56 protein-coding genes (1 of these 56 running past the window's edge) are annotated in these 57,671 nt (G+C 57.5%); 7 read left to right on the top strand and 49 right to left on the bottom strand.

From position 1 onward, the window contains the following. Positions 1–886, top strand: an 886-nt coding sequence (gene groEL, locus JNL86_10805) for a chaperonin GroEL (protein ID MBL8043394.1), incomplete at its 5' end; no start/stop codon positions are given. On the opposite strand, the gene JNL86_10810 is transcribed toward groEL, so the two are convergent. Further along, a complete protein-coding gene (locus JNL86_10810) occupies positions 883–2,697 on the bottom strand; it encodes a hypothetical protein (protein ID MBL8043395.1) in 1,815 nt (604 codons plus the stop codon). The genes groEL and JNL86_10810 overlap by 4 nt on opposite strands. A gap of 70 nt (positions 2,698–2,767) precedes the next feature. Between JNL86_10810 and JNL86_10815 the strand changes: the two genes are divergently transcribed. The 4 genes from JNL86_10815 to JNL86_10830 all read left to right on the top strand — a co-directional run bounded on the left by JNL86_10815 (position 2,768) and on the right by JNL86_10830 (position 9,181). Continuing rightward, the gene (locus tag JNL86_10815) at positions 2,768–5,044 is read left to right on the top strand and encodes a hypothetical protein (protein MBL8043396.1); all 2,277 of its coding nucleotides are present in this window, start codon (positions 2,768–2,770) and stop codon (positions 5,042–5,044) included. 155 nt (positions 5,045–5,199) lie between these two features. Further along, the gene (locus JNL86_10820) at positions 5,200–6,321 is read left to right on the top strand and encodes a Fic family protein (protein ID MBL8043397.1); all 1,122 of its coding nucleotides are present in this window, start codon (positions 5,200–5,202) and stop codon (positions 6,319–6,321) included. A gap of 243 nt (positions 6,322–6,564) precedes the next feature. Continuing rightward, positions 6,565–7,920, top strand: a complete 1,356-nt coding sequence (locus tag JNL86_10825; GenBank protein ID MBL8043398.1) for a hypothetical protein — start codon at positions 6,565–6,567, stop codon at positions 7,918–7,920. A 574-nt stretch (positions 7,921–8,494) separates the two neighbouring features. Continuing rightward, complete coding sequence (locus JNL86_10830) at positions 8,495–9,181, top strand: type 1 glutamine amidotransferase domain-containing protein (protein MBL8043399.1); 687 nt, start codon at positions 8,495–8,497, stop codon at positions 9,179–9,181. 100 nt (positions 9,182–9,281) lie between these two features. Here JNL86_10830 and JNL86_10835 read toward each other — a convergent pair whose 3' ends face one another. From JNL86_10835 to JNL86_10890, 12 genes are all read right to left on the bottom strand, one after another. After that, a complete protein-coding gene (locus tag JNL86_10835) occupies positions 9,282–10,460 on the bottom strand; it encodes a glycoside hydrolase (protein MBL8043400.1) in 1,179 nt (392 codons plus the stop codon). Between the two features lie 320 nt (positions 10,461–10,780). Then, positions 10,781–11,557, bottom strand: coding sequence for a CBS domain-containing protein (locus JNL86_10840; GenBank protein MBL8043401.1), 777 nt, complete (start codon positions 11,555–11,557; stop codon positions 10,781–10,783). A 60-nt stretch (positions 11,558–11,617) separates the two neighbouring features. Continuing rightward, positions 11,618–13,225, bottom strand: a complete 1,608-nt coding sequence (locus JNL86_10845) for a ferredoxin--nitrite reductase (GenBank protein ID MBL8043402.1) — start codon at positions 13,223–13,225, stop codon at positions 11,618–11,620. Then, the gene (locus JNL86_10850; GenBank protein ID MBL8043403.1) at positions 13,222–13,419 is read right to left on the bottom strand and encodes a hypothetical protein; all 198 of its coding nucleotides are present in this window, start codon (positions 13,417–13,419) and stop codon (positions 13,222–13,224) included. Before JNL86_10850 ends, JNL86_10845 begins: the two co-directional genes overlap by 4 nt. Before the next feature lie 50 nt (positions 13,420–13,469). Then, a complete protein-coding gene (cynS, locus tag JNL86_10855) occupies positions 13,470–13,910 on the bottom strand; it encodes a cyanase (GenBank protein MBL8043404.1) in 441 nt (146 codons plus the stop codon). 51 nt (positions 13,911–13,961) lie between these two features. Next, positions 13,962–14,792: a formate/nitrite transporter family protein gene (locus tag JNL86_10860; GenBank protein ID MBL8043405.1), complete on the bottom strand. Its 831-nt coding sequence runs from the start codon at positions 14,790–14,792 to the stop codon at positions 13,962–13,964. Positions 14,793–15,095: 303 nt separating this feature from the next. Next, entirely contained in the window at positions 15,096–16,505 is a 1,410-nt protein-coding gene (gene glnA / locus JNL86_10865) for a type I glutamate--ammonia ligase (GenBank protein MBL8043406.1), read from the bottom strand. A 51-nt stretch (positions 16,506–16,556) separates the two neighbouring features. Next, positions 16,557–19,241 (bottom strand): [protein-PII] uridylyltransferase, encoded by a 2,685-nt coding sequence (gene glnD / locus JNL86_10870; protein ID MBL8043407.1) that lies wholly within the window; start codon positions 19,239–19,241, stop codon positions 16,557–16,559. A 2-nt stretch (positions 19,242–19,243) separates the two neighbouring features. After that, positions 19,244–19,582: a P-II family nitrogen regulator gene (locus JNL86_10875; protein MBL8043408.1), complete on the bottom strand. Its 339-nt coding sequence runs from the start codon at positions 19,580–19,582 to the stop codon at positions 19,244–19,246. Positions 19,583–19,627: 45 nt separating this feature from the next. Continuing rightward, entirely contained in the window at positions 19,628–20,845 is a 1,218-nt protein-coding gene (locus tag JNL86_10880) for an ammonium transporter (GenBank protein ID MBL8043409.1), read from the bottom strand. Positions 20,846–21,033: 188 nt separating this feature from the next. Further along, positions 21,034–21,912, bottom strand: a complete 879-nt coding sequence (locus tag JNL86_10885; GenBank protein MBL8043410.1) for a hypothetical protein — start codon at positions 21,910–21,912, stop codon at positions 21,034–21,036. A gap of 134 nt (positions 21,913–22,046) precedes the next feature. Continuing rightward, positions 22,047–23,816 (bottom strand): NAD+ synthase, encoded by a 1,770-nt coding sequence (locus JNL86_10890; protein MBL8043411.1) that lies wholly within the window; start codon positions 23,814–23,816, stop codon positions 22,047–22,049. Between the two features lie 386 nt (positions 23,817–24,202). On the opposite strand from JNL86_10890, the gene JNL86_10895 reads away from it, so the two are divergent. Continuing rightward, positions 24,203–25,096, top strand: coding sequence for a hypothetical protein (locus tag JNL86_10895; GenBank protein ID MBL8043412.1), 894 nt, complete (start codon positions 24,203–24,205; stop codon positions 25,094–25,096). A 52-nt stretch (positions 25,097–25,148) separates the two neighbouring features. Here the strand turns inward: JNL86_10895 and JNL86_10900 are convergent, their stop codons facing one another. The 13 genes from JNL86_10900 to JNL86_10960 form a co-directional block, all read right to left on the bottom strand. Continuing rightward, positions 25,149–26,018 (bottom strand): urease accessory protein UreD, encoded by an 870-nt coding sequence (locus JNL86_10900; protein MBL8043413.1) that lies wholly within the window; start codon positions 26,016–26,018, stop codon positions 25,149–25,151. A 14-nt stretch (positions 26,019–26,032) separates the two neighbouring features. Further along, positions 26,033–26,704: an urease accessory protein UreG gene (gene ureG, locus JNL86_10905; GenBank protein ID MBL8043414.1), complete on the bottom strand. Its 672-nt coding sequence runs from the start codon at positions 26,702–26,704 to the stop codon at positions 26,033–26,035. Between the two features lie 96 nt (positions 26,705–26,800). After that, complete coding sequence (locus JNL86_10910; GenBank protein ID MBL8043415.1) at positions 26,801–27,490, bottom strand: hypothetical protein; 690 nt, start codon at positions 27,488–27,490, stop codon at positions 26,801–26,803. A gap of 342 nt (positions 27,491–27,832) precedes the next feature. Further along, entirely contained in the window at positions 27,833–29,560 is a 1,728-nt protein-coding gene (locus tag JNL86_10915; GenBank protein ID MBL8043416.1) for an urease subunit alpha, read from the bottom strand. 158 nt (positions 29,561–29,718) lie between these two features. Continuing rightward, positions 29,719–30,126: an urease subunit beta gene (locus tag JNL86_10920; GenBank protein ID MBL8043417.1), complete on the bottom strand. Its 408-nt coding sequence runs from the start codon at positions 30,124–30,126 to the stop codon at positions 29,719–29,721. A gap of 65 nt (positions 30,127–30,191) precedes the next feature. Beyond that, the gene (locus JNL86_10925; protein ID MBL8043418.1) at positions 30,192–30,494 is read right to left on the bottom strand and encodes an urease subunit gamma; all 303 of its coding nucleotides are present in this window, start codon (positions 30,492–30,494) and stop codon (positions 30,192–30,194) included. Positions 30,495–30,569: 75 nt separating this feature from the next. Beyond that, a complete protein-coding gene (locus JNL86_10930) occupies positions 30,570–30,917 on the bottom strand; it encodes a hypothetical protein (protein ID MBL8043419.1) in 348 nt (115 codons plus the stop codon). A 323-nt stretch (positions 30,918–31,240) separates the two neighbouring features. Beyond that, on the bottom strand, positions 31,241–31,951 hold the full coding sequence (gene urtE / locus JNL86_10935) for an urea ABC transporter ATP-binding subunit UrtE (GenBank protein ID MBL8043420.1): 711 nt from the start codon (positions 31,949–31,951) through the stop codon (positions 31,241–31,243). Positions 31,952–32,095: 144 nt separating this feature from the next. Continuing rightward, positions 32,096–32,863, bottom strand: coding sequence for an urea ABC transporter ATP-binding protein UrtD (gene urtD, locus JNL86_10940; GenBank protein ID MBL8043421.1), 768 nt, complete (start codon positions 32,861–32,863; stop codon positions 32,096–32,098). Continuing rightward, complete coding sequence (urtC, locus tag JNL86_10945; GenBank protein ID MBL8043422.1) at positions 32,860–34,008, bottom strand: urea ABC transporter permease subunit UrtC; 1,149 nt, start codon at positions 34,006–34,008, stop codon at positions 32,860–32,862. Before urtC ends, urtD begins: the two co-directional genes overlap by 4 nt. 28 nt (positions 34,009–34,036) lie before the next feature. Beyond that, entirely contained in the window at positions 34,037–35,578 is a 1,542-nt protein-coding gene (gene urtB / locus JNL86_10950) for an urea ABC transporter permease subunit UrtB (protein MBL8043423.1), read from the bottom strand. Between the two features lie 38 nt (positions 35,579–35,616). Next, positions 35,617–36,855: an urea ABC transporter substrate-binding protein gene (gene urtA / locus JNL86_10955; protein ID MBL8043424.1), complete on the bottom strand. Its 1,239-nt coding sequence runs from the start codon at positions 36,853–36,855 to the stop codon at positions 35,617–35,619. 153 nt (positions 36,856–37,008) lie between these two features. Then, on the bottom strand, positions 37,009–38,379 hold the full coding sequence (locus JNL86_10960) for a hypothetical protein (GenBank protein MBL8043425.1): 1,371 nt from the start codon (positions 38,377–38,379) through the stop codon (positions 37,009–37,011). Between the two features lie 282 nt (positions 38,380–38,661). Here JNL86_10960 and JNL86_10965 point away from each other — a divergent pair, with 282 nt between their 5' ends. Then, complete coding sequence (locus JNL86_10965) at positions 38,662–39,612, top strand: hypothetical protein (GenBank protein MBL8043426.1); 951 nt, start codon at positions 38,662–38,664, stop codon at positions 39,610–39,612. Positions 39,613–39,631: 19 nt separating this feature from the next. On the opposite strand, the gene JNL86_10970 is transcribed toward JNL86_10965, so the two are convergent. The 23 genes from JNL86_10970 to JNL86_11080 all read right to left on the bottom strand — a co-directional run. Further along, the gene (locus tag JNL86_10970) at positions 39,632–40,891 is read right to left on the bottom strand and encodes a GAF and ANTAR domain-containing protein (GenBank protein ID MBL8043427.1); all 1,260 of its coding nucleotides are present in this window, start codon (positions 40,889–40,891) and stop codon (positions 39,632–39,634) included. 7 nt (positions 40,892–40,898) lie between these two features. Beyond that, positions 40,899–42,056 carry a 3-dehydroquinate synthase gene (locus JNL86_10975; protein MBL8043428.1) on the bottom strand — a complete coding sequence of 386 codons (1,158 nt, stop codon included), beginning with the start codon at positions 42,054–42,056 and terminating at the stop codon, positions 40,899–40,901. 268 nt (positions 42,057–42,324) lie between these two features. Continuing rightward, positions 42,325–44,277 (bottom strand): type IV pilus secretin PilQ, encoded by a 1,953-nt coding sequence (gene pilQ / locus JNL86_10980; GenBank protein MBL8043429.1) that lies wholly within the window; start codon positions 44,275–44,277, stop codon positions 42,325–42,327. Next, a complete protein-coding gene (locus JNL86_10985; GenBank protein MBL8043430.1) occupies positions 44,274–44,888 on the bottom strand; it encodes a pilus assembly protein PilP in 615 nt (204 codons plus the stop codon). The genes pilQ and JNL86_10985 overlap by 4 nt, the downstream gene beginning before the upstream one ends. A 41-nt stretch (positions 44,889–44,929) precedes the next feature. Beyond that, positions 44,930–45,553, bottom strand: coding sequence for a type 4a pilus biogenesis protein PilO (gene pilO / locus JNL86_10990; GenBank protein MBL8043431.1), 624 nt, complete (start codon positions 45,551–45,553; stop codon positions 44,930–44,932). Between the two features lies 1 nt (position 45,554). Then, positions 45,555–46,109: a PilN domain-containing protein gene (locus tag JNL86_10995; protein ID MBL8043432.1), complete on the bottom strand. Its 555-nt coding sequence runs from the start codon at positions 46,107–46,109 to the stop codon at positions 45,555–45,557. Further along, entirely contained in the window at positions 46,106–47,203 is a 1,098-nt protein-coding gene (gene pilM, locus JNL86_11000; protein MBL8043433.1) for a type IV pilus assembly protein PilM, read from the bottom strand. Before pilM ends, JNL86_10995 begins: the two co-directional genes overlap by 4 nt. A 13-nt stretch (positions 47,204–47,216) precedes the next feature. Beyond that, a complete protein-coding gene (locus JNL86_11005; GenBank protein MBL8043434.1) occupies positions 47,217–47,432 on the bottom strand; it encodes a MerR family transcriptional regulator in 216 nt (71 codons plus the stop codon). A 134-nt stretch (positions 47,433–47,566) separates the two neighbouring features. Next, positions 47,567–48,448, bottom strand: a complete 882-nt coding sequence (gene rapZ, locus JNL86_11010; protein ID MBL8043435.1) for an RNase adapter RapZ — start codon at positions 48,446–48,448, stop codon at positions 47,567–47,569. Next, a complete protein-coding gene (gene raiA / locus JNL86_11015; protein MBL8043436.1) occupies positions 48,420–48,971 on the bottom strand; it encodes a ribosome-associated translation inhibitor RaiA in 552 nt (183 codons plus the stop codon). Before raiA ends, rapZ begins: the two co-directional genes overlap by 29 nt. Before the next feature lie 102 nt (positions 48,972–49,073). After that, on the bottom strand, positions 49,074–50,594 hold the full coding sequence (gene rpoN / locus JNL86_11020; protein MBL8043437.1) for an RNA polymerase factor sigma-54: 1,521 nt from the start codon (positions 50,592–50,594) through the stop codon (positions 49,074–49,076). A gap of 18 nt (positions 50,595–50,612) precedes the next feature. Beyond that, complete coding sequence (gene lptB, locus JNL86_11025; GenBank protein ID MBL8043438.1) at positions 50,613–51,380, bottom strand: LPS export ABC transporter ATP-binding protein; 768 nt, start codon at positions 51,378–51,380, stop codon at positions 50,613–50,615. A gap of 14 nt (positions 51,381–51,394) precedes the next feature. Further along, positions 51,395–51,871 carry a hypothetical protein gene (locus JNL86_11030; GenBank protein ID MBL8043439.1) on the bottom strand — a complete coding sequence of 159 codons (477 nt, stop codon included), beginning with the start codon at positions 51,869–51,871 and terminating at the stop codon, positions 51,395–51,397. A gap of 103 nt (positions 51,872–51,974) precedes the next feature. After that, entirely contained in the window at positions 51,975–52,547 is a 573-nt protein-coding gene (gene lptC / locus JNL86_11035) for an LPS export ABC transporter periplasmic protein LptC (protein ID MBL8043440.1), read from the bottom strand. A gap of 182 nt (positions 52,548–52,729) precedes the next feature. Next, positions 52,730–53,176: a 50S ribosomal protein L17 gene (gene rplQ / locus JNL86_11040; protein MBL8043441.1), complete on the bottom strand. Its 447-nt coding sequence runs from the start codon at positions 53,174–53,176 to the stop codon at positions 52,730–52,732. A gap of 18 nt (positions 53,177–53,194) precedes the next feature. Then, the gene (locus JNL86_11045) at positions 53,195–54,184 is read right to left on the bottom strand and encodes a DNA-directed RNA polymerase subunit alpha (protein ID MBL8043442.1); all 990 of its coding nucleotides are present in this window, start codon (positions 54,182–54,184) and stop codon (positions 53,195–53,197) included. A gap of 94 nt (positions 54,185–54,278) precedes the next feature. Further along, positions 54,279–54,905, bottom strand: coding sequence for a 30S ribosomal protein S4 (gene rpsD / locus JNL86_11050; GenBank protein ID MBL8043443.1), 627 nt, complete (start codon positions 54,903–54,905; stop codon positions 54,279–54,281). A gap of 79 nt (positions 54,906–54,984) precedes the next feature. Further along, complete coding sequence (gene rpsK, locus JNL86_11055; protein ID MBL8043444.1) at positions 54,985–55,368, bottom strand: 30S ribosomal protein S11; 384 nt, start codon at positions 55,366–55,368, stop codon at positions 54,985–54,987. Positions 55,369–55,408: 40 nt separating this feature from the next. After that, the gene (gene rpsM / locus JNL86_11060) at positions 55,409–55,798 is read right to left on the bottom strand and encodes a 30S ribosomal protein S13 (GenBank protein ID MBL8043445.1); all 390 of its coding nucleotides are present in this window, start codon (positions 55,796–55,798) and stop codon (positions 55,409–55,411) included. A 135-nt stretch (positions 55,799–55,933) separates the two neighbouring features. Further along, complete coding sequence (gene rpmJ, locus JNL86_11065) at positions 55,934–56,047, bottom strand: 50S ribosomal protein L36 (GenBank protein MBL8043446.1); 114 nt, start codon at positions 56,045–56,047, stop codon at positions 55,934–55,936. A gap of 18 nt (positions 56,048–56,065) precedes the next feature. Continuing rightward, positions 56,066–56,284 (bottom strand): translation initiation factor IF-1, encoded by a 219-nt coding sequence (gene infA / locus JNL86_11070; GenBank protein ID MBL8043447.1) that lies wholly within the window; start codon positions 56,282–56,284, stop codon positions 56,066–56,068. A 21-nt stretch (positions 56,285–56,305) separates the two neighbouring features. Next, positions 56,306–57,061: a type I methionyl aminopeptidase gene (map, locus tag JNL86_11075; protein MBL8043448.1), complete on the bottom strand. Its 756-nt coding sequence runs from the start codon at positions 57,059–57,061 to the stop codon at positions 56,306–56,308. Beyond that, positions 57,058–57,671: the 3' portion of an adenylate kinase gene (locus tag JNL86_11080; protein MBL8043449.1), read on the bottom strand. It continues 43 nt past the right edge of the window; 614 of the gene's 657 nt are visible here — the last part of the coding sequence; its start codon lies off the right edge, out of view; the stop codon is at positions 57,058–57,060. Before JNL86_11080 ends, map begins: the two co-directional genes overlap by 4 nt.

Below are 57,671 nucleotides of genomic sequence, written 5' to 3' on the forward strand. Positions count from 1 at the left end.
AGTCGAAGGCGAAGCGCTCGCCACCTTGGTGGTCAACAAGCTCCGCGGCACCCTCAATGTGTCGGCGGTGAAGGCCCCGGGCTTCGGCGATCGCCGCAAGGCCATGCTGGAGGACATCGCGATCCTGACCGGCGGCCAGGTTATCTCTGAAGACCTCGGCCTGAAGCTCGAGAACGTCAAGTTGACGGATCTCGGCCGCGCCAAGCGCGTCACGATCGACAAGGACAACACCACGATCGTCGAAGGCCATGGCGACCCGAAGAAGATCGAAGGCCGCGTGAAGCAAATCAAGGCCCAGATCGAAGAGACCACGTCGGACTACGATCGCGAGAAGCTCCAGGAGCGGCTGGCAAAGATCGTCGGCGGTGTGGCCGTCATCAATGTCGGCGCCGCGACCGAGACCGAAATGAAGGAAAAGAAGGCGCGCGTGGAAGACGCGTTGCACGCCACCAAGGCGGCCGTTGAAGAAGGCATCGTTCCCGGCGGAGGCACGGCCTATCTGCGCTGTCTCAAGGGCTTGGATTCCCTCAAGGACCTGCCCTTGGAGCAGAAAGTCGGCGTGGACATCGTGCGCCGCTCGCTCGAAGAGCCGGTTCGTCAAATCGCCGCCAACGCGGGAGCCGAAGGTTCCGTGGTGGTCGGCCGCGTCCGTGAGGACAAGAATCCGAACGGCGGCTACAATGCCGCCGCCGACGAGTACGTGGATATGATCAAGGTGGGTATCATCGATCCGACCAAGGTGTCGCGTTGTGCCTTGCAGAACGCCGCCAGCGTCGCGGGCTTGATGCTGACGACCGAAGTCATGATCACGGAGTTGCCGGAAGAGAAGAAAGAGCCTGCCGGTGGCCATGCTGGTCACAACCACGGCATGGAAGGCATGTACTAAGGTTTCCGTTTCTTCTTCGCTGTCGAAGACCGGTCCGGCGGTGGCCCCGCCGGACCGGTCTCTTTTTCGAGCCGAGACGGGTGGCGGCGGGAGTGGCCTTCCGCCGCCACCAACACCGCTGACAAAAGATCAGACGTTTCCGGGTGGTAAAACAGCGACCGGAACGTATGATGCACTACCGCCGTATGCCGCTGCCGATCAGCCAGAAATTCCTCCAGCGCCGCTTCACGCGACTCCGCCTGATACCCCATTCGAATCGCACAACGCTGTAATTCTTCGTTGCTGTCGGGGAGCGCGTGCGTCTGCAAATCATGCATCATCTGCAATTTGTGTTCGACGTCCCGTAGGAACCAATAGGCTTCAGTCAGCCGTTGTTGATCCTCGTCGTTCACAAACTGCTGTCGGCAAAAACGGTGGAGCGCCCCCACGGTCTTGCGATCGAGGATTTCCGGAACGGACCGGCCGATCAATACCTGAATCGTCTGGACGAGGAACTCGATCTCCCGGATACCGCCGGTCCCCAGCTTTACATTTCGATGCTGATGGCCACGCATGGCGATTTTTTCATCGATCATTTCTTTGACGGAACGCACATCGCGAATCACCGCGAGCGCCCGCTCCCGCGTCAATGGATGGGGGTCCGGTTGAAAGACGAAGCCTTCCGCCATCTGCACAAACGCCTGCCCGACGGCAGGTGAACCGGCCACCGGCCAGGCTTTCAGCAGGGCCAACCGCTCCCACACCTGCCCGCGCTGTGCATAGTACTTCGCATACGCGTCCACCGACCGCGCCAGCTGTCCGACGGTTCCCTCGGCGCGGAGCCGAAGATCCACGCGAAACACCGCGCCTTCGCGAGTCTGTTCGGCCAGGGCTTTCGTCAACGACCGCGCGAGCATTTCAAAATATTCTTCATTGGACAGAGGCTCGATGCTGGCCTGGCGATGGCCTTTTCCCTTGCGCGTTTCGCCGTCTGCCGATGCATACACATAGATCAGATCGACGTCCGAGCTGTAATTCAACTCATGCGCGCCCAGCTTGCCCATGCCGATCACGACAAATTCCGTTTCCTCCCATGTGCCATCCGCGCGTTGATGCATCGGCGTCCCGTGCTGAGCCTTGAGATCCTTGTCAACAATCTCGTAAGCCGCATGGATCAGCACCGACGCGAGATCGGACAATGATCCGACGGTCTCCTCAACGGTGGCCAGACGGAGAAGATCGCGCACACCGATGCGCAACATTTCGCGCCGGCGCACGCGCCGCAAGACGTCCAGCTTCAATTCCACGGCTTTGAGCGAGCCAAGATTCTGGCGAAGCGCCGCAACCATGCCCGCCCTGGTCGGAGCCGTCGTTAAGACATCTTCTTCCGCCAGCCAATAGATCAACATCGGATCGCGAATGAGGGCAAAGGCAAGCGAATCGCTGTTCCCGAAGATCGTGCAGAGCAGGCCCAGCATCCTGGGCGAGGACTGGAGGTATTGGAGCAACGACGCGCGATTGACGCCCCCCGTGAACAACCGTTCCCAATGATTGAGGGCTTGGTCGGGATCGGCCGTTCGGGCAATTTCCGCCAATAGCATGGGCAGGATCGCGGCCAACAGTCGCCGGGTGTGCGGCTCCCCCGCCATGCTTTGAATATTGGCATCCGCCTCGGCCGGATGCGTGACACCGTAAGGGGTGAGAATATGCGCCACCTGCTCCGGTTCAAGACCGGACGCGACCAGGAGGGGTGTCGGATCCGGATACGCGCGAGGAGCAGAAGCCTCGGGACGCGGAACAGGCCGGTCCTGCTGTGGCGGACGTCGTGTCATGGCGCCGCATTATACTGACGCAATTCTTCCGGTACAACGAGCCCACCTTCAGGTATACTCCACGGGAATCATGCCGCACGCGAACGTCGATCGCGACCAACTCCTCGCCACCTTGGCTCCACTCTGCCCGGGCATCGAGGCCGACATCCTGCAAGACTTCACAACCAGGATGGATCAGGATTATTTCGCGGCATTTCCTCCCAAACTGCTCGCCAGCCATGTGGCACTGGCCGCACTCCTAACGCCCGATCATCCCTGCGAAATTCGATTCACGAAACTTGACCGTACACGGTGGACCATCACCATCGTCGCCTACGACTACTTCTCGGAATTCGCCACGATCTGCGGCCTCCTCTCAGCGTTCGGATTAAACATCGAAGAAGGCCGCATTTTTACCTCCGCGGAAAGCGAACCGGCACGGTCAGGTCGCTCGAGCACACCGTATGGCACACGTCCCAGGCCGCAGGGCCGCCCGGGACTCACGAGAAAAAAGATCGTGGACGTCTTCACCGTCACTCTCACAGAGGGAGATCCGTTCACCGCCGAAGACCAGAAGCGGCTGGCCGAACAACTCTCACGCATGATTGTGCTGCTGGACAGGAACGAATTCGACGAGGCGCGTCAGCAGGTCAATCGGCAGCTCATCGAACACCTGGGCAAGCAGCGCAGTTCCTTCAGCGGTCTGCTCCACACCGTCCACATCACCTTCGATAACAGCCAGTCGCCCGCCGATACCATCATGGACATCCGGTCGGACGACACGCCCGCTTTTCTCTACGCCTTCGCCAATGCACTGGCCATGCGCAACGTCTACATCAGCAAGGCCCAGTTCGCCATCGAAGAGGGGAAGCTGCACGATCGCTTCTACGTCAGGAACCGCTTCGGGCAGAAGCTGCTCGATCCGGCCGACCAGGAACAGCTGCGCCTGACTGCCGTGCTTATTAAACAATTTACGCACGCGCTGACCTGGGCGCCCGATCCGGCCAAAGCGCTGGAATCGTTTGATCAGTTTCTTGATCTTGTCTTGGAAGGCTCGCGGCAGGCCGGAAAAAAACAGGCGTGGGATTTCATCAACGACAAGAAGACGTTTCCACTATTAGCGCGACTGCTCGGCGCCAGCGACTTCTTATGGGAAGACTTCCTCCGGCGGCAGCACGTCAATCTGCTGCCGCTGCTCAAGGACTATCACGATGCGCCACTCATCAAACCACAAGCCCTCTTGCGCAAGGAGCTGAACCGCGTCATCGCCAAAGCCAAGACCGCTGAAGCCCGCAAGGAGGCGCTCAACCGCTTCAAGGATCAGGAACTCTTCCGCATCGACATGAAGCACATCGTCGAACCTGGGACGAACCTCCCAGACTTCTCCCTGGCGATTTCCGAACTGGCTGAAGTCATCGTCGAGCGCAGCCTGATCGACTGCCAAGCTAAGTTGACCAAACTTTACGGATCGCCTCGTCTCGCCAATAAAAAGCCCTGCCCCTTCGCCATTCTCGGCGCAGGAAAATTCGGCGGCCGGGAACTGGGGTATGCGTCCGACATCGAAGTGTTGTTTGTCTATGGCGGACCGGGGCGTACGAGCGGGAAAGAAGGCGTCGAGAACAGCGAATACTTCGAACGCCTCGCACAGGAATTTCTGCAATGGATCGAGGCCAAGCAGGAGGGCATCTTTCATATCGACGTGCGGCTCCGTCCCCACGGCGGCAAAGGCTCGCTCGCCAATGCCTTCGACGAAGTCTGCAAGTACTACAGCGCCGACGGCCTGGCGGCGCCCTTCGAGCGGCAGGCGCTCATCAAATTGCGCCATATCGCGGGAGACGCCGCCCTTGGCAAGAAGGTCGAGGCCCATCGCGACAGCTTTGTGTACAGCGGCGCTCCCTGGGATCTTGCGACCGCGATCGATCTGCGTCGACAACAGGTCAAGCAACTCGTCGAGCCAGGACAGATCAACCTCAAACACAGTCACGGCGGCATTGTCACATTGGAATATGCGATCCAATACCTCCAGGTCATGCATGGCCATCGCGTTCCAAGCCTACGCACGCCGAACACACTCCGCGCCCTTGCCGCCCTCATTGAGGCAAGCCTCATCCCCCGCGCGACCGGTGAAAATCTCCGCAAGTCCTACCTCTTCATCCGCATGCTCATCGACGGCCTCCGGATGGTGCGAGGTAACACGAAGGACCTCGTGCTCCCGCCACCGGAGTCTGACGAATTCATCTTCCTCGCCCGCCGGGTCGGCTATCAAACCGAAGATTGGCAAGCCGGGGCAAAACACCTGCTCTCGGACATCGAACAGCACATGACACAGAATCGAGACTTCTTCGAGAAAATGTTCGGGAAGGTGTGAGCCGGCCACGCCACCACTATTTTATTTCATAGACACTTACTCAGTCAGATCTGCAAAGAACCCATCCCGCTCCCCTCCCGTGTGAGTTATAGGAAGGCCTTCTATAACTCACAAAATTGGGTTACTATGAGCCATACGAAAGACCGGTATTGCTCATGACCTGGAATTGGCAGCAAAAGCAGTGGCCAGCTTTTACATACAAAATAGAGGCATTGGCTACGCATGAAACTCGCTTCCTGCACGAAGCAGGAATAGTGCATGGTGCCGTCAAGCATTTGACCGGAGAGAACAAAACCCGCTTGATAATTGAACTCATCAGCACTGAAGCGGTGACGACATCAGAAATCGAAGGGGCGATACTCAATCGGGATTCCGTGCAATCATCGCTTCTTCGGAACTTCGGACTCGAAACGGACAATCGCAAAATTCCCGCTGCCGAGAAAGGCATCGCGGCAATGATGACTGATCTGTACCGTCACTACCACACCCCCCTGTCCGAGACACAATTATTCACCTGGCATGAGATGCTGACACAAGGTCGAAGAGATCTGAACTGCATTGGGGGCTATAGAAGACATGCAGACCCCATGCAGGTCGTTTCAGGTCCCATCGGCAAACCAAAAGTTCATTTCGAAGCGCCGCCGGCGAGAACCATGACGGCGGAGATGAATCGGTTCCTTACCTGGTTTAACAACACCTCGCGCCAAGCACCACAGCCACTCCCAGCTTTGACACGCGCAGGAATTGCGCATCTCCACTTTGTGTCGGTACATCCATTCGAAGACGGCAACGGGCGGATTGGACGGGCACTGTCCGAAAAGGCACTCGCCCAATGTCTCGGCCAGCCGACATTGATTGCCCTCTCGCACACGATCTGCAAGCACCGCGCGGCATACTATGCGGCCCTCGAAGCCAACAACAAGCATCTGGAAATCACCGAGTGGCTGATCTATTTCGCCCGGACCGTATTAGATTCACAGCGCTACACTCAGCGGCTGATCGATTTTCTCATTGAGAAAACCAAGCTCTATGACCGCCTCCGAGGCCAACTCAATTCTCGGCAAGAAAAAGTGCTCGCACGAATTTTTCGGGAAGGGCTTGAAGGTTTTACAGGTGGACTCAGTGCGGAGAATTACCTGAAGATTACCAACACCTCCAGAGCCACCGCCACAAGAGACTTACAGGATCTTGTGGAGAAGGGAGTGCTCCGAAAAACCGGCGAACTAAAACACACCCGGTACTGGCTGAGTATGCTCGACGAATCGAGCGAGCCCTGATGGGGCAATGCATGGTGGGTGGTGATCCTAAGAATCTTGTGCTTCCGCCGTTCGATGCTGATGAGTTCATCTCCTCGCCCGCCGGGCCAGCTATATCACCAAGGGCTTTGAGGCAGACCGCTGCTGCCTCTCATTCATTTCTCATTCATTGGAACAGCAATTACATATTGAACCTGGAGGTAGTAATGGCCAAGAGTTCTTCTTATTAGCAGTAGGCAATTGTAGCAATAGGGACAAAGCAATATGCCTGTCAATTACGTTATTACACTTGTACACGGGACATTTGCTCAAAACGCTCGTTGGACACACCCTGAGTCTATCTTCTCAAAGAAGCTGCTCGAATGCTTAGATGGGGCATCAGTTGTACTGATTCAATTCAAGTGGTCGGGTTTGAATTCTTCAGTGGCTCGCAGGAAAGCTGCTGTTCGGCTTCGGAGACAACTTATAAGCAACGGACACACCTATCCGGAAGCTCGTCATTTAGTTATCGGTCACAGCCATGGAGGAACAATTGCTGTTAAGGCAGTTGGAGAGATGGAGTCGGTATCCAACATCGTGAATGGCATTGCGACACTGAGTACGCCATTCATTCACGCTCAGGAGCGATCTGCTGATTATTGGGATTATGCAAAGATTCTTCACTGGGCCTATGGTCTGGTTTTATCATTCTTCAGCAGTGTTGGCATGTTTGAACTTCTTGGAAAGATAGAGCCCACTATCGAAACATGGGGGTTGTCCTGGGAACTAGTGGTTGTCCTAGGGACTCTGTCTCTGGGGGGAATGGTCACCCTGCATCTTTCCAAGATTGCAGCTAAATGGACTCTTCGATGTAGTAAAATTGTCCGATCAGATCTCGATTGCGAACCGCCACAGGCCCTCAACCTCTTGATCATTCGTTTTTCTGGAGATGAGGCCTCTTCCCTGCTCGCCATCTCTCATTTCTTTTCGTGGATCGTGGGGCGACTCTGGCGCGTCATGGGAATCATATTTTCGCCTTATCGGAGGCTTTTACAGTTTGTGGATGCTAGTTGGAAACGCCAGTTGATTCTGGCCTCTTCGCTTGTCTTTACTTGGGATGCCTTCTACTGGTCTCCCTATCCCCTTTCCGATGGTCATTCGTATTCGAGCTTGTTTCTCCGTAATGTCGATAAGACGATTAATGATTTCTTTACACAGCTTTGGGAAGGTTTTTATCAATCTGCCGAATTTATCTTCGCTTTGGCGGAGCCAGGGGAATTTCACGTGGAGCACCTAGGAGGCATACTTTTTTTCAGTTTCGTTCTCCTAGGTGCTGTCGTCATGGCAACCGCGGTCTGTGTATGTTGTTTATTAGGGTTGCTTTTTGCCATCTTGCTGCCCTTCGGGCCGTCAACGGTTTTGGCAAACATATTGGCAGAGGTTTCAGTGGAACCTGTTCCTAGAGGAGTTTGGGCTGTTCATCAGTTTGCTTCAGCCGGTAGTATTCATGAATCGTTGACCGGACTTGCACACAGCGCCAGCTATCATGATCCGAGGGTCATATCACTTATAGCGCGTTGGATCAAAGGGGAGGACGGGAAAAAGTTGACCAGGGCAAGGCAGAATCTACCTGACTTGTAAATAAGGTGGTGGTATCCCTACCCGACCATCACCGAATAAAAGAGCGGCTTCTGAAGTCGTTGAGAGTTCTGGCCGTGCTCCTGACAAAAGCGTTGAATGGTCTAGGCCGCACAAATGCAAAAGATTCTTTATCCGGGATCAATCTTTAAAAACCACGGGAGCGAGCGGTAGGCCAACCTTCTTCAACTCTAACTTCCTGAGGAACGCCCGGCCACCCGACTTGAGCATCCGCCAGACTTGCGCAACAAACCGAATTCAGGATCACCAATACACTTGCACATTGATTCCAAGTGGACTGTGAGAGCATCGATGCATTGTCATCCTGGAAGGAACCAAAAAGATCGGAAGGCATTTCCTCCAACATCAATCTCGGTACCCCCCTCGCTACAGGTCCTGATAGCTTTGGACAGCAGCAAAGCATGCCGTTGCTACTTGCATCCACCACTCAACCATCGTCAGCCTAGCCTCTCTCGTTAGAACGCATTCCGCTTATAAGCGCAGGCAAGCACTTGTGATCAGCCATGACCTTGTAAGTTGATCTTCTCAACCGATCCTGAAACAGAAGGGACTCCCCATGCCGAAGAAAATCCTGGTGGTGCTGACGACGACGGAAAAATATCCGAACCTGAACAGAGCGACCGGCATTTGGCTCGGAGAGGCGGTGCACTTCGTCGAGCGGGTGGAACGAGTCGGTTTTGTCGTGGATTACGTGTCACCCACCGGAGGCTATACACCGATTGATCCCCACAGTCTGGCCATGGCGGAGCCCATCGATTGGGAGTGGTACCACAATCGCAAATTTATGGACCGTCTCGGCGCGACGCTCAAACCCGCTGACGTGAACCCCGACGACTACGCCGTCATCTATTTCGTAGGCGGGCATGGCGTGCTCTGGGATTTTCCTGACAATGCCGAGTTACAAGCCTTGAGCCGCAAGATTTACGAGAAGGGTGGGATCGTCTCCTCCGTCTGTCACGGTGCCGTCGGCCTGCTGAACATCACTTTGTCAAACGGAACATCGTTGATCAAGGGTAAGCAGGTTACGGGTTTCTCCGATGAGGAGGAGCGGTTGGTCCAACTCGATCAGTACGTGCCGTTCCTAACCGAGACAGAGCTGAAGAAACGCGGTGTGGTATACAAAAAAGCGGACAAACCATGGGAAGCTTTTGCCGTGGCCGACCATCGCGTGATCACGGGGCAGAACCCTGCTTCCGGTGGCGCCGTGGCTGACTTAGTTATTCAAGCCCTGACCAATCGATGACCGCTCGGCATGACCGGGATACACACTCATCGCCCTCATGGCTTGGTGGTCGGTGCCTGACTTGCTGATCACGCCGCCAATTGCTTCTGCCCAACAGCCACTACTCCACGCACCCGTGATAGGCTTTCGGGCAGGAGGCATCCAATCCCCCGGCTGGACTTCCCTGCAGCGGTAGCTGTCGCATCTGTTCCAGCACCTGCTGGAAGTGGCCCGGTGCGCGCGTCCAGAAGAGGTAGTTCGCCCGGAGCCGGTCACGGCCAAACGAGAGCAGTTCCGCAATGGTCGGTATCCGCCCCTTCCCGTCGTGCCTGGTGTTGTCGTAGTTCGCCTGCATCACCGAGGGCGTCAGCGGAATCACGCCGGACATTTGGGGGTAATAGAAGTAGATGCCCTTGGGTTTGTTCGGGTGATCGAAGTTCAATCCCGGATCGTCCAAAAAAATGTCCGGCCCGCCCAACCCGGTGCCGATCGTGCGCATGTGGTCGATGAAGCCAGGCAACATCTCACGCGGATAGTTCACAAACTGGTAGGTCAAGGTATTGGGAAAGGCGGCACGCATCTGCCGCTGCACGTCCAGCAGATTGTCGTAGAACTTTTCGGTGTCGTGACTGGACAGAAGTTCAATCGGCTGCCCCAAGGCGGTTTCCGGTAGCCCGATGCCTTCGAAGTTCGCGTGGCCGTTGAAGCGCTTCCCCAGCTCAGTCAGCAACGCCACCAGCCGGTCGTGTACACCTGAGTTCCAGAGTTTGAGATTGTATCCGCGCGGAGCACTCTGCCCATACGTGCTGAAGGGAAAGGCACCGCCTTCGTAGACTTCCGTTCGCATATAGGTCGGCACCGGCAGGATTTGCGGATTGAACGACTTCAGTTCCAGCAGAATGACCAAGTGTTTGTTTAAGGGAGCGAGTTCTGCGAGTATTTTTTCAACCCCTTTGAAATCGTAACGGCCTTCCTCCGGTTCCAGTTCGGGCCAGGGAAATCGCATTTGCAGACCACGTAGCGCGGGAGTCGCCTTCAACTCGGCATAAACCTGCGCCATGATGGTCGGATTCGACCGCATGAAGGTCATCGGCGCGTAATAGTGCCCCGGATGCCACTTCACCACACCCGGCTGCGTCGGCACATCAGCGGCGTTCCCTACGTCCCCCCCCATCCACGCCCCTGGCAGGCTCACAAACGTGAAAAGACTCAGGCTGAGAAGCAGCGGCAGCGTGTTTTTCCCGGAGAGGACAGACAAGCCTCCTTTACCTGGAGCCAATCCATTTTCTAGGTCGTGCATACGTCTCCTTTCCGAGCAGGTATACCGCGTGTGAGAGACCGCGATGGTTCTCACGAGAGGCGCCATACTAGCACGGGATTCCTTGTCGTACTGTCCTGCGTGGTTCCGTCTGGATGTAGTAGGAGGCACGAGGAAAATCGGCCCCCTCTCCTCGACTGCAGAGTGAAGCCGACCGAACGAGATGGATACCAAGTCAGCAGGACACGAGATGCGGGAGTATCAGGAAGGTGAGCTAAGCGGTCATAACGTCGGATACCTTTAAGGACCGCACAGACCGGCGGCGCTCTCACGCCGCCGGTTCGGTGCACAGAACATCGCGACTACAATTCCAGCATCTTCTGGTAGGCGCGCAGTAGATCTCCAACCGACAACACGCCGATAATGGTGCCGTCTTCCGTAACCGGTAGATGCCGGATGCCTTCTTTCTTCATCAGCCTGAGCGCTTCCATCAACGGCTCGCTATCCTCGATGGTGACGACGGACTTGCTCATGCACGACAGCACAACGGTCGTGTTCGGATCCAGCCCCTTCGCGACCGCTTTCCGGCTCAGATCCGTATCGGTGATGATGCCGATGTAGCGCGAGCCGTCATCGACCAGCAAGGAGCCGATCCGCCACTTCTGCAGCAATCGTCCCGCCTCTTTGATCGAGGCGCTCTTGTGCACACTGCGGACCTCTGCCGACATGAACTCGGCCACCGTATGCCCATCGATCCGCTCGCCCAGAGTCCTCCGCCAATCCCGGCCGGCCCTCGTCGCCTTTCTCAACTCAAGTTGAGCCAGACAACTTTCCAACACCTGCTTCCGTTGATGCAGGCTTTCTCGCTCCACATTGTGCGTCCCAGCCTCCTGAGCCTCCTCCGGAAGAATCGCCGCTTCACCAAGCTTGGCATAGTGATAGGCTTCGAGTTCCTCAGACGCTCCGCCGAAGGTTTCGCTGAGCACCTCTTCAGCCTGCTCGTCAAAACTGTCCAACGATGCCGCCGTCTTACGTCGCGATAAAAATGGCTGGAACGCGGCCAATGTCTCGCGGATTTCCTCTATATGCCGGCTGAGCAGATCAGCCGGATCCTGACTCGATTTCGCTCTCTTGGCCATGCTGCCTCCTTGTTGAGGCAGAGAATAACTCAACTCCAGCACCGGCTCAAGTCTCACGACCTATGCCGGAAACGGTTGCGGCGTCAGACCTGACACGGCACCGGACGCTTCATTGCCGGAAGCCGCCGGCTTGCCCGAACCTGCCGGTTTTGGCGCAGCTTTCCCCCGCACACGATGCATTTTCTCCCGTGTATGGTACGGCATGAGGTTCTCGAGGACCGCCGGCAGTTTGTCGCAAGGGACATCTTCCATGATCTTGGTCGCCAATTTGGGATCAGGCCCCGAACGACCGCCGACAAAAATATCGACCGCGTCGACGACCTTGCCTCCGACTCTGGCTTTCTTACCCAGAAGCCCGATATCTGCCACCAGGTGATTGCCGCACCCGGCCGGGCAGCCGGACCAGTGCAAGGTAATCGGCTTCAGCCCCTCGCCCAACTTACGCTCCAGCACCCGGGCCGTCTCCACGGCCCGGCTTTTTGTTTCAATGACGGCCAGATTGCAATAGTCGCTGCCCACGCAACTCACCAGGCCCTTGTAGAGCGGCGACGGATTGTACGCAAATTGCTTCACGAGCGGCTCCTCCGCCAATTCGCCCACCACACGGTCGCTGATGTGCGGGATCACGAAGGCCTGCCCGGGCGAAAGCCGCACCTCACCCGTCCCGTAGCGATCTGCCAGCGCGGCGATGTTGCGCACGTCGCCCGCTTTGATCCGCCCCACCAACACTTTCAAGCCGATATAGTTCAAGCCACGTTGTTTTTGGCGAAAAATGCCGATGTGATCGCGCTCGTCCGCCGCCCTGGCATCCACTCCAGCCGTCGGTAGGGCACGGCCCATACGCGCCTCCACCTCATGCCGGAGCCGGGCCTCGCCCCAGGCGTCGACCAGAAATGCGAGGCGTGCTTGGGTGCGATTCTCACGCGGGCCATGATCACGATAGATGTGCAGCAGCGTCCGGCATACGTCGAAGGCTTCCGCAGGATTCACGAACATATCCAGTGAACTCGCGATGCGATATCCGCCGGAACCCAACTTGCCCCCGACCAGCACGTTGTAACCGAAACATTTGTCGTGGCCTAAGTCATGATAAGCAGGCACCAGCGCGATATCTTGCGTCTCCGTATGCAGGCAATTGTCCGGGCAGCCCGTCACCGCGATGTTGCACTTCCGCGGCAAGTTCGTATAGGCCGGGTTGCCCAACACTTCCTGATTGATGGCGCGAACGATCTCCGTCCCATCCAGCAATTCATTCGGATTCAAGCCCGCCACCGGGCAGGTCATCACGTTGCGCACGCTGTCCATGCCGGTTTGCATCGACGTCAGGCCGGCCTCCTCGAGCTTGGCAAACACTGCCGGCACATGGGCAATCGTCAGATGGCGGAGTTGCACTTGTTGCCGCGTGGTCACATCGATGACACCATTGCCATAGGCGAGAGCGATGTCCGCCAGCGTTTGGAGTTGACTCGACGTGGTTTGGCCGCCCGGGATCCGCACCCGTAACATGAAGAAACCCGGCGTGGGATTCCGCAGGAACAGGCCGTACCACTTCAGCCGTTGAATATCGTCTTCGGGAATGGCTTCCCACCCTGCTTGCGCGTAGTGCGCAAGCAGGTCGCGCACCGTCAGTCCATCCCGTTCCGACTTGATTGCCTCAATCTTGTTCATATCGTGCTCCCCAATGCGACGGAATAGTCCAGACCTGATTTTCTCAACACCACTGCGCCCTCTCGACTCAAACGATCCACCACCAGCAACACCTGCGAGGCGCTCAGACCGGAGAGGGCCATCAATTCTTCGAATGATTGCGGCGCCTGCCGCCTGAGCAGCGTCAGCACTGCGGTTTCTTCATTCGTCTTCATGTGGTCCTCCTTCGTCTGAGTGCCGCTTCAGCGTCACATTGGTGGTCTACTTAGAATGTCTTGTACTCAAGCCACTTGCCGTTCAACGTGATCTTGCAGCGGGCTTCCCCCTGACTGCCGGTGACTTTTTCCATGTCCAGCGTAAAATCGATGGCGCTCATAATCCCGTCGCCGAACATTTCATTGGCCATCTCCCGCAGGGAGTCACCGTAGACACCGATGACTTCCATCAGGCGATATTTGAACGGATCCGTGAGATTCGGGAAATCCGCGCGGACCGGAAAGGCGCTCAGAGCCGCCACTTGATCCTTACTCAACCCCAGCAACGTGCCGACTTTCGCCGCCTCGGACGGGGCGAGGCGGTGATTGCCGTTCAACGCCGCCGCCACAAATGTCGGATTCTTCCCGACCGTTTTGGCCACCTCGGCAATCGTCACCTTCTTTTTCAACCGTTGCGCCTTGATCCCCTTCCGCATCGCGTCCTTCTCCATCATGTCCTCCTGTGATTGATCCGCCTGCACTGATACGCTCGCCACTCTGCCCTACGACCCGACCGCCGCCGATGTGGCCGGTCGAGCTACCGGCATCACCGGGGCTTCTGCCACACGATAGGGACTCACCATCCAGTACAACCCGCCGACAAACACTCCGCCGCCCACCAGATTCCCCAGCACGACAAACAGCTGGTTGTACCAAAAGGCCGTCCAGGTCACGGCTGCGTCATGCGGCAGAAACAGCGCCATACCCAGCAAGGATTGATTCGCAACGCTGTGCTCAAACCCCGTGCCGATGAAGGCAAACAGACACCAAAAAATCAGCAGGATTTTCGCAGTATCATTCGTCGTCCGCCCCGTCATCCATACGGCCAGGCAGATCAGCCAATTACAGAGAATGCCCCGCACGAACAGTTCCCAGGCAGGCAGCAACATTTTGACCGCCGCCACTTTCTCAATCAGTTCCGCAGATGGCCCCTTCGCAAACACCCCTGACTGGACGATCAACCAGGCCAAGCCCAACGATCCCGCCAGATTTCCGATCCAGGACCAGGCATTGAGTTGAATGACTTGTCCCCAGGACAGGCTTCGTGACAGGCCACCGATGACACCGATCAAGTTGTTGCCGGTGAACAGCTCGGAGCCCGCAAAAATGACCAGCGTCAACGCGATACCGAATGACACGCCCATGATCAGTTTCACCACCGGAGAGCCAGCCGCCGCCAACGGTCCTCCGAGACTGAAGATCAACGCGATGCCGAAGCCGAGGTAGATCCCGGCCAAGGCCGACAGGATGAAATACCCGCCCGGCGCTTGTTCCAGAAACGCCCACTTCTTTGCCGCCACCCCTGCGATCCGCTCATGATCCGCTGTGTGCATGAGACTCTCCTTTGGTGATCCGTCAGCAAAAAAAAGACGCCCTCTTCCCTGTGGAGGGAGGAGGACGTCTTTGTCCTGTTCAACGAGGGGGCGATCCTCGACTGCTATTTGTGCGCCGACTTCAACGTCGGCAGAAACAAAAACGGCGTCCGCCACTCTTGAAAGAATGACGGACGCCATTGTCCGTGTACCGTATGTAGTGCAGGTTCGATATCAGGCGTCGTTGCCTACTCTCACCCACTCCCTGCATGTATACCATCGCCTCCCGGATTCGTCAAGCGCCCTTGACGAAGAGGCCACAGGCTACACGTCGTAATACAGGAAAAACTCATACGGATGCGGCCGCAACCGCATGGTATCGACTTCCTTGGTCCGCTTGTATCCGATCCACGCCTCGATGAGGTCCTCGCTGAACACCCCGCCTTTGAGGAGGAACTGATGGTCCTTCTCCAGATGATTGAGCGCCTCGTCAAGGCTGCCTGGCATGGTGCGGATCTTCGCGGCTTCTTTGGCTTCGAGATCGTACAGATCCTTCTCAGCCGGCTCTCCCGGATTGATCTTGTTCTCGATGCCGTCCAGACCCGCCATCAGCATGGCCGCAAAGGCCAGGTACGGATTGGCAGCCGGGTCCGGGAAACGCACTTCGATCCGCTTCGCCTTCGGGCTCGGGGAGTACATGGGAATACGAATACCAGCCGACCGGTTACGGCTCGAGTAGGCCAACAACACCGGCGCTTCAAATCCCGGCGTCAATCGTTTGTATGAGTTGGTCGACGGGTTGGTGAAAGCCGCCAGCGCGGGCGCGTGCTTCAGAATGCCACCGATGTAGTGCAGGCACATCTGCGAGACGCCGGCATATTCCTTCCCGGCAAACAGCGGCTTGCCGTCCTTCCAGATGCTCTGGTGGGTGTGCATGCCCGATCCGTTATCGCCAAAAATCGGCTTCGGCATGAAGGTCACCGTCTTCCCATGGCGACGCGCAACGTTCTTGACGATGTACTTGAACATCATCATTTTGTCGGCGGTCCTCAGAAGGCTATCGAAGCGAATATCGATTTCCGCCTGCCCCGCCGTCGCCACTTCGTGGTGATGCTTTTCGGTGGCGATGCCCGCTTTTTCCATTTCCAAAATCATTTCCGTGCGGATGTCCTGTTGCGTATCCGTCGGCGCAACCGGGAAATAGCCTTCCTTGTGCCGGATCTTGCCGCCCAGGTTGACGCCCTCCTGCCCCATGTTCCACACGCCTTCATCCGAATCGATGTGGTAGTAGGCACTGTGGTTCGTCTGGTCGTAGCGGGCATGGTCGAAAATGAAGAACTCGGCTTCAGGCCCCCAGTAGGAGGTGTCGCCGATCTTAGTACTCTGGAGATACTTTTCCGCCTTCTGGGCGATAAATCGCGGATCGCGGTCGTACATTTCGCGCGTGATTGGATCGACCACATTTCCGATCAGGCTCAGGGTGGGCACGGAGCAAAAGGGATCCATGCAGGCGGTTGCCGGGTCCGGCACGAGCAGCATGTCGCTGTTGTTGATCGCCCTCCAGCCGCGAATCGACGACCCGTCGAGTCCGGATCCGTCCTTGAACAGGCCCTCGGTCAGCTCACTGACAGGAATTGTAAAATGCTGCCAGGTGCCGATCAGGTCGACGAACTTCATGTCCACGACCTGGACCTTATTCTTCTTTGCAAAATCTAACACCTCACGAACGTTCATCCCCCTCCTCCTTTCAACCGCCGATAAAAGAACTAGTCCACACCCTGTCGCTTACGCCGCATGAGCCCCAAGAAACACTTCAATCTCATTGAGAATCGACGCCCGGATCGTTTCCAGGCGACCGGCCTCTTCCACCTTCTTCCCGTCCACACCGGTCACATAAAACACGTCGGCCACCTGATCGAGCCGGGTGGAAATCCGGGACGCATGCACCGACAAGCCCAATTGAAAAATGGCATTCGTGATAATGTACAGCAATCCCTGCCGATCATCCGCAAAAACATCAAGAATCGTAAACCGGTCGGATGTCTCGTTGTCGATGCGGACTTCCGCCGGTTGCCGATGGGCGGGCAATGATCGACCCAAGTGCAAGCGGGCACCGCGCCGCATCACGGCGTCGATCGATTGGCGGCCGGTCAACACCTCGACGATCGTCGCGCCGATGGATTCGCATCGCTCCGCCGGCGGAGCGCCCTGATAGTCGGGGTCGGCAACTTGGAAGGTATCGACGACAACGCCGTCTTTCCTGGTCACAATCTGCGCGTCCAGAATCTGCAACCCGCCTGCCGCCATCACCCCGGCAATTTTTGAAAACAATCCCGGGATGAGATCATTATGCGCAATCACGGCATATTCGCAGGTGCCTAACGGAGCATTGAATTCCGTTTCGACCACCACCCCGCCATCCTGCAGACGGCGGACGGCGCCAAGGTGAGCGGCAATGCGCCGGGGGCTCGTACCGTAGGCATACCGTAACGGAAACTGTTCGAGTTCCGAGCGGATCCAGGTTTTGTCGGACGGGGAATTGTGATCTCCCTGCGACTGGGCCGCCACTTCATCCGCAATGCGCGCCAGCCGCTGCGGCTCATCGGCTGTCTCGCGCTCGCCGGACACTTCCTGCATCGCCCGCAGATACAGTTCAACCAGGAGGGACTCTTTCCATTTCGTGAGCACATCAGGACCGACGGCGGCGATGTCCGCGGCGGTCAAGGCCAGCAATTTGCGCAACACTTCCGGCGTGCCGACTTCGCGCGCGAACGGCAACAGCACCTTTTCATCGTAGGGATCGCGGCGGAAAGCGGTATGGGCCATCAACAAATGCCGATGGACCAGCATGATCAGCGTTCGCGATTCCCGCTCATCGAACCCCAGGCGCGCCGCCGTTTCCTCCGCCAACCGCTTGCCGACTTCACTATGGTCTTCTTCATGGCCCTTCCCCAGATCGTGAAGAAGCAGGGCCAGATGGAGCAGATCTTTCCGCTTGATCTCCCGATACACCTCTCCGAGTACGCCCGCATGATCGGTGAGCGCTTCCGCTTTCGCCACGGCCAGGAGACTATGCTCGTCAACCGTGTACTTGTGATACTGATTGAATTGCATCAGCCCACGGACACGCGAGAACGCCGGCACCAACTTCTCCAGCAGATGCGCACGATGCATCGCCTCAAGGGTTTTGGCCGTACCAGGTCCAGCTAGGATCGACAGGAACGTGCGTCCGGTCTCCGGCGTATGAAACTGCTCGACGGTGAGGGTTTCGGCATGCCGGTGAATGTCTTCCAGAAGAGAGGGATCAATACTGAGCTTGCGCGACCTGGCGAGATTGAACAGGGTCAGCAACAACGACGGCTGCCCCAGCACCTGGGAACGCAGTTCAACCGGGACGGTCAACGCCTCGCCATCGACGGCGAAATACTGGTCGATGCGGGGAGACGGCAGCCATCGCACGATTCGCTGCCAGAGCGAGCGGCGGCGGCAGCGTTCGACAAATCGCATCAAGGCCACATGCAGCCCCATCGTATGCCGATAGTATTGCTGCATGAACTGCTCAACCGCGAGCAAATGCGGCTGGTCGGCAAAGCCCCAGTGTTTGGCCAGCCAGACCTGTTCATCAAACGTCAGAATTTCCTGCGCCATGCCGGCTCGAATATGCAGAAATGAACGGACCCGCAGCAGGAACTCACGCGCATCCTTGATCGCGCGATAGTCCGCTTGGGACAGAATGCCGCGGTCGGACAATTCTCGGATGGTGGGCGCCTGAAATCGCGCTGAGCCGATCCATTGCAGCAAATGCAGGTCCCGCAACCCGCCTTGGCTCTTCTTGACGTTCGGCTCGAGCAGATAGACCGTCTCGCCGAACTTCTGGTACTCACGCTGCCGTTCAGCCACCTTCTGGTCGAGATACCCGTCAAATCCGCTCGACACGACCTTGCGCACATACCGCGCATGAAATTGCTGAAAGAGCTCGGGGCTTCCCGCCAGAAACCGGGCCTCCATCATGGAGGTACGAACCGTCAGATCAGCCAAGCCCAAATCGATACAATCCTGAATAGTTCGCACGCTATGACCGACCTGAAATCCGATGTCCCACAGCGGATGCAGCACCTGCTTCACCAACTCGGGGATCACCTTGGCCGCATCCTGGTGAAAGAGGAACATCAGGTCGATATCGGAGTGCGGCGCCAATTCCCGCCGACCATAGCCTCCGATTGCCACGAGACAGCAATGCTGAAATCCGGCCGTGGTCAGCGCCTCGCCGCCGGTTCGCGCCGCAGTTCGGTATCGGCCGACGATCAATCCATCGACCAGATCCGTGGTGGCTGCGACCACCTCGTCACCGGACGCCCCGGCCAACAACCGCTGCTGAATGGCCTGGCGCTGTTCAGCCAGTAGTTGGGACACCACAATGGGAGCCGCGTCGCGCACCAACTGCGAATTTGCGTCCAACGCCTGCGACATACCTAGAGCGCGCTTTCTCCCGTTTCGCCCGTCCGAATTCTGACGGCGGAGGTGAGTTCCCGCACGAAGATCTTTCCATCGCCAATGCTGCCCGTTTTCGCCGCGCGCGTAATGGTTTCGAGCACGCGCTGAACCTGCCCGTCATTCACCGCCACTTCAATTTTGACCTTGGGCACGAATTCAATGGTGTACTCCTGGCCGCGGTAGGTTTCCTTGTGCCCCTTCTGGCGGCCAAAGCCCTTCACCTCCGTGACCGTCATGCCCTGGATCCCGATTTCAAGGAGGGCGTCTTTCACTTCGTCGAGCTTGAACGGTTTGACGATGGCTTCGATTAATTTCATCCTTGCCTCCTGAGACCGCCGACCGCCCTCAGTCGATGGCGTCGTTCACGAATAGGCGCGTTCATTATGTTGACTCAAATCCAGACCGGTCGCTTCCTCTTCGGGTGAAACCCGCAGTCCCGTCATCGCATCGACCAATTTGAGGATGGCAAAGGTGCCGACCAGTGAGAAGACCGTCGTGACGACCACGACCAGGAGTTGGATGCCGAACAAACCGGGATTGCCGAAGAACAGTCCATCGGCGCCTCCGGCATTGACGACTTTGCTGGCGAAGAGACCCGTCGCCAACACTCCGATCACCCCCCCGACTCCGTGGATGCCCACGACGTCAAGCGAGTCATCATAGCCGAATCGCCCCTTCCAGACAATCGCCGCGTAGCAGGACATGCCTGCCACCAACCCGATTGCGATCGCGGATAACGGGCCGATATACCCGGCTGCCGGCGTCACCGTCGCCAGACCGGCGACCGCGCCGCTGGCCAATCCCAATACCGTAGGTTTCCCGCGATGCATCCATTCCGCACCACACCAGGAGATGGCGCCCATACAGGCCGCCGCATGTGACGCAATAATGGCCGAGACCGCCACGCCGTTCGCCCCCAATGCGCTGCCTCCATTAAATCCAAACCAGCCGAACCACAGGAACCCGGTCCCGAGCAACGTCATCGGCAAATTGTGGGGCGCCATGTAATCCGTTCCATAGCCCCGCCGCTTCCCCAGCACAATTGCGCAGATCAGCGCCGACGCGCCGGAACTGATATGGATCACGGCCCCTCCGGCGAAGTCCAGCGCCCCCATCTGCGCCAACCATCCGCCGCCCCAGATCCAATGGGCCAGCGGCACATACACCAGCACCGACCACATGGCGGCAAACAGCACGACCGATGTGAACCGTTTGCGTTCGGCAAAGGCGCCCGTAATCAGCGCCGGCGCAATGGCCGCAAACATCAGCTGAAACAACATGAAGGCCTGGTGTGGAATCGTTGGGCCGTATACGGCATGCGGCGCGCTGCCCACCCCGCTGAGGCCGATCCAGTCCAGCCCTCCGATCACCCCGCCTTTATCCGGTCCGAAAGCCAGGCTATAGCCGAACAAGATCCATAGCAGGCTGACCACGCTCAGGATCATGATGCTCTGCATGATCGTCCCAAGCACATTCTTCGTACGCACGAGCCCACCGTAAAAGAGCGCCAACCCCGGCATCAGCATCGCCAGCACGAATGCCGACGACACCAGCACCCATGCCGTATCCCCGCTATCCACCTTGAGCGGTGCTGTCTCCGCCCAGGCGTGCCCCCCTCCGAGCCCCATGAGCAGGGCCAATCCTGCCGCCGCACCCACGATGACCGTTTTCCGCAGTGCCGATGCCTTCACCATGTCCTCCTTCGGCTGTGCCGCCTGCCGAAAGGCCTCCCCCTTCACACCGCAAAGAAGGAGGCCCAGGCGGAAGCTTAAAACGTCTTCGTGAACTTCAGCTTATAGAAGTCTTGATTGTCTGTCAGGTCTTTACCCACCGTGAACCGGAAGGCCATGTTCCCCGGCAGCTTCATTTCGACATACGGGCCGATCCAGCGGTAGTAGTCTTGCGCTGCGCCCGGCGCACTGCTGTCCCGCGTGGTCAACAAATGCTCATAGTGCGCGCCGAGAGACCACATGCTGTTCATGCGCATGCCGGCGCTGACCCAGTAGTGGAGGAAATCCCACGTCCCACGGCCGCCGGTCTGACTGGTGCCCAAGCAATTGGTATCGACGAGCCCGCTGCACCCGGTCGCGCCGCCTCCGCCGCTGCCGCCTTCACTGCGGATCGCCTTGTAGTAGCCCAGGTAGAACTCGCCCTCGAACCGATCATCGACATAGTTCGCAATGATGTTCGGCACCGCGCCTTCAAAGGCCGTGGTGCGCTCGTTGACGCTCCCGCCACCGTTTGGAAAGAACCCGCCGCGTGACGACAAGAGGCTGCCATGCACGAACCCGATCATCGGCGTCACGGACAAACGCTTGTCGAGGAACGTGAAGTTCAGACCCACGTCCGTTTCGAGCCAGGGGGCGTTGTCATGCACGCCCACGCCGCTGATCATGGTCCAATAGGTGAAATTAAAGGCGAGTGCGATGTTGTCGGTCAATCCGTAGGTTCCGTAGATGGAGGGATTGAATCCGAAGAAACTGTCGGCCTGCATCGCCATGGTCACCGACACGGGGTGTTTGGTGGTGTCCATCAGGTCGTCCGTCGTCGCGGCTTGTGCCTCGACGAGCACCCCGCCCGCACCACCCACCACCAATGCCAACCCCAGGACCCATGCCCGTGCCATTCGCCCAACCAGCATATTCATGACGCCTCCAAAGAGAGAAGAAGTAAATGTGCCCTGCCCCCACACCGTCATACCCGACGATCTGTGAGCCCCGTCTCTCTGGCGCCATTGCCAGTGTTGCTGACCGACGTCGTTGTCGGTCTGGATGCTGCGGTCTAACGATACCCGTTGGTAATCGGCATCCGGCGATCTTTTCCGAATGCCCGATGCGTAATCTTGATGCCGAGGGGTGCCTGCCGCCGCTTATACTCGCTGCGATCGACCATCGCCATCACGCGCACGACCGTCTCCCGCGCGAACCCCATCGCCACGATGTCTTCCAACGCGCGGTCTTCCTCGACATAGGCTTTGAGAATCGGATCCAGGATAGCGTATGGCGGCAGACTGTCTTCATCTTTTTGGTCGGGGCGCAACTCCGCAGTCGGAGGCCGCTCCAGCACACGTTTGGGAATGACCGGCGCAGGCCCGACCAGATTTCGCAGATGCGACAACTCATACACCATGGTTTTGGGCACGTCCTTGATCACGGCAAATCCCCCGGCCATGTCGCCGTACAACGTGGCATAGCCGACACTCATCTCGCTTTTGTTCCCGGTGGTCAGGACCAGGTGGCCGAACTTGTTCGAATAGGCCATGAGCAGATTTCCGCGAATCCGCGCCTGCAGATTTTCCTCGGTCGTGTCCGGACGACTCCCGGCGAATGGCTTCGATAACACCCGGAGATAGCTCTTGAAGGTCGTCGTGATCGAGAGGGTATCCACCTGAATGCGAAGACGTCTGGCCAAATCGGCGACATCCTCCCGACTGGTGCGCGAGGTGTAGGGCGACGGCATGAAGACCCCGAGCACATTGTCCGCACCCAGCGCATCGACCGCAATCACCGCCGTCAACGCCGAATCCACGCCGCCGCTCAATCCGATGACCACTCGCCTGAACCCATTCTTGAGCACATAATCCTGCACGCCGAGCACCAGTGCGCGGTAGGCTTCATCCAGGCGCTCCAAGGGCATTTCCAGAGGCGGCATCACCGTCGACGACGTTTTTCTCGCCGGCACCCGCACCTCCACCCGGTCGACCAATGCCGCAACGCGCGGCGACAGCGGCTTCTTCCGGCCCTCCCCCTGGCGCGCCCGCCCAACCGCCGCCACGTCCAGGTCGGCAACCAACAGGTCCTGCGCGAAGGCCTTGCCCCTCGCTACGACTTCCCCCGTCTGGTCCACAATCACGCTACAGCCGTCGAACACCAGCTCATCTTGCCCGCCAACCGTGTTCGTATAGGTGACGATCACTCGATTCTCGCGGGCCCGCGTCGCCAACACCTGCTCCCGCATCCGGCTCTTGCCCACATGAAACGGCGAGGCATTGATGTTCACGATCACCTCGGCACCCGCCGCCGCTTGTGCCCGGGTGGGACCTTCAGGAAACCAAATGTCTTCGCAGATATTGATCCCAATCGTGGTGCCGTTGAGGATCAGCAGCGGGAGGCGCGTCCCAGGGTGAAAATACCGGCTCTCATCGAACACCCCGTAGTTCGGCAGGTGCCGTTTGCAGTAGTTCGCCACGATTCGGCGCTCGGCGAGCACCGCCGCCGAGTTGTACAAACCATGCCGACCGACAGCGGGCGTAGTCGCTACCTTGGACAGGGAGTCTCCCGTTCCATCACGCCCGACATACCCCACCACCACCACCAGACCATGGGCATCCGCGGCCAACGCCTTCAGCGCGCGCTGCGCGTCATCGACAAACCGAGCCTTGAACAACAAGTCTTCGGGAGGATAGCCGGTAATGGCCAATTCGGGGAATGCCACGAGGTCCGCTTTGGCCCGACGCGCTTCTTTGATCCAAGCCTTGATCAACGCGGTGTTCCCGTCGATATCGCCGACCGTCGGATTGATCTGGGCCATGGCCACCCGCAAGAACCGCATCAGCAGATTTCCCCGGCATGGGCAGCATGCTCAAATCGGTCATTCAACGAGGCCGCAAGGAGCTCAGACACCGAGGCGTACTGTGAGTCGTACGTCGAGGTGGATGATCGACTGAGAACGAAGTTGAGGGCCGATTTCAGCATGCTGCTCAAAAAAAAAGTCCTCGGACCCACCATATTCGGTGGACCAGAGGACGTCGTTGTCCTGCGCCATCTCTATAAGGGATAGCCTCCTGAGACTCCGTTGTCCCTGGAAAAGCTGGCGAAGGTATAACACCAGCCGGAATCGGCTGTCAACCGACAGAGAAGGGCTTTTCTGACAACCTCCACGGTCCCGGCGCCGGTCTTGTGTTACAATCCCGGCCCATGCGCCGCATGATTCAGCAGATGATGTCGCCGACAAGAGGCCACCTGCGTGGCTGGAAAACCTGGCTGATTATCCTCTCGTGTCTCGTGCTGGTCGCCTGCAGCTCAACCTCTCCACTGACCTCCGTCGGCGAAGGGCCGTTGGGATCCGTCTCGCTTGAACGCTTGCCCAGCCGGGGTACCACCGCGAAGTACGGGAGTCCTCAAGCCGCCTTTCAAGCGTCTCATCCGGCCACAGTGTCCGCATCGGCCATCTCCCACTTGCTCTCCGGACTGTTCATCTCAGGCCTCGATCGACCAGGGACCGTACTGCGGCAGGAGCGCTATCCATTGTTCTCTCAGGAAGAGACAGAATTTCTCACTCCGCTGATCATGCGCGCCCTCTCACAGGCAGGGCCGGACCAACGGGTGCGGTTCACCCTGCAGGATGACGGACTCATCACCCAAGGCACGTTGTACCTGCACAGGACGACGCTTCGGATCGGTCTTTCTCACTATCGTGTCTCTCAGGGGCACAGCGACCCCAGGCCGGCGGTGCTCAGCTTGTCGTTTGCGCCAGCAGACGCGCTCGTGCGGGACGATGTGCCCCAGTCCTGGATGAATATCGAACCGGAACAACCTCGCGTCGCAGTGTCACTCGAGGCCCTGAATCAACTCCCCGCTGCCGTCCCCGCTCCGACCGCGAACAAAACAGTCGCTGAAGTTGCACCTATTCCAGCCTCACCCGTATCTGAACAGACCAGCCTTCAACAGGAGCTGCAGGCCACGAAGGACGTGGTGGTCAAGCAGGCGCAGGAACTCCAGCAACTCAAGGCGGAATTGGAATCGCTGCGACGCCAGCTCACGGAAAAAGAATCCGCCGCCCCGAAGACAAGACCGAAAACTGCTCCTCGCAAAGCTGCCCCTACCCCCTGACGCCAGGTTCTCAGGTTCTGATGATCGTCACCAGACAGTCTTCAACCGCCTCCTAATAATGTCGAAGCGCCGGCCTCGTTAGACCGAGGACTTCGCGTCTGGTTGCATCCCAGAGGAGATCCTGCGCCATCGCCAACGCCTCGGGCGAACGGCTCACCAATTTGGCGGCCAATCCAGGGATGGGCGGCTCCGTGACTCCACCCAAGAGATCGCTGCCTAACGAGTCCAGTATTCCCGCGACCGTCTCGCGCACGACCGGCCATCGTGCCGGATCGACGGCATCACTCACCACGAAAAACGAGGCAACATAGTCGTACGGGGACAACAACCCGAACCCGGTCTGTTCCTGTTCCAGCCCGACATGATACCGCTCCAGCAATCGCGCCCCGGACGCCGTAGTGAGGTCAATTTCGTTGTGCAACGAAGTGAAGGCCCAGCGTTCGCCTCGGGCCACCCGGCCGGAGGCAAGACTGTCCCAGACAAGCGCGGTCGCGCCCTTGGCCAATGTGACTGCCATGGTCTGAACGAAACGCGAGCCGGCGAACGGAATGGTGATCTCCGGGAACCACTCAATGACGGCACCCGGAGCAACCGACAGGGACACAGACTGTTTCGACTCTTCCCCCAGAGAACGATACACGCGATTGGCGGAGGGAGTCGTCATGACCACATGCGCCCCCGCTTCCAGGACGGCATGAATCGAGAGAACGTCGCCGGCCACGAATCCCCCCGACGGGTTCACCAAGGAAGTGACGGCGCACCCGCTGTCGTCCAAATAGGCGGGGGGGAAGAAATGCCAGGGCGTAGAACAGCGGGATGTCGCCAGGATCGTGCGCGTTCCCTCGCGCCGATAACGAAGATCCAGGCAGCCGACCCGCCCGATGTTCGCCATGGCAGCGTGGTTCACAAGCAACGGCGGCATGATCGACTCGGCCCTCAGTGAGGATGGGCGTGCAATGGAAGGGTCTGTTCGATCCACTCAATGACACGAGCCAACCCTTCGCCCGTATGCAGATTAGTGAAGACGAATGGAAGACTGCCGCGCATTCTCCTGCTGTCGCGATCCATCACGGCCAGGTCCGCACCGACATGCGGGGCGAGATCGATTTTGTTGATCACCAGCAAATCGGACCTGGTGATCCCCGGTCCACCCTTGCGCGGGATCTTATCGCCGGCCGCGACGTCGATCACGTAAATGACGCGATCGACTAATTCAGGGCTGAAGGTCGCAGCCAGATTGTCGCCCCCGCTTTCCACGAACATCAGATCCACATTCGGATGTCGCTTCAGCAAGTCGTCGAGCGCCGCCTGATTGTGAGACGCGTCTTCGCGAATCGCCGTGTGAGGGCAGCCTCCGGTTTCCACGCCCAGAATCCGGTCCTGGGGTAAGGCGCCGCGTCTGGTCAAAAACTCTGCGTCTTCCTTCGTGAAAATATCGTTGGTCACCACCGCCAGACTATACCGGTCGCGCAACTTCAAACAGAGCGCCTCGACCAACGCCGTCTTGCCTGACCCCACCGGTCCCCCGATCCCGATGATCGGAATACCCTTCGCCCGCGCGTCGGTCGTGCGACCGGATCCGCAAACATGTTCGTCTTCTCTATGCATAGATTCACGAAGGGGATATGCCTAATCGCGAATGGTGAAGAGCCTGAGGACCATCTTCATTCAGACTCTTCATCATAGGCTATAGACCATCCGCTCTTAGCTCCTAAAGAGCCGCGACTCCAGACGGCTGTGGCGCATGGCGTAAATATCCTGCACCGGCGACCAGGCGGTCATCGTGGTGGCCGCTGTGGCTTCCTTGGCACATTCGTCGAACAGCGGCGTCCAGCGTTCCAGCAGATGTTGTCCTTCCCGTTGGCCTATCGGCAGAAGTTTCAGCGCGGCAGACACAAACCCTATGGCCGTCTGATAGCAGAACGCGGCGATGGTTTCCCTTCTGTCCCATCCGGCATCAGCCAGCGTCAATCCCAGCACCACAGGGAAATGGCCCGGCGTCCGATCTGCTTCCATCGCGGCATAAAAATCTCTCAGGACCGTGTGCGCGGCCGGCCGTTCCACCGCAATCTTTACCACCTGCCGCCCCATCTGCTGACTGGCCACCCGCGACTCTTGCCCGAGTTTCATGGCATGTAACTCATGATCGATAGCCAGCGCCACTTGGACGTCGTTGCGCAGCAACGCGTCATGAGCAATCCCTACGGCCACAGCCTCTCGCCTCGCCACGCCATGCCGAAACATCTGTTCCACGTAGTGGGAGAGCTGTTCCCCGCTCCGTACTGCTCCAGCCTGTACCGCGGCCTCCAACCCGGACGAATAGGCATACCCGCCGGATGGAAAAAAGCTATCGATAAACCGGAGCCCGTGAAGCAGCGACAACGTAGTCAGCATAGAATGGCACCTGATCCCTTCATGACGGTGGAACGCTCACCGCGGGCCTTCAATCAAGCCGCAAGCAACGCACGACTTGAGGCAAAAGAGTCACGGCACTCACGGATCCTTTCCCACTTCTTCACGGATGCTCAAAAAGGTTTCCCAACTAGGCCGGAGGCGCAGGCAAAGCTGGAGACCGATTAACCACAAGATTCACCCGACCTTCCCACATTTCAACAGGAGACTCAAAACGTTGTCCGGCAAGGCCGCAGCCGACGAATGCACCGGAGGCGTACCCTCGGGGTACGTTGAGGATGCGTTCGAGACGAGAACGCCGCCGGACGGCGTTTTCAGTCGCCGTCAGAAGAGGAAGTAGCGCTGCGCCATCGGCAACACCTCAACCGGCTCGCATTTCAACAAGATGCCGTCCGCACGCACCTCATAGGTTTCCGAATCCACCTCGATCTGCGGCAGCGCGTCGTTCAACTTGAGATCACGCTTCCCGATGCTCCGACAGCCTTTCACAGCGGCCACGCGCTTTTGCAATCCCAACTGTTTCGGCACGTCGCGCTCCATCGCCTGTTGCGAGAGAAAGGTCAAACTTGTGCTAAACGGCGCCCGCCCGAAACTGCCGAACATCGGCCGCGTCAACACCGGTTGCGGTGTCGGGATTGAAGCATTCGGATCGCCCATGGCTGCCGACATGGGAAACCCGCCTTTCAAGACGATCTCAGGCTTCACGCCGAAGAACGCCGGTTTCCATAATACAAGATCGGCCAGCTTGCCGACTTCGATCGAGCCGACGTCATGAGCAATCCCATGGGCAATCGCCGGGTTGATCGTATACTTCGCCACATACCGGCGCGCGCGCCAGTTGTCATGCAGGCCGTCCGACGCTTCAACACCATGTTCGGACAGATGCCCCCGCTGGAGCTTCATCTTGTGCGCCGTTTGCCAGGTGCGGATGATCACTTCGCCCACCCGCCCCATGGCCTGCGAATCGGACGACATAATGCTGATGGCGCCCATATCGTGCAGGATATCCTCGGCCGCAATCGTCTCACGGCGGATACGCGACTCGGCGAAGGCGATGTCTTCCGGCACGCGCGGGTTCAAGTGATGGCAGACCATGAGCATGTCGAGATGCTCATCCATCGTATTGACCGTGAACGGCATGGTGGGATTCGTCGACGACGGCAATACGTTCGGCTCACCGCACACTTTGATGACGTCCGGCGCATGTCCGCCGCCGGCGCCTTCCGTATGGAATGAATGGATCGTCCGGCCCTTGAAGGCCTTGATCGTATCTTCCACAAACCCGGCTTCATTAATGGTGTCCGTGTGAATGGCCACCTGGATGTCATACCGTTCCGCTACGCTGAGGCAAGTATCGATGGCGGCTGGAGTCGTCCCCCAATCCTCGTGCAGCTTCAGTCCGATCGCCCCCGCTTCGACCTGCTCGTTCAAACCTTCAGGCAGTGACGAATTCCCCTTGCCCAGGAACCCCAAGTTGATCGGGAACCCATCCGCCGCCTCCAGCATACGATGAATGTTCCATGGGCCAGGGGTGCAGGTCGTCGCATTCGTCCCGGTGACCGGGCCCGTCCCGCCGCCGATCAGCGTTGTCAGTCCGTTCGCCAGCGCTTCGGTGATGATTTGCGGGCAGATAAAATGGATATGCGTATCGATCCCGCCGGCGGTGATGATCTTTCCCTCAGCCGATAACACCTCGGTGCAAGGCCCGATCTCCAGGCCTTTCGTGACGCCGTCCATGAGATCGGAATTTCCGGCCTTGCCGATGCCGACAATGCGGCCGCCCCTGATCCCGATGTCCGCCTTCACCACGCCCCACCAGTCGAGGATGATCGCATTCGTGATGACGAGGTCCAAGCCGCCTTCCGCACGCGTAGCCGCCGGCGATTGTCCCATGCCGTCTCGAATCACCTTCCCGCCGCCGAACTTGGCCTCTTCGCCAGGAACGGTCAGATCGCGAGTGATCTCGACCAGCAGGTCCGTATCGGCCAACCGGATGCGATCACCAGCAGTAGGCCCATACAGGTCGTTGTATTGGCGTCTGGGAATCTTCATGGTAGTCGGCTGCTGAAAATGGCTCCCAGCTTCGTTCTCGGCACGCCACAATCCTCAACGTACCGCTGCGGGTACGCTTCCGGTTGTGCTGCGCCTGCGGCCTTGCTGGAGTGCCATTTTGAGCAGCCGTGCCCCCTTCTCTTAGAAAGGCTACGGTCCTAACCCTTTGTCCCTATAAAACCTTGTTCACGAGCGGCTGAGAACGCCTTCTCTCGCACACTCGCATCGTCAAGTTTGCCGTTCACCAATCCATTGATGCCATAGGCGATTCGATTCCCCCCGAGCGCGACCAACGTCACGCGTTTGGATTCACCGGGTTCAAACCGCAGCGCTGTTCCCGCCGGCACCTGAAGACGAAATCCGTAGCTTTGCTCACGATCGAATTTCAGCGCACGATTGGCTTCAAAGAAATGGCAATGAGAACCGACTTGAATCGGGCGGTCACCGATATTCGACACGGTGAGGTCAATCGTCTGCCGGCCGTGCAACGCGATGATGTCACCTTCGCCGGGGATAATTTCGCCGGGGATCACTGGGGCTAGCTTCGGCGTCTTCGATGAGCGCATTGTCGACTTCGGCTTTGACGCTGACGTTTTTGTAGCGCTTTTTGATGCCTGCTTCATCCGGCTACCTACCTGATCGGCTCGTGGACGGTCACCAGTTTCGTTCCATCGGGAAAGGTTCCCTCGACCTGCAGTTCCGGTATCATTTCAGGCACTCCCGGCATGACATCCTTCCGAGCGAGCAAAGTCGCACCATAACTCATCAGCTCCGATACAGACTTCCCATCTCGAATCCCTTCGAGAATCTCGGCCGTGATGAAGGCGACAGCTTCCGGATGGTTGAGCTTCAGGCCGCGTTTCTTGCGCTCCTTGGCCAAATTCGCCGCCACATAGATCAACAGCTTTTCCTGCTCGCGTGGTGTCAGATGCATCCGATACTCTCGTTAGTGATCATTCATTCACCGTCAAAACATGCATGTGGGACAGGGAGGAGTACCCCGTGAAAGTTACTGTGCAGGCTCTGCCAGAACCTCTTTCGCCTCGTACACATCATCCGCACCGACCGGCTTCTTGCCCTTATACATCGTCACCGTCATCGACGTTCGACGCGAGAGTGCCAACACATCCGCCCGTTGTGCCAGGTGAAAGAAATCGTATCCCTCACGCAACGTCAGTTCCGCGCAGCGCCGACGCAAATAGGCGTCTAGTTGTTCCTGCGACGTAAACGAGCTGACACGATATTCGACGCGGTAGACATTCTCCTTGAGCTGCTCGACCTCATCCTTATCGGCTCCAGCAAGTGGTTGATACTGCCCGGTGGCGCAAGCACATAGGAAGCTGAACACAAGAACCATGCAGGCACCATAACCGGTCCTGCCTCCCCCAAGTTTCCACACTCCCTCCACGCTGCTATCGACCTTTCAACTCGTCACGCCAATGGGATCGGACCATCGAGGCGAATAGTAGCGGGGAGAGCGCATGAGTTCAATGGTTCATCTTCACGAGAAACACGTCCTGAGTGGCGGACTGATGGCTCCACGTGGTGAGTACGGCCCAGGATGCGCAAAAAGGCCGTCCAGCCAGGCCGCAGCAAGCGAAGCGGCGAATCGTACTCTTGCAGTACGGTGAGCCGCTGAGAGAAGCGAGAACGCCGCTGGCGGACTTTTTCCGCATCCTGCTATACCGTCAGATGCTGCTTCACCATTTCCGCGCTCAGGTCCTCCTTTTTCCCCGCAGCCATCACGGAACCTTTGGCCATCACCACATAACTGTCCGCCAGCCGCGCCGCGAAGTGCAGCCCCTGTTCGACCAGCACGATGGCAAATCGCCGAGCTGTCTTGAAGCCGATGATCACGTCTTCGATCTGATCGACAATGGAGGGCTGAATGCCTTCCGTCGGTTCATCGAGCAAGAGCACTTTCGGGCTCGACAGGATCGCCCGGCCAATAGCAAGTTGTTGTTGCTCTCCACCGCTCAGCACACCGCCCGGCCGCTCGAGAATTTGCGTGAGCTTGGGGAACAAGGTGTACACCTCGTCGAACGCCGCTTTTTCGGTCATGCCGTTGGACGACGTTCCGCGCGCCCAATATCCCAGCTTCAAGTTTTCGCGCACCGAGAGATGAGAGATAATCTCTCGCCCCTGAGGCACATACGCCAGACCGCGCTTGGCGCGACGATCGGTCGGGGCTTTCGTAATATCCGTTCCGTCAAAGACCACCTGCCCGCTACGCACCGGCAGTAGACCCATGATGGCCTTGAGCGTGGTCGATTTGCCGACGCCGTTACGACCCATCACGCATGCCACTTGTCCTGCCTCGATGTGAAAGGACACGTTGCGCAGAATATGGCTTTCGCCATAGTACACGTTGACGTTTTCGAGCCGCAGCATGGTCTTCCTTTAGTGGTCACTCAGGATGTTCAAAAGGCTCTCCGGCGAGGCCGCAGGCAAGAGAAGACCGGAGACGTACCCTTGCGGTACGTTGAGGATCTTGTCGAGCCGAGAACGACGCTGGAGGGACTTTTCAACATCCTGTTACACATGCGCCACTTTCTGGCGCCCCAGATAAATCTCTCTCACCCGGTCGTCGGACTGCACTTTTTCTACCGTCCCTTCGCAGATCACAGTGCCTTCGTGCAGCACCGTCACGATACGGGCGATTTGCCGCACAAACTCCATGTCGTGTTCGATCACGATGATGGCATGTTTTTCGGCCAGCGATTGGAGCAAGCGCCCGGTTTGTTCCGTTTCCTCGTCGGTCATGCCGGCGACCGGTTCATCGACCAGCAACAACTCCGGATCCTGCAAAATGACCATGCCGATTTCTAGCCATTGTTTCTGCCCATGCGACAAAGACCCCGCACGCTTGTGCACCTGCGCCGTCAAGCCAATGGTTTCCAACGTCCGGTCGATCTCCTCTCGCTCAGCCGCCGTCGATACGCCCCTCAGTGTGGCTAAGACGCCCTTACTGGGGCGGCTCAATGAGAGGTCCAGATTCTCCCACACACTCAAATTCCCGTAGATCGACGGCGCTTGGAATTTCCGGCCGATGCCGAGTTGGGTAATCTCATACTCGCGCATCCCCATCAAATCCCTGTCCTTGCCGAAGATCACCCGCCCCGCCGCCGGTTTGGTCTTGCCGGATATCACGTCGAGGAGAGTCGTCTTGCCCGCACCGTTCGGCCCGATGACGACACGCAATTCGCGGTGATTGACGATGAAGTTCAGATTGTTCAACGCCTTGAACCCGTCATAGTCGACAGTGACACCTTCCAGATAAATGATGGAGCCGTGTTCGGTCATGCCTGCTGCCCTTCCACCGCCTGAGTCTTGGGCTGCGCGGCGGCCCTCTCCGCGAGTTTTCCTCGGACTTGCCGCGCAATCCCCATCACCCCGTCAGGAAACAGCAGGACCACCACCACGAAGAGTCCGCCGAGGAAAAATGGCCACAGCTCGGGAAAAGAGTTCGTGAGAATACTGCGGCCCAGGTTGACTCCCACCGCGCCCACGATAGCTCCCACCAGCGTGGCACGCCCTCCCACCGCCACCCACACCACCATTTCCAATGACGGCAAGACGCCCATCTGCGCCGGGGTGATAATGCCGACTTGCGGTACATAGAGAATGCCGGCCAGTCCTGCCAATACTGCCGACACCACGAAGACGAAGAGTTTATAGGTGGCCGGAGAGTAGCCCGAGAACCGCACACGCTGCTCGCTATCACGAATGGCAATCAAAACCCGGCCGGCTCGCGAGGCAATAATCCACCGGCACAGAGCATAGGCTCCGCCGAGGCAGAGCACCGTAATCACATAGAGCGCGAGTTGCGTTCCCGGAGAGGACAGGCGGAACCCGAGAATGGTTTTGAAATCGGTCAGCCCGTTCGTGCCGCCCAGATTCGTTTCGTTGCGATTGAAGACCAACCAGGCCATCAGCGCCAAGGCCTGCGTGATGATGGCGAAATAGACGCCCCGGATGCGGCTGCGAAAGGCGAGAAATCCGAAAATCAGCGCAAAGCAGGCCGGTGCCAGGAGGCCCGCCAGGACGGCGGCAGTGAAGCTATAAAAGGGTTTCCAGAAGAACGGTAATTCCGTCACCTGATTCCAGACCATGAAATCCGGCAACGCGCTGCCATAGACGCTTTGATTTCCGATCGTGAGCATGAGGTGCATGCCCATACAATAGGCGCCGATTCCGAAAAACACTCCCTGTCCCAGGCTCAGGATGCCTGCATAGCCCCAGATCAAATCAAGCCCCAGTGCCAGGATGGCAAAGGCCAAAAACTTCCCGAACCGGTTGAGCGCGAAGTCTGACACATGCAGCCAGGAATCCTCCGCCGGCAAGACATTGAGCACCGGCAGGACAAACAGCAGCACGAATCCGACAACCCAGAACATGGTTCCTTCATGTCGTTCCGCGCTCGATGGTGGTGGCACTGATTCTCCCATGCGCTCTGCTCGACTCCTCCTCTACGTGTTAGCTTTCGGCATGACGCCCCTTGACCGCAAACAACCCTGAGGGCCTCCGCTGCAGGAACAGAATCACCAACACAAGGATCAAGACTTTGCCATAGACGGCGCCGAGACTCGGCTCCATCAGCTTGTTCAGCCCGCCGATCCCCAGCGACGCGATGATCGTCCCCGCAAGTTTGCCGACCCCGCCTGTGACCACTACCATGAAGGAATCCACGATATAGTTCTGTCCGAGACCCGGTTCGACATTGCCCACCAGCGTCAATGCCCAGCCCGCAATGCCGGCCAGGCCGGAGCCGAAGGCGAAGGTATAGGCATCCACTTTTCTCGTGGGAATCCCCAAACAGGCGCTCATGCTGCGATTCTGCGTGACGGCTCGCACTCGCAATCCGATGCTGGAGCGAAACAGCAGGGCGTAAATTCCGATCACGCTGAGGATGGAGAGTCCGATGATGAACAACCGGTTGAAGGGCAGGAACACACCCACCAGTACTTGCGTGCCGCCGTTCAGCCACGACGGCGCGGTAATGGCCGTGAGATCTCCAAAGTACATGCGCGCGCCTTGAATCAAGATCAGACTGACGCCCCAGGTGGCCAACATCGTCTCCAGCGGGCGACCGTACAGAAAGCGAATGACGGTGGCTTCCAGGATCAACCCAAACAGGGCTGCGGCAAGGAACGCAGCGGGAAGGGCGGCCAGATAATAAGAATCGAACCAGCTCTCAGGGAAATACAACTTAAAGCATTCCTGCATGACGAAGGTCGCATAGGCGCCGATCATCATCAACTCGCCATGCGCCATGTTGATGACACCCATCAAGCCAAACACGATCGCGAGCCCGAGGGACATGATGAGGAGAATGGAACTCAGACTGATGCCGCGAAACAGGGTTTCGATCGTGCTGGACCAGACATTCCAGGATTCGATCCGTTCGATCGCGGCGGTGGCGGTCTGTGCCACCGCCTTCTGCTCTCCGGTCGCGGACTCGCCATCTCCCGCCTGTACCAAGGCTTGTAACGCCGGCACGGCGTTCTGACTGCGCATGTCCCCCAGCGTTGCCGCCGCCTGCTGCTGATGCGCAGGATTGCCGGAGGCCAGTTGCAAGAGCAGCGCGGACTCCTCCATCGCATAACGAACCCAACGATGAGATTCGTGTGCCGCCGCGGCCTGCAGCCAGGGAATGGCCGCAGGGCGCCCATTCATGCCGAGATCTGTAGCGGCCGTTCGGCGCGTATCAGAATCCGGACTGGCCAGGTTCGTGCGATTGCGCCAGGTGTCGATCACCGGCTTGATCGCCATACGCAGGCTGCGGTCTGCGTTGGCCCGCAATTCTTCCAATCGCGGCAGCAGCGACGCATCGCCTCGCTCGATGAGAAGAGCAACCGCCTGCTCTCGCGTGGTTTCTACCTCACTCGACAAGTCCGCGAGCGCCTGCTCCAGTTGAGACGGCGGAGACGCATTCAGCTGCGCCTCCGCCGCGACACCATCCAGCGCACACCAGCCCAGGAACCATGCGAGCAACCCGATTCCGATCACTGCCTTCATGCGATGACGACTCTCATCCACTCTGTCCTTCCCAACTCTCAGGCCTTCTTATAGGTCCCTTCATGCTTCACCCAGTCACAGCCCTTGTCAGGGTTCGTGTATTCGCTCCATGGCTCCGGCTTGACCAATCCCTTGGATCGCCAGACGACTTTGATCTGGCCGTCTTTCATGATCTCGCCGATCAACACCGGCTTATGCGTGTGGTGGTTGGCCTCATCCATCATGATCTCTCCGCCCGGCGCGAGAAACTTCTGCCCGTACACCGCCTTGCGCACCGCGTTCACTTCCGTCGTGCCCGCCTTCTCGACGGCCTGTTTCCAGACATGCACACCCAAATAGGCCGCTTCAATCGGATCGTCGGTGACGCGTTTGTCGCCATCCGGGAGATTATTTTTTTTGCAGTACGCCTTGAAATCGGCGACGAACTGCTTGTTCTGCGGCGTGTCGACGCTCTGGTAATAGTTCCAGGCGGCAAGGTGGCCGACCAGCGCGGTCTTGTCCATTCCGCGCAACTCGTCTTCCGCCACGCTAAACGCCATGATCGGCGCATCTTCGGCGCGCAATCCCTGATTGGCGAACTCTTTATAGAACGGCACGTTGCTGTCGCCGTTAATCGTGCTGATAATGCAGGCGCCTCCGCCGGCGGCGAACTTTTTAATCTTGCCGACAATTGTCTGGTAGTCTTGATGGTGGAAGGGCGTGTACTCTTCCATGATATTGGCGGCCGGCACTTTCTTCGCCAGTAACATGGCGCGCAAGATCTTGTTGGTCGTTTTGGGATAGACGTAGTCAGTTCCCAGGAGATAGAACTTCTTGTAGCTCCCCCCTTCTTTGCTCATCAGGTATTCGACCGCCGGCACCGCCTGCTGGTTGACCGCTGCCCCGGTGTAGAATACGTTCTTCGAACATTCCTCGCCCTCGTATTGCACGGGATAAAAGAGCAAGCCGTTATGTTCCTCGAATACCGGCAAGACGGATTTCCGGCTGACCGATGTCCAGCAGCCGAACACGACCGCCACCTTCTCCTGCACCAGCAACTGTTTGGCTTTCTCCGCAAACAGATCCCAGTTGGAGGCGGGATCCACGATCACCAATTTCAACTGGCGGCCCAACACCCCGCCTTTCGCATTGATTTCCTGAACAGCCATCGAGACGACGTCCTTCAACGACACTTCACTGATGGCCATCGTGCCACTTAACGAGTGCAGCACCCCGACCTTGATGGGCTCATTCTCTGCCCCCAACGCCAAGGCCCAGGTGCCCAGATTGCCTAACATTGCCGCGATCCCGATACCCGCGGCTGTACGGGAACTCTGCAGCAGGAAGTCTCGTCGTGAGGGAACGTGTTCATTACCGCTCTTCGCGATCACGGTATCTTTGCCCTGTGATTTCCGATTCATCATTCAGCTCCTTTCGCCGTCAGATCTGGACTAAAAGTTGTACCAAGTCGACAGCATGAAATTGTCCCCGGCGAAATGCTCCCTCGTGGACCATTCGGTCATGAGGTGATTCCACTCCAGGGACGCGTACAAGTCGCCCCAAATGTGACGGACGGCTGTGAGATAGGTGCGGTGATTCAGTATGTATTGTGTATCTGCACCGGCGGTTGTGCCGTTCAGGTCGGAGTTCAATGGATTGTCGAACCCGTATCCGGCAATGAGCGTGAGTTGGCGATCATACGCGTAATCCAACTCGCCCCATCCGACCACGGTCCTGATGGCCTTGCCGGTGCCCAAGTTGCGCTCCTGGCCGAACCGGAAGAACTCCACGCCTAGCGCTTGTCCATAGGCGATCTCACCGGTGAATTTCAGTCTATTCGTAATGGGCACGGCCAGTTCAGCCCCGACGAGATAGGAATTGATGTCCTGACCGGAAGGAATGCCGCCCGCCGTGGGCGCGGACCGGTAATGCCGGAAGGCGGCATTCAGCGCCACCATGAAGCCCGCCTGGTCACCAGTTCCCATATAGGCGAAACGGGTCCCGACATAGGGCATTTGCACCGGATCATTGAAGGCATTTTCAGAACAGGCGAATCCGCTGCTGCCGCAACTGCCCGGTGCTGCCGCCGCTGCGCCGGCCCCTTGGAAAGTCCGTCGTTGCGTCTGCGGCTGAATGGCTGACAGTCCGCGCTCGAATCGCATGACGGTCAGCAGGCCGTTGACGTTTTCGGTGAATTGATGTTTCACGGTGACCTGCGGAAGACGCTGCCACAGATTGCCATTGTAGCCCATGATGGAGAAATCGATCAGGTTCGGATGGGAGGACATGATCGGCGTCCAATCCATACCAGCCGTGATGGTGGTCCGACTATTGTTGGGAGAATATTTGACGTTCGCCAACCGCAAGCGAGGGGAGATGTTTCCCGCATTGTCGGTTTGGCTGTAGAAGTCCGCTTCCACGACACCCGTCAACGAATGGGTGCCGTCGGTTCGATCCGCGCGTAACCCGAATACGCTGTAGCGCGGATTCAACGTCGATGAGGCGTTGCTGCTTTTTCCTGCCGCGGTCGCATAGCCATTGAACTGGCCCGGATCGAGCGGGTTGGTGTTCCGGTTGCTGTAAATCCCGTCTAATTCGATACGACCGTACGGCACAATACTGCCCTTGCCCTCGCCGGCAAAGGTGGGCGTCACACAGCCACCGCAAATCACTGCTGGTGGCGCTTCCACTTCCCGCGAGAGTCGCCCGGCCCCGGCCGCCTCTCCGGCACTCTGTTCCTCTGCTCCCACCGACGTGGTGATGGCCATGGCCACCATGACACTCACGCAGAACGCAATTTTTCTTAGCCCCCGTATCTCCATCCTGGTCGCCCTCCTGGTTCGGAACGATGTGACTGTCACCGGCCGGATGGGCTTGCAGGCAAAAAAAAACGCCCTTCCGGTCCAACCGTTGGACCAAAAGGACGTCATTGTCCTCTGCCTTTGTAGCGTCTGTGAAAATTCAGGACGTCGTTGTCCTGCCTTCACCGCACACGGGAGAGGTCTATACGCCCCTTTCCATCATCTTGTCAAGCAGCTCTTCAGCCATTTCTGCCTCTTCGTGAGTGAATCCTGTGATACACTACGCCGCATGCAGGCCTGTGTATGATGAACATGTTTTTCTTGAGCCGTCGCTACGCATTGACCCTGTGCGTTTTCCTGTCTCTGTTCGTGACCGGTTGCGCCACCGGCCCCCAACGTGATGTGACCATCCAGGAATCGGCCAGAGGCGGAGTGTATCTCGAGCGTATCCCGACACGCCAATTTCAAGCCTCACACCCGGTCCGACTTGCCCCCGAACTCATTGCCAAGACCCTGCAAGGTGTCCAGATCCGCGAGGGAAAGGGCCTGCTTCAATCTTTCAGCGCCCAGCAAAACCAGGCGACCGCCGTCTTCTCCCAGGAGGATATCGCCCTTTTCGCTCCTGCCATTGCGGATGGATTGAATCAAGCCGCGTCGGACCAGCAAGTAGGCTTTCGCATCGTGCAGACAGGAGACATCGTGATGCGGGACAGAACCGGCGCCGGGGTCGGGGCAGGGACAGCCTCCCCCCAACGGAATCAGGACAGCATCACCGCCGGAAGGCTATTCGTCTATGGGCGATCGTTGTACCTGACGATTCACCAGTTCCGCCAGTACACAGAGTCGCCCGACACCATCAACATGCCGAATCGCCGCCTTCCCGAGCCGACCGGATTGAGACATCGAACGGTGCTGTTCATGCCGGAATCCGCACTCCGCCCCGACAGCTACGCGCCGCCCTTTGCCGCGGAAGACGGGCTGACCACACTGGTCATTGACTATGATGCTCTTGCGAAAACGCCCGCCGTTGCACTGCCCACACTACCTTCTCTGCCTGAACCGGCTCCTGCCGTGGCGCCGACGGCGACACCTGCCACTGCGCCGCCGCTTCACGAGGATGTGCAACAGATCAAGGCCCAGATGAAACAAAAGGAATTAGAAGTAGAGGAGCTGCGAAAGGAGTTGCAGGAAATCAAACGTCAGCTGGGAAAGCAGCCGACCAAGGGCGGCCAGCCCCCTTCAAACAAGCCGTAGCGCCATCAACCGGCCGCTGTCACCCCCGGTTCTTGTCTGCCCGGTCTTCAATTTCACCCGCCAGTAAAATCGCTTCGGCAATCTCCCGCATGGACTTGCGTAGGTCCATACTCTGTCGCTGAATCAGCTTGAACGCCTCCTCTTCAGACAGGCGTTTGGACCGCATGAGATACCCCTTGGCCCTGTCGAGCAACTTGCGGACTTGTAATGCCTCTTGCATCTCAAACGACTTCTCTAACAGCGTCGTGTGCTCGATGGAGATCGCCGCTTGATTGGCGATGGCCTGCATGAGCTTCACATCCTCCGACGAAAACGTATGGGGTTTCGACGTATACGTATTGATGACCCCGATGGCTTTTTCCCGCACCAGCATGGGGACACAGAGCAGCGAACAAAGGCCTTCCTTCGCGGCCATGTCCGGGTACATGTAGGAGCCTTCTTTGGTGACATCCGGAACGATGATCGGCCGGCGATCCTGAACCGCGCGCCCGCTGATACTTTGGCCGATCTTCACATTGGGCTTGCGCCGGTATTGCTCGCTCAAGCTTTGTGTGGCCGCGATACGAAGTTCACCGGTCGGCTGATCCAACAGGATGATGGAACAGATTTTCGACCCCATCATTTGCGCCGTCATCGTCACAATCAGCTGCAACACATCTTCCATCAGACGATTCGATGAGACGGTCTCCGACACTTGAGACAAGGTGTCGAGTTGCAGCGCCTTGCGGGTCATCTGATCGTAGAGTCGAGCGTTCTCGATCGCACCGCCGACCTGCGTCGCGATGGTCGACAGCAGGGCCAGCTCATCGGGGCGGTACCGTCGGGACCGTTTGTGTTGCACATTGATGACGCCGACCACCTCCTGCTTGGTCGTGATCGGCACGGAGACAAATGCCTGATAGCGGTCTTCCGGCAGGTTGTGAAAAAACTTGAACCGCGAATCGTCACTCGCGCTGTTCGGAATCACCACGCGCGTTCTCTCGCGCGCAACCCAGCCGGTGATCCCCTCTCCCAATCCGATCGTAATGCGCCCGATGAGCTTCGGATGGGGATTCTTGGAGGCTCGAAGAATCAGCTCGTCCCGGTTATCGGACAGCAAATACAGCAGACAGGCATCCGCTTTCGTCGCTTCCACCACTACATCGACGATATGCCGGAGGACGGACTCCAGATCGAGCGTGCTACTGATCGATTCGCTGATACGATGCAGGACATCGACTTCGCGTGTCTTTTCACGCAACGCCTGTTCCAATTGAGTTACGGTTCGCTTCGGTGCCATGAGGCTCCTACCGCCCCCGCCGTTTGTCGGTGACGGCACCTCGAATTCGTGGTTCGCGGCGCCGAATGGACGTAAACCAGGCGCGAGTCTCCTCCTTGACCAAGCCAACCACCCGCACCGTTCCGATGGTGTCCGGAACCACGCAATACACGGTTCCTGCCGAAACTTTCTTGTCCTGCTGCATGGACTCCCACAGGGCAGAGAACGAGACGTCCGGCAGACGGGCAGGCAACCCCGCCGCCTCGACCAATCGGCACACACGAGTTACAACGTCTTCATGGCAGTAGCCCAGGTGTCGCGCCAAATCAGCCTCATACACCATTCCAACCGCGACCGCCTCGCCGTGGATCAGCCCTTTGTATCCGCCAAGCGATTCCAAGGCATGGCCGATCGTGTGCCCGAAATTCAGGATTCGCCGGCGATCAGCTTCACGCTCGTCTTCCGACACCACCTCTGCCTTAATTTCACAGGACCGTTTCACAATGTGTGCGACCGCGGCATTGTCCAGCGCTAAGATCTGCTCGATGTGCTGTTCCAAATATTCAAAAAACGACCGGTCGGCGATTACCCCGTACTTAATGACTTCCGCCAATCCTGCAATCCATTCACGCGAAGGCAAGGTCTTGAGCGTAACCGGATCAATCAGTACGGCCTGAGGCTGATTGAACGCACCGATCAGGTTCTTCCCTTTTGGATGATCCACTCCTGTTTTTCCCCCGACACTCGAGTCCACTTGCGCAACGAGACTCGTCGGAACTTGCACAAAAGGGATTCCCCGTTGGTAGATGGCCGCAGCGAATCCTGTGAGATCGCCGATCACGCCGCCTCCTAAGGCCAGCAGCGTGGAACTGCGCTCAAACCTGGCGTCCACCAATGCGTCCATGACTTTCGCGATGGAGCGCAGGGTTTTCGTGCGCTCACCGGGCGGCAAGATGATCGGCACAACCGTGAAACCGGACGCCTGTAACACGCGCATCACCGGTTTCAGGTAATGTCCGGCAAGATTACGATCGGTGACCACCCCAACTTTGCCGCTACGACCCAGCCGCATGAGTTCCGCGCCGAGATCCTTCAGCAGCCCGCGCCGAATACGGATATCGTAGCTGCGTGCCCCCAGTGCTACGTGGATCGTCTGCTGAGACATATCGGTGCTATCTGTGGCCATGAATCGTCAATCAGGAACTCAGGGACGGGCTAATCGCACCCCGTCAACTCTCGCCACACCCACAGGAAGCCGTCGGGACGATCCGGCAACTCTCCGACGGGGAGCAGCCGGATGGACGATTTCAAGTCCGGGTGTTTACTGGAAGAAGCTGCCTGGAAGGAGCGCCACGCAGGAGGGGGGATAAGACAGCGTAAATGGGAATCGCCCCCACTGAGACGGTGCACCATCGTCAATGGGGGCGATTATTAACGTGCTGTGCTAGAACCTGTCAAGTTGTCGTGCGAACGATCGTCGGCGTCAGGAAGATCAGGAGTTCCTGCTTCGACACATTCTCAGTCTTGTTCTTGAACAACCATCCCAAGACCGGGATTCGCGACAGATAGGGGATGCCCGCGACGTTGTTCGACTGGGTATCCACAAAGACTCCACCGATCACCATCGTCTCCCCGTCACGGACCAACACCTGGGTGGTCGCTTCACGACGATCGATGCTCGGACCGGCAGGGTTGCTCCGGGCGCCGACTGCATTCCTGGTCGCGCGCACCTTCATGAGGATCTGCTTGCCGATTTCTTTCGGATCGCGTGAGGTGATCTGGGGCGTCACGTTCAACTCAAGATTGGCGTCCACAAAGGTCGTCTGTGTACCCTGAAGCGACGTCGTCTGGAAGGGAATGGATTCACCCTGCGCGATCTTGGCATCCCGCTTATCCAACGTCGTGATCTTGGGTGCCGCGATGACTTTGGTCAACCCCAAGAGTTCGCCGGCCGACAAGCGGACATCCAACATGGCCCCGTCGGTTTTCCCGATCGAGAATCCCGCACCAGGCACCGACGGCAAGCCGGGGTTCGCCGGCAGGTTGATCAGAAAGTCCGAGACCTGCGCACCGAAGGCTCCGGTGGTGCCGGTCTTGAACGCAGAGGTTCCGCTGGCGCCGCCAAGTTGGTTCACGTTCTGAATGCCCCATTGCACACCGAGCGAACGCGTGTACGTCGTATCCGCCTGGACGATCCGGGCCTCAATCTGCACTTGGGGGACTTCCAGGTCGACACCGTCCAACAACTGCCGCAGGACTTCCAACTTGGATTCCGTATCGCTGATGATCAGCGCGTTGCTGGCTGCGCTGACGGTCATCGTACCTCGGGGGCTCAGATTCTGCCGCAACGAGGTGTGGACTTCGGTTGCGTTGAGATTCCGAATATAGAACACGCGCGTGACGATCGGCTCAGCCTTGGCCTTGGAGTCCTTGGCACGCGCTTCTTCGTCCTGCTGCTTGGCAATATTCTGCAGGGTATCAACCCACACGATGTTGCCTTGGCGAATCATGCCCAAGGCGTTCATCTTCAGGAGCATGTCGAGCGCCTGATCCCATGGCACGTTGGCTAACTTCATGGTGACCTTGCTCTTGACGCCTTCACCGACGACAATGTTGAAGCCGCTGACCTCTGCAATCAATCGCAGCACGTTGCTGATGTCGGCTTGCTGAAAGTCGAGCGAGATACGGCGTCCGACGAACCGCGACGACCCGTTCACAACCTCATTGCCCTCAGGCTTTCGGTCTTCCTTCTGGACAACTTCGGAGGTCAACTGCACCGGCATAACACGGAACAGTGCTTTGGATGCCTTATGCGCCGCCGGCATCGAAGGCGACGCCACTGCCGGCTCAGTCGTCACAGGCATATCCGCGTCGGCGGCCTTTTGATCAGCCGATGCCTTCGGCGCAAGCGTCAGGATCAGGCGCCCATCAATTGAATCGACGCTGTGCTCGGCAGGCTGTGCGAGATCCAGCACCAACCGCACTTTGTCCTGGTGATAGCCAAATCGTACCCGCGACAGGAGGGCGTGACCGACAGCCAACTGGGACTGGTGCCGCTCCGACTGCATGTGCGGCATATCGAGCACCATCCGGCGGTCCCCGAGCATTTTGACCGTGTGCGCAAACACCCCGTTGCCGGTCAACACCAGCGAGAGCCGCTCGCCCTCAGGCTTGACCTCTACCTTGGTCAACAGGGTCGCGGCGGAGCTGGCTACGCCCGTGTGCGCCTGATCGGAACCGACGACCTCCGCAGCCCCTGCAATCTGCTGGTCGGAAGCCTGTGAGAACCCGGCCAATCCTGTCGTCTCGGCGGATGTCGCGAGCGGCACGTACCCGGCGAGCCCCAGGATTCCGGCCATCACGGTGACACTCAGCAGCGGATGAACACCAACCTGTGATTGTTTCATTCTGTACCCTCTTTCGGGTGCAGGAGCTTCACATATTCTCGCTCCTGTTTGTTCCCGTACACATCCGTGAACCGCTCTTGAACGATAATGCCTCGTTCGGTGATTGAACTAACCACGCCGTTGTTCGGCCCGATTCGCGTCCCGCGGCGGATGCTGTAGCCCTTGCCGTCCGGCGTCTGAACCATGGCCGTGTACCCGTAATTGCCCCAGAGCACACCAATTAAACTCAATTCCGTGAGGCCGACACGTTGCAGCGGCGGCAGACTCGCGTCTTGCTCCACCTGTTGTCCGAGTTGGATCATCGGCAGGAACGGATCACGACGTCCCGAAGGATCATAGGATGTCCCTGAAAACTCCATCGACAGCGAGTCCCCCGGCTGCGAGACTGTGGCCTCGGCGCGTGGAGCGGGAGCATCGACTACCGGCGCCGACTTCTGCCCCTCAGGCAGCGGCATGATTTTCAAGGAATCCGCCGGCCGCATAGATGCGACCTGCCGTAAGTGCGGGAGAGACTTCGATTCGACCGGAAGCGTGAGGCCGACAACCGCCAGCACGGCCGCCCCGATACGCACCGGCTGTCTCCAGTCATTCCACCATCCTCGTGTCTTCACGGTGCAACCCCTTACGTTGGACATGAGCCGGACTCCATTCCTCACTTCGGCTTCGCCGCAGGAGCCGGCGCAGTGGCCTTCTTTTCCTGGGGAGCGGCATACGCAACCAAGTCGAACACCGTCTGCGTTACGACTCGACCTTGATCGACCCGTGCCGCGCCGATTCGCACATCCTGCACCGTCACGATGCGGGACAACTTGCTGATGCGATCGAAGAATATCGCTGCCGTATGGTATCCACCCGCCACTTCCACGTTGATAGGCATCCGGATGAACAGCTTGGACGGATCTTCGGCTTGCGTGCCCGGCTTCCACAACTTCACATCAAGGCCCAACCGAAGCCCCAGATCAGAGACTTGCTTGAGCAACATCACCGCTTCCTCTTCCGGCGGGAGGCGCTCCTTCTTGGCCGCCAATTCGATTTCCAATTGTTTATTGGCCGCCACGAGTTCATCCAGGTGTTTGACCTTGAGCGTCAGGTTCTGGATCTCCGTATCCAACTGAGCGACCTGCCCTTGCACGGCTTCGAGCTCGACGGTCTTGGGATCGACGACGTAGAAATAAAACCCGACGAGGATACCCGCCACCAGCAGTCCAAGCAACGCAACCTTTTGGCCTGTCGGAATGCTGCGGAGGCTGTCTAAGCTGATTGCATTCAGACTCATGTTAGCCTTTCATCGCCAGGTCGAGACGGAATTGATAGGTATTCATCTTGTTATCGAGACCCGCCCGGCTTTCCATCAACTTGATGGCGCCGAACTGATCGGTCCGCCGAAGGTTATTCACAAATTCGACGACGTCATCGTTGGTCAAGGCACGCCCCTCAAGCTCGACGCTGTTACCCTTGAGATTCAGCCGTACCAGCCAGACTTTAAGGGGATTCAGGCTCTGGCTAACATGGTCCAGCACCTTGACGGGCCCTGTCCGGCTTTTCTCCAACTGATCGATGATACGGTTCTTGGCTTCGAGCTGCTTTTTTCTCTCTTCAAAGTCCTGAACCGCCTTGACCTGCTCCTTCAGCTGCGCCACCTGCTTATCCTTGAGCTGCTTCTCTGCCTGCTTGGCCTGAATATCTTCATCGAGCGACGACGCATAGAACCAGCAACCGGTCAGGGTGATCAGCAGCACGCCGACACCAATCAATGCCTCTGCCCGTACATCCCACTGCGGCTTGGCTTTTCTGGACCGGGGTCCAGTTGCGAGTAAGTTGATTCTAATCATCGGTCCCCCACCGTCCGCAGTGCGAGGCCGACCCCGACTGCCGCAAGCGGCCCCATCTCCGCCAACTGATCAGGATCGACGTTGCACTGTGAGGTGTCGATCTCGTTAAAGGGATTCGCGATCTCGACATCCACGTGCATTCGATCGCGAAGCTGTTGAGCCAGCCCCTTCACTTTGGCTCCCCCGCCGAACAGCAATACTCGGGCGATATCGTTGTCAGACGACGTGGTCTTGAAGTAGTCAATCGTCCGTGCAATCTCCGACGCCACCTCGGCATTGACGCTCTCCATCACGGCAGCAAGTGTATGATCGTCATCCTGATCATTTTTCTTGAGTTGTTCCGCTTCCTCGAACGACACTCCCATCTCCCGCTGCACCGCCTCGGAGTACCGATTCCCGCCCAGCGGGATGTCACGGGTGAAAAGGGAGACGCCGCCGCCCACGATATTCACGTTCATGACGCTGGCCCCGATGTTCACCAGAATCGTGGTGTCATCCTGAGTCGTCGGAGAGGTCACGCCGTACATGTTTTCCACCGCAAAGGCATCGACGTCCATCACGATGGGAACCAGCCCCGCCGCCTTGACCAACTCGGTCAATTCGTTGATTTTGTCTTTTTTTGCCGCAACCAGCACGATCTGCATTTCGCTCTGCTCGTCCGGATTCTCAGACGGAGGTAACACGTAAAAATCGAGATTCACTTCATTGATATCGAAGGGGATGTACTGCTCCGCGGCCAGCCTTACTTGCGCATCCAATTCCTCATCCGGCATCGGCGGCAGGGTGATTTTCTTCACAATCACCGCATGACCGGAAATCGACACCGCCACTTGCTTCAGTTTCACGTTTTGTTCGGCCAGCAATTCCTTGATGGCCGAGACGACACGCCCTTCATCCATGACCGTACCATCCACGATCACCTCGGGCTCGAGTTCCTTCACGCCGAATTTCTGCAGGATGTGGTGCCCCCTCTGCTCCTTGATCTGCACGAGCTTGATGCTGCTTGAACCGATGTCCAGCCCCAGCAATTGGCGCTGCGGGGAAAACATCGACAGGAACTCCAGATCGCCCAAGTGTTTCAGTGAATCCAGCATGCTCATGTCCTCTCTACGCGACCTCTTTGCGCCCGCCACTCATCACATGCTTGATTTGTTCGACATTCTCCGCCGTGTACACGCGCCAGTTTCGCCAATCACGCGGCGGTCCGGTAATCACTCCCTCGCGCTCCCAGCGGAACAGGGTCGCGCGCGAGATATCGAACATCTCGCAGACCTCATTGGTCTTGTACAATTTCCGTTTCGGAATTTCGTTTAGCTTCTTCACTGACGGCCTCAAACGCCTCTATTCATCGCATAATTCCAGCCCACGAAATTAAGTATAGTTGATATAGTCCACCTGTCAAGAAAGTGGACTGCGAGGGAATGTGAGGGTGAAAAACGACGAAACAGCGCTGTGGGCTAGGGTTTTTGGAGGTCCCTGTTCGTCACAGTCACGTCATAGCCGAGGGCGGCAAATTGTGCCTGGAGGCGCAAGGCGATGGTCACGGACCGATGCCTCCCGCCGGTACAGCCGATGCCGATACTGAGGTAGCTACGTTGGTCCCGCTCATAGAGTGGGATCAGAAACCCGAAGAGTTTCTCCAGGTGTTCCAGGAGTTGACCCGTCATAGGATCGCCGAATACATACTGCTGCACTCGTGCATCTTCACCAGTCAGCGCTTTCAGCTCCGGAACAAAAAATGGATTACGAATGAAGCGAACATCGAAGAGGAGATCGATGTCATAGGGCACGCCGAATTTATAACCGAACGTCACGAGAGAAATGGTCATACGGCGGACGGTCGTGTCCTGCCGAAATTCACGGATCAGCAAGTCACGCAACTCATGCACCGTGAGTGTTGAGGTATCGATGACACGGTCGGCATGCTTTCGTAGTTCGCTCAAACGCTCGCGTTCAAACCGCACCCCTTCCAACACAGGCATGTGAGGCAGCAACGGGTGCGGGCGACGGCTCTCCGAAAACCGGCGAACCAGCACTTCCTCTCGCGCTTCGAGAAACACCAATTGCAACACATGTCCCTTCGCCTTGAGTTCACCGAGAACGTTGGCTAAATCGCCGAAGAAGACCCGTTCTCGAATGTCGATCCCGAGGGCGACATTCTTTATCTCACCACCCTGTTGGTTGCACAATTCGACGAACGTGGGCAGAAGAGCCGGAGGGAGGTTATCGACGCAAAAGTAGCCTGCGTCTTCGAAGGCTTTGAGGGCGTGGCTCTTTCCGGATCCGGAAAGGCCGCTGATGACGACGAGATTAAGCGCGGCCATGAGAGGTGCGAGCACGATCGCTCGCGGGATCGATCAAGGATAATCTTCCGTTCGGCAAGCGCTGCAACACCTGGATTGTTCCCGACAACGCGTTCACAAACATCAACAGACCCAGTTTCGACCCGCTGAACGTTTCAACCGCCTCCTCGAGCGTGAGGAACTCGAGTTTCGGGCGGACGACTTCAAGCCCGTTATTCTCCGCTCGCGGAGCCTTTTTCGCCACGGCACGCACACGGGCGACATCGCCAACTTTGTGATTCACCTTCCGCTCTTTCAGCTTTCGCAGCTGGGCGCCCAGCTTATCAACCACCTCGTCGATCGACGCATACATTTCTTCCGTGGAGGTCTTCGCCTGTAACCGCCGCCCCTGCACAACTCCCACCACTTCTGCGACATGGTGGAACTTCTCCAGACTCAAAAGAATCTGCAGCGTTCCCAGCTTGAGTCCATAGCGATCGAGCCGCTCCATGCGTGTTTCGATATAGTCCCGCAGCGCAGGAGTGACCGCCACATGCCGTCCCGTAATCATCAATCGCATGCCATCCTCATTTCTCGGGCCGCCGGCACTCCCCTGTGCTCAAGCCCGTCGCAATATTATGCCCTCACAGAGCCGCCTCCGTGAGAAGCGGCGTTGAGTCGGTCAGAAAAATTTCCGTCGTTGTGTAGCCGAGGGAATATTGTCTTCCGCGCGATACTTGGCAACCGTCCGACGGGCGATCAAGACTTGTTGCGTGCGAAGTTTCGCCGCAATTTCTTCATCCTTGAGAGGCTTGCGGGCATCCTCTGCCGCCACCATCTGCCGAATCATTTCCCGAACCGTAAGCGACGACAGCATGTCCGTCGGCTGATCTGCCCGCTGCAACCCGGCATTGAAAAAGAACTTCAGCTCCAGCATGCCCTGCGGGCAATACATATATTTATTCGCCGTGACCCGACTAATCGTCGATTCATGCATACCGATGTCTTCGGCCACCTGTTTCAACACCAGTGGCTTCAGATACTGAATCCCGTGTTCAAAAAATCCTTCCTGAAATTTCACGATACTGGACACAACTTTCACAATCGTCTTATTGCGCTGCTCAATGCTCCTGATGACCCATTGCGCCGCACGGAGCTTGTCATCTAGATATGCCTTGGTCTCCGCCGATCCGGACTGTCCTGAAGACATCAGTTGCTTATAATAGGGACTAATCCGCATCCGAGGGAGGCCGTCGTCATTGAGCAACACCTCCCACACCCCTTCGTTCTTGACGACGAACACATCCGGCACAATGGCATAGTTCTGCGTATTGGAAAAGGGACGCCCCGGTTTCGGTTCAAGGCCTTCGATAATCCGAGTCGCTTCGAAGACATCGTCCATCGAGATGTTCAACGCTTTGGCGATGCGGTTGTATTGTTTCTTCTCCAAATCCTTGAGGTGGTGCAGCACGATCGCTTCCAGCACCGACCCTTTCAGGACGCCGGGTCTGGCGCCAAGTGAGCCTATTTGGCTTCGACCTAAAAACTTCAATTGGAGCAGCAGACACTCCGATAAGTCCCTTGCCGCAACCCCGTTCGGATCAAATCCCTGCACGTCTCGCAACACCGATTCCGCTTCAGTCACGGGGTAGTCGGTACCCGTTACCAGTTCTTCCAGCGTCATGCGCAGATATCCGTCATCGTCGAGGTTTCCGATAATCAGCCGCCCGATCGCTTTCTCCCGATCGGACAGACCCGACAGGGATAATTGCCAGACAAGATGATCCTCCAGTGAGGTCGACTTTGCGACAGTTTGCTCATACGAGGGAAACTCTTCTTTGGACGAGGAGTTATACTCTGTTTCACCACGGCGCATATCCGTGTCGAAATAATCCTCCCAGCTCGACGCTGAAAACTCTTCCGCGTTCTCACCACTTTCTGCCGGCTTGTCATCCGCTTCGCTGCGTGCCTCTCCGGAGAGCGTGGTCGTCGTGTCCGGCTGTTCACGCTCCGTCGTCGTCGCCTCCTCGGCTTCTTCAGTCTCTGCGACGAGTTCGTCCAGCAAAGGATTTTCCATCAGATGCTGCTGCAGGCTTTGCTGAAGTTCCAATCGCGACAATTGCAGCAACTTGATTGCCTGCTGCAATTGCGGCGTCATAATCAGTTTTTGACTGAGCCTCAGATCCAGTCGCAGCTTCATCACACACTCGCTCCCTGCCTGCTACAGGCGAAATCCTTCGCCCAAATACACGGCTCTGGCCATCTCGCTTTTCTCGATCACCCCGGGAGGGCCGGCCTCCAGAATCGTGCCCTCATTGATGATGTAGGCACGATCGGTGATCGACAAGGTTTCCCTCACATTATGATCCGTAATCAACACCCCGATATGGCGTTGCTTCAACCGGATAATGATTTGCTGAATATCGGCCACCGCAATAGGATCGATACCGGCAAAGGGTTCATCCAACAACATAAACAATGGATTGGTTGCCAACGCCCTGGTGATCTCGAGACGTCGACGTTCCCCCCCAGATAGCGCATAGGCCTTGCTTTTTCGAATATGCACCAGATCCAGTTCTTTCAGCAACGTCTCGACCCGTTCCGTCCGCTCACTTCTCGAATATCCCAGCATTTCGAGAATCGCAAGGATATTGTGTTCCACCGACAGTCGACGAAACACCGACGATTCTTGGGGGAGGTAGCCGATTCCCCGCCGGGCCCGTCGGTACATCGGCAGGTCGGTGATTTCGCTGCCGCTTAATGAGATTTGTCCCTCATCCGGCTGACACAGGCCTACCATCATATCGAAGATCGTGGTCTTCCCAGCGCCGTTCGGTCCCAATAGACCAACGACTTCGCCGGCCTGCACATCGAGCGAAACCCCTTTGACGACCTTTCGTCCGCGAAAACTCTTCACTAAGCCGCTGGCAGCAAGTCGATCCGGCGCCCCGGGAGACGGAGAGCCAGTCTCCTGCGCGTGTGGAGTCACCACCTTCGTTTCGATCACCGCTTCCCACCGCCTTCACCCTCGATGATCACCCGGGAATCGCCTTCGACGACGCTGCGATCTTCATCCAGGAACATGATGATCTGCTTGCCCGAGACACGGGTTCCCTTTTGCCAAGCCACGGGATCACCTGTGAGGACTATCTTCTTTTGATCTTCGTAGTACACCGCTTTTTGACAGGTAGCGTGGCCATCTTCTTTTTCAATGTTGACCCGCCCGGTTGCCTCAACCATTCGAATACTGCGCTCAGATACCGCGGGGGCCGTGTCACGATCCTTTTGGCCATGGCCATTCGCGCCCGCATTGGACGGCACCTTCGCACTCGTCGTACTTCCGGCATTCTTGTTGTCAGCCCCGTTACGGCTGGGGTGAAACGACACCACCATGTGATCGGAATGCACCACCAGTCGCCCTCTGGTCAACACCACGGCTCCATCAAAAATTGCCGTGTTTTCTTGATTACTGACAGTCATGGTTCGAGAAGTGATCGTCGTAGGTGCGCCATTCGTCTCGGACTCTTTGGCCTGTCGAGTATCAGCACCATGGACCAACGGGACGGTGGCCACCGCGCCGACACTAAGAAGCAGGCACCACATCCACGCGTACGTCATCCAAGACCTGAAATTCCTCGGTGTCCATCTTTCCCAATAACCCGCGTCCCGTAACCTGCAACCCATGCCCTTGAATAGTGACATGGTCTGGAGTTTGGATTTCATGCCGCGCATCCGTCCACGCAAGATGATTTGTCTGAATGGTATAGCCACTTTGCATTTCAACCACAATCGGTGTGGTCTTATTCGATAATTGAAAATTCTTACTCTGGGTGTCCAGCGTCCCTTCGTCGCCTGACAGGGTCAGTTCTTTTCCTTGCACACCGTACAAGGTGATCTGCACGTTGCTCAGAACAGCGCGGCTCTCCTTTTCGTACAGACGTGCCTGTTCCGCCTGCACTTTCCACTGCACAAGATCGCCTTTGGTCTGAGTAAAGGTGAAATCCTGGATTCTGGCGTCGGCGGACTCGCTACCGACCGGAGTGACTGAACGCGACGCCGCACCGGGATTTGAGCGTGTGATGAGCAAAAACCCGAGAAATGCCGCCAGAACCACACTAAGTGCGAGAAGACCTCGTCGAATCCAACGTTCCCACATGGAAAAAAGCCCATAATTTAAAGAGCTTCCCAGCCGAGTGCCTGGTGGCATGATAGTAGCATTCCGGCAGAGTCAAGTAAACCAAACACCTGGCAATCAGTGGAGGAAAATCGAGGATGGGAGGAAAACAGGGAAGGGCAAACGCCACGGCGACCATCAGGGCCGCCGTGGCATTTTCGCGCTTAGCTTTCTGCAGGAGTAGACGTCTTTTCGGTCGTCTCTTTTTTCTCAGTCGCCGCCGCATCAGTGGCCGGAACCGCTTTTGGCTTTTCCGGTCTGGTCACCAATTCAATGGCCACCATCTCTGCCGCATCGCCAATCCGACGACGCGTCCTGATGATTCGTGTGTACCCACCAGGCCGATCACGGAAGCGTGAGGCAACGTCGCTGAACAACTTCGACACCACGGCCTTGCTGCGCAAGAAGCTGAGGGCACGCCGACGAGCGGGCAAACTCCCCTCTTTCCCGAGGGAAATCATGCGATCAGTGAACCCGCGAATTTCTTTGGCCTTCGCTTCCGTGGTTTCGATTCGCTCCTGTTCCAACAACGAGGTCACAAGACTCCGGAACAGAGCCCATCGGTGTTTGGTTTGACGTCCGAGCTGTCGACCCTTCTTTTTGTGGCGCACGGTAGTCCTGTTCCTTTCTTACTCTGAACGCACGCCCGCGTCGCCGGACGGCAAGGCGTCAACTTTCATTCCAAGGCTCAGTCCCATTTCAGTCAGGATTTCCTTGATTTCATTGAGCGACTTTTTCCCGAAATTCTTGGTCTTCAACATTTCGGCTTCGGTCTTCTGAACCAAATCGGCAATCGTCTTGATATTGGCATTCTTGAGACAGTTGGCTGCCCGAACCGACAGTTCCAACTCGTTCACACTTCGGTAGAGATTCTTATTCACTTCATCGGAAAGATCTTCACCGCCGACAGCGGGTTTCGCATCGGTCCGTTCCTCAGGATTAATGAAGATATCAAGATGTTCACGAAGAATACCCGCTGCATTGGACAAGGCATCCCGCGGAGAAATCGTCCCGTCGGTCCAGATCTCAAGGGTCAGCTTGTCGTAATCGGTCATACGACCGACACGGGCATTCTCCACATGAAAGTTCACCCGCTTGATCGGAGAAAAAATCGAATCGATGGCAATGACGCCGATCGGCAAGCCTTCTTCCTTGTTTCGTTCCGCCGGGACAAAACCTCGGCCATGCTTGATGGTCATTTCCATATCGAGCGCGGCATCCTTGTCCAGCGTGGCGATATGCAAATCGGGCGTGAGAATCGTCACATCTCCATCGTGAGTGATGTCCGATCCTTTCGCTTCGCCAGGCCCCTTCTTCTTCAAGCGAATCGTCTTCGGTTTGTCACCTTGCAAGGCCAACCGAAGGCTCTTCACATTCAAAATAATCGTCGTGACATCCTCGGTAACACCCGGAATCGTAGAGAATTCGTGCAGCACTCCCTCAATCTTGACGGTCGTCACTGCAGCCCCTGTCAAGGAAGACAACAACACACGGCGAAGAGAATTCCCCACCGTGGTGCCAAATCCTCGTTCAAATGCCTCGGTCGTAAATCTGCCGAATGTCGGGGAAAGAGTGTCCTTATCGACTTCCACCCGCATGGGGATCTGAAAGTCTTTCATCGCTTTAATCATGACTCCCCCTTCATTAACTCGTGTGTGCCCATATATCGTTCAGCCATAGCGGCGAAAGCCAGCAGGCGCCAACCATGGGTTCCTAGCGTGAGTAGAGTTCAACGACCATCTGCTCGTTGACTGGGAGCACGATGTGCTCCTTGGTGGGCAAGGACCGAATGGTCCCTTTGCACGCTGCCCTGTCCAACTCAAGCCACTCCGGAATACCACGACCATCGACTGCCGCCAATGCGCCCTGAATGGGGAGCAATTCACGGCTCTTCTCCCGAACCTCGATCGAATCTCCGGCTTTGACGAGGGCCCCAGGCGCCTTCACCTTCCGTCCGTTGAGCATCAAGTGGCCATGATTGACCAATTGCCTGGCTTCCTTTCTTGATGCACCGAAACCGAGCCGATATACAACGTTATCCAACCGGCACTCCAACAAGCGCAACAACGTATCGCCGGTCACGCCGGTCTGACGCTCGGCTCGCTCAAAAATGCCACGGAACTGGCACTCCTGGAGGCCATAGATTCTTTTCAGTTTCTGCTTCTCGCGTAACTGCAGACTGTAGTCGGATGTCCGCTGGCGAGCCTGACCATGCTGCCCAGGGGGATAACTCCGGCGCTCGATGGCGCACTTCTCGGTCATGCAACGAGACCCCTTCAAGAAGAGCTTTTCGCCTTCTCTCCGACACAAGCGGCAGACAGGTCCACTATATTTTGCCACGCTACTACCCCTCCTCTACCTCAACAACGTACGTACGACTAGATCGGCAACGATTATATTTTCACGCTGGAAGGCTGGCCTACACACGCCGACGCTTCGGCGGGCGGCAACCGTTGTGAGGGATCGGCGTGACATCGCGAATCAAATTGATGCGCAATCCAGCACTCTGCAGCGAACGAATGGCAGACTCTCGTCCCGCGCCTGGACCGTTGACGTACACATCCACCTGGCGCATCCCATTTTCCATCGCCTTCCGTGCCGCAGCCTCTCCCGCTCGCTGAGCCGCAAACGGCGTGCTCTTACGTGATCCCTTAAATCCCTGGTTCCCTGAGCTGGCCCATACCACCGTGTTGCCGCTCATATCGGTAATGGTCACAATCGTATTATTGAACGATGCTTGGACATGCGCCACTCCGCTTTGGACAATCTTGCGTTCCTTCTTCTTCCCCTTCTTCACACTCATAGCTTCTCCCTCAGCGCATGGCGCCTGATCGTTCTAACTCTTAGCCTCTGGAACCCGCGGGCTTCTGCGGCTTGCTACCGACACCAGCGCGACGACCTTTGCGGGTGCGCGCATTGGTTTTCGTCCGCTGTCCGCGGACCGGCAATCCCTTGCGATGCCGCAACCCACGAAACGTTCCAGTATCGACCAATCGCTTAATGTTCATCGAGACTTCTTTTCGCAAGTCACCCTCGACGCGATAGTCACGTTCGATGACTTCTCGAATTTTCACGATTTTGTCTTCACTGACATCTTTCACGCGAATGGATCCATCGACCCCTGCTTTTTTGAGGATCTCCCGAGCGGCGACTCGACCGATTCCATAGACGTAGGTCAGTCCGATTTCGATTCGCTTGTCTTTTGGCAAATCCACGCCAGCAATACGTGCCATAATTACCCCCTAATTCCTTCACTTCCTCGCATGGTAGGCTGGCTCGCCCAGTGTTTCAGCGCCACATTCGACGGAACCGTGTCGAATGACACTCCATGGTCGAAGACACCATGTGCCAAGGCAGCCGACATCGAGTTATCCCTGCCGTTGTTTGTGACGAGGATTGGCGCAGAGCACCCGCACCACCCCACGCCTGCGGACCACTTTACATTTTGCACAAATCGGCTTCACTGACGACTTGACCTTCATAGCAATTCCATTTCTCCACTACTTGAAGCGATAGGTAATCCTGCCCCGTGTTAAGTCATAGGGCGATAATTGCACTGTCACCTTATCGCCGGGAAGGATACGGATAAAATGCATGCGCATTTTCCCTGAAATGTGCGCCAAAATCCGGTGCCCATGCTCCAGCTCTACGCGGAACATTGCGTTCGGAAGCGTCTCAGCTACCGTGCCGGTCACTTCTATGACATCTTCTTTTGGCACGTATTGGCAACTCCCCCCGTCTTAATGTGACAACTGTGAAAGAATCCGCGCAGGCCCGCTGGGCTGGATGGCGATCGTATGTTCAAAATGTGCTGATAGACGTCCGTCTTCGGTCACCGCCGTCCACCGATCTTCCAAAATGCGTACGGCACTTCCTCCCATATTGACCATCGGCTCGATGGCTAGCACCATTCCAACTTGTAGACGAGGCCCTTGCCCAGGGCGCCCATAATTGGGAACCTGCGGTTCCTCATGGAGCTGCCTTCCTATACCATGACCAACAAATTCAGTCACTACCGTAAATCCAGCTTGCTCCACGTGACTCTGTATAGCATGAGACACGTCTGAGAGGCGATTACCGACCACGGCCTTCTCGATCCCGCAGTACATGGCAGCCTCAGTGACCTGAATAAGACGCAAGGCCTCAGCTCTTACGTTTCCTACCGGAACGGTAACCGCCGAGTCTCCGTAAAATCCTGAAACGATGGCCCCGAGGTCTAGCCCAATGATATCGCCATCTTTGAGCTTGCGTTTCGAAGGGATGCCGTGCACGACCTGTTCGTTGACTGAGGCGCAAAGGGTCTTGGGATAGTTCCGATAACCCTTGAACGCAGGAACCGCCCCCCTTGAACGTATAGCTTCCTCAGCCATACGATCCAAATCATCTGTCGTGACCCCTGGCACAACCTTTCCTTTGAGTAACTCCAGCACCTCAGCCACAACCCTGGAGGCATGCGCCATCAGCGCAACCTCGTCCGGCGTCTTGAATACGATCATTTATGGCCAAGCCCAGCGAGCAAGCTTGAGAGCCTACCGTACACCTGCTCCATTTCGCCAGCGCCATCGAGATGACTGAGGACTCCCTTCTGCTCGTAGTATGCAATCAAGGGAGCCGTCTGCTCGTCATACACTTTTAAACGGGCCTCGATAGTCTCCGGCTTGTCATCGCTTCGTTGAACGAGGGGCTCGCTGCAGCGATCACACTGTCCCACGACCTTAGGTGGAGCAAAGTCAACGTGAAACACGCTCTGACACTTCGGGCAGCTTCGGCGACCACTCAACCGCTTGACGATGTCCTCACGAGAAACTCGAAAATTGACGACACGATCAAGACTGAGCCCTTTTTGGCTCAACATTGCCTGGAGTTCTTCAGCTTGGGGGACGGTTCTCGGAAACCCATCGAGAATGAATCCCTTCTCACACGAACGCTCGGACAGTTTTTCTCGGACCATACCGATCACGACGGAATCGGGAACCAGTTTCCCGGCGTCCATACTTTTCTTGGCTTCGATTCCCAGCACGGTCTGATTCCGAACGGCTTCACGCAGCAGATCTCCGGTGGAAATCTTCGGCCATCCGTACTGAGCGGTAACCCGATCAGCCTGTG

The organism is Nitrospira sp., assembly GCA_016788885.1.
Classification (GTDB): Bacteria; Nitrospirota; Nitrospiria; order Nitrospirales; family Nitrospiraceae; genus Nitrospira_A.

What these genes read in the sequence shown, in the direction of transcription:
- JNL86_10810 (MBL8043395.1), bottom strand. Translation starts at nt 2,697, where the DNA reads ATGACACGACGTCCGCCACAGCAGGACCGGCCTGTTCCGCGTCCCGAG.
- JNL86_10815 (MBL8043396.1), top strand. Translation starts at nt 2,768, where the DNA reads ATGCCGCACGCGAACGTCGATCGCGACCAACTCCTCGCCACCTTGGCT.
- JNL86_10820 (MBL8043397.1), top strand. Translation starts at nt 5,200, where the DNA reads ATGACCTGGAATTGGCAGCAAAAGCAGTGGCCAGCTTTTACATACAAA.
- JNL86_10825 (MBL8043398.1), top strand. Translation starts at nt 6,565, where the DNA reads ATGCCTGTCAATTACGTTATTACACTTGTACACGGGACATTTGCTCAA.
- JNL86_10830 (MBL8043399.1), top strand. Translation starts at nt 8,495, where the DNA reads ATGCCGAAGAAAATCCTGGTGGTGCTGACGACGACGGAAAAATATCCG.
- JNL86_10835 (MBL8043400.1), bottom strand. Translation starts at nt 10,460, where the DNA reads ATGCACGACCTAGAAAATGGATTGGCTCCAGGTAAAGGAGGCTTGTCT.
- JNL86_10840 (MBL8043401.1), bottom strand. Translation starts at nt 11,557, where the DNA reads ATGGCCAAGAGAGCGAAATCGAGTCAGGATCCGGCTGATCTGCTCAGC.
- JNL86_10845 (MBL8043402.1), bottom strand. Translation starts at nt 13,225, where the DNA reads ATGAACAAGATTGAGGCAATCAAGTCGGAACGGGATGGACTGACGGTG.
- JNL86_10850 (MBL8043403.1), bottom strand. Translation starts at nt 13,419, where the DNA reads ATGAAGACGAATGAAGAAACCGCAGTGCTGACGCTGCTCAGGCGGCAG.
- cynS (MBL8043404.1), bottom strand. Translation starts at nt 13,910, where the DNA reads ATGGAGAAGGACGCGATGCGGAAGGGGATCAAGGCGCAACGGTTGAAA.
- JNL86_10860 (MBL8043405.1), bottom strand. Translation starts at nt 14,792, where the DNA reads ATGCACACAGCGGATCATGAGCGGATCGCAGGGGTGGCGGCAAAGAAG.
- glnA (MBL8043406.1), bottom strand. Translation starts at nt 16,505, where the DNA reads ATGAACGTTCGTGAGGTGTTAGATTTTGCAAAGAAGAATAAGGTCCAG.
- glnD (MBL8043407.1), bottom strand. Translation starts at nt 19,241, where the DNA reads ATGTCGCAGGCGTTGGACGCAAATTCGCAGTTGGTGCGCGACGCGGCT.
- JNL86_10875 (MBL8043408.1), bottom strand. Translation starts at nt 19,582, where the DNA reads ATGAAATTAATCGAAGCCATCGTCAAACCGTTCAAGCTCGACGAAGTG.
- JNL86_10885 (MBL8043410.1), bottom strand. Translation starts at nt 21,912, where the DNA reads ATGAATATGCTGGTTGGGCGAATGGCACGGGCATGGGTCCTGGGGTTG.
- JNL86_10890 (MBL8043411.1), bottom strand. Translation starts at nt 23,816, where the DNA reads ATGCGGTTCTTGCGGGTGGCCATGGCCCAGATCAATCCGACGGTCGGC.
- JNL86_10895 (MBL8043412.1), top strand. Translation starts at nt 24,203, where the DNA reads ATGATGTCGCCGACAAGAGGCCACCTGCGTGGCTGGAAAACCTGGCTG.
- JNL86_10900 (MBL8043413.1), bottom strand. Translation starts at nt 26,018, where the DNA reads ATGCCGCCGTTGCTTGTGAACCACGCTGCCATGGCGAACATCGGGCGG.
- ureG (MBL8043414.1), bottom strand. Translation starts at nt 26,704, where the DNA reads ATGCATAGAGAAGACGAACATGTTTGCGGATCCGGTCGCACGACCGAC.
- JNL86_10910 (MBL8043415.1), bottom strand. Translation starts at nt 27,490, where the DNA reads ATGCTGACTACGTTGTCGCTGCTTCACGGGCTCCGGTTTATCGATAGC.
- JNL86_10915 (MBL8043416.1), bottom strand. Translation starts at nt 29,560, where the DNA reads ATGAAGATTCCCAGACGCCAATACAACGACCTGTATGGGCCTACTGCT.
- JNL86_10920 (MBL8043417.1), bottom strand. Translation starts at nt 30,126, where the DNA reads ATGCGCTCATCGAAGACGCCGAAGCTAGCCCCAGTGATCCCCGGCGAA.
- JNL86_10925 (MBL8043418.1), bottom strand. Translation starts at nt 30,494, where the DNA reads ATGCATCTGACACCACGCGAGCAGGAAAAGCTGTTGATCTATGTGGCG.
- JNL86_10930 (MBL8043419.1), bottom strand. Translation starts at nt 30,917, where the DNA reads ATGGTTCTTGTGTTCAGCTTCCTATGTGCTTGCGCCACCGGGCAGTAT.
- urtE (MBL8043420.1), bottom strand. Translation starts at nt 31,951, where the DNA reads ATGCTGCGGCTCGAAAACGTCAACGTGTACTATGGCGAAAGCCATATT.
- urtD (MBL8043421.1), bottom strand. Translation starts at nt 32,863, where the DNA reads ATGACCGAACACGGCTCCATCATTTATCTGGAAGGTGTCACTGTCGAC.
- urtC (MBL8043422.1), bottom strand. Translation starts at nt 34,008, where the DNA reads ATGGGAGAATCAGTGCCACCACCATCGAGCGCGGAACGACATGAAGGA.
- urtB (MBL8043423.1), bottom strand. Translation starts at nt 35,578, where the DNA reads ATGAAGGCAGTGATCGGAATCGGGTTGCTCGCATGGTTCCTGGGCTGG.
- urtA (MBL8043424.1), bottom strand. Translation starts at nt 36,855, where the DNA reads ATGTTAGGCAATCTGGGCACCTGGGCCTTGGCGTTGGGGGCAGAGAAT.
- JNL86_10960 (MBL8043425.1), bottom strand. Translation starts at nt 38,379, where the DNA reads ATGGAGATACGGGGGCTAAGAAAAATTGCGTTCTGCGTGAGTGTCATG.
- JNL86_10965 (MBL8043426.1), top strand. Translation starts at nt 38,662, where the DNA reads ATGATGAACATGTTTTTCTTGAGCCGTCGCTACGCATTGACCCTGTGC.
- JNL86_10970 (MBL8043427.1), bottom strand. Translation starts at nt 40,891, where the DNA reads ATGGCACCGAAGCGAACCGTAACTCAATTGGAACAGGCGTTGCGTGAA.
- JNL86_10975 (MBL8043428.1), bottom strand. Translation starts at nt 42,056, where the DNA reads ATGGCCACAGATAGCACCGATATGTCTCAGCAGACGATCCACGTAGCA.
- pilQ (MBL8043429.1), bottom strand. Translation starts at nt 44,277, where the DNA reads ATGAAACAATCACAGGTTGGTGTTCATCCGCTGCTGAGTGTCACCGTG.
- pilO (MBL8043431.1), bottom strand. Translation starts at nt 45,553, where the DNA reads ATGAGTCTGAATGCAATCAGCTTAGACAGCCTCCGCAGCATTCCGACA.
- JNL86_10995 (MBL8043432.1), bottom strand. Translation starts at nt 46,109, where the DNA reads ATGATTAGAATCAACTTACTCGCAACTGGACCCCGGTCCAGAAAAGCC.
- pilM (MBL8043433.1), bottom strand. Translation starts at nt 47,203, where the DNA reads ATGCTGGATTCACTGAAACACTTGGGCGATCTGGAGTTCCTGTCGATG.
- raiA (MBL8043436.1), bottom strand. Translation starts at nt 48,971, where the DNA reads ATGCGATTGATGATTACGGGACGGCATGTGGCGGTCACTCCTGCGCTG.
- JNL86_11030 (MBL8043439.1), bottom strand. Translation starts at nt 51,871, where the DNA reads ATGACTGTCAGTAATCAAGAAAACACGGCAATTTTTGATGGAGCCGTG.
- lptC (MBL8043440.1), bottom strand. Translation starts at nt 52,547, where the DNA reads ATGTGGGAACGTTGGATTCGACGAGGTCTTCTCGCACTTAGTGTGGTT.
- JNL86_11045 (MBL8043442.1), bottom strand. Translation starts at nt 54,184, where the DNA reads ATGAAAGACTTTCAGATCCCCATGCGGGTGGAAGTCGATAAGGACACT.
- rpsK (MBL8043444.1), bottom strand. Translation starts at nt 55,368, where the DNA reads ATGAGTGTGAAGAAGGGGAAGAAGAAGGAACGCAAGATTGTCCAAAGC.
- rpsM (MBL8043445.1), bottom strand. Translation starts at nt 55,798, where the DNA reads ATGGCACGTATTGCTGGCGTGGATTTGCCAAAAGACAAGCGAATCGAA.
- rpmJ (MBL8043446.1), bottom strand. Translation starts at nt 56,047, where the DNA reads ATGAAGGTCAAGTCGTCAGTGAAGCCGATTTGTGCAAAATGTAAAGTG.
- map (MBL8043448.1), bottom strand. Translation starts at nt 57,061, where the DNA reads ATGATCGTATTCAAGACGCCGGACGAGGTTGCGCTGATGGCGCATGCC.